The 56,255-nt window shown below is 74.2% G+C and carries 49 protein-coding genes and 3 pseudogenes (1 of these 52 running past the window's edge); 16 read left to right on the top strand and 36 right to left on the bottom strand.

Annotated features, from left to right (window positions below):
* Positions 1–942 carry the 3' portion of an aldo/keto reductase gene (locus IG94_RS0100255; RefSeq protein ID WP_031029051.1) on the top strand. It extends 42 nt beyond the left edge of the window, so only the last 942 of its 984 coding nucleotides appear in the window; the start codon falls outside the window, past its left edge; its stop codon occupies positions 940–942.
* A 25-nt stretch (positions 943–967) separates the two neighbouring features.
* Here the strand turns inward: IG94_RS0100255 and IG94_RS0100250 are convergent, their stop codons facing one another.
* Entirely contained in the window at positions 968–1,312 is a 345-nt protein-coding gene (locus tag IG94_RS0100250; protein WP_031029050.1) for a hypothetical protein, read from the bottom strand.
* 249 nt (positions 1,313–1,561) lie between these two features.
* Between IG94_RS0100250 and IG94_RS0100245 the strand changes: the two genes are divergently transcribed.
* Positions 1,562–1,987 (top strand): DUF6328 family protein, encoded by a 426-nt coding sequence (locus tag IG94_RS0100245; protein ID WP_234018284.1) that lies wholly within the window; start codon positions 1,562–1,564, stop codon positions 1,985–1,987.
* 17 nt (positions 1,988–2,004) lie between these two features.
* Here IG94_RS0100245 and IG94_RS0100240 read toward each other — a convergent pair whose 3' ends face one another.
* From IG94_RS0100240 to IG94_RS0100195, 10 genes are all read right to left on the bottom strand, one after another.
* Positions 2,005–2,433: an SsgA family sporulation/cell division regulator gene (locus tag IG94_RS0100240; protein WP_031029047.1), complete on the bottom strand. Its 429-nt coding sequence runs from the start codon at positions 2,431–2,433 to the stop codon at positions 2,005–2,007.
* A gap of 106 nt (positions 2,434–2,539) precedes the next feature.
* A complete protein-coding gene (locus tag IG94_RS0100235; protein ID WP_031029045.1) occupies positions 2,540–3,514 on the bottom strand; it encodes an LLM class F420-dependent oxidoreductase in 975 nt (324 codons plus the stop codon).
* 59 nt (positions 3,515–3,573) lie between these two features.
* Positions 3,574–5,187: a serine/threonine protein kinase gene (locus IG94_RS0100230; protein WP_031029042.1), complete on the bottom strand. Its 1,614-nt coding sequence runs from the start codon at positions 5,185–5,187 to the stop codon at positions 3,574–3,576.
* A 101-nt stretch (positions 5,188–5,288) separates the two neighbouring features.
* A complete protein-coding gene (locus IG94_RS0100225) occupies positions 5,289–6,248 on the bottom strand; it encodes a threonine/serine dehydratase family protein (RefSeq protein WP_031029040.1) in 960 nt (319 codons plus the stop codon).
* Between the two features lie 122 nt (positions 6,249–6,370).
* Positions 6,371–7,048 (bottom strand): AIM24 family protein, encoded by a 678-nt coding sequence (locus IG94_RS0100220; RefSeq protein ID WP_031029036.1) that lies wholly within the window; start codon positions 7,046–7,048, stop codon positions 6,371–6,373.
* Positions 7,049–7,111: 63 nt separating this feature from the next.
* Positions 7,112–8,425, bottom strand: a complete 1,314-nt coding sequence (locus tag IG94_RS0100215; protein ID WP_031029033.1) for a CAP domain-containing protein — start codon at positions 8,423–8,425, stop codon at positions 7,112–7,114.
* Positions 8,426–8,515: 90 nt separating this feature from the next.
* Complete coding sequence (locus IG94_RS0100210) at positions 8,516–11,479, bottom strand: helix-turn-helix transcriptional regulator (protein ID WP_031029031.1); 2,964 nt, start codon at positions 11,477–11,479, stop codon at positions 8,516–8,518.
* 94 nt (positions 11,480–11,573) lie between these two features.
* Positions 11,574–11,927 carry a UBP-type zinc finger domain-containing protein gene (locus tag IG94_RS0100205; RefSeq protein WP_031029028.1) on the bottom strand — a complete coding sequence of 118 codons (354 nt, stop codon included), beginning with the start codon at positions 11,925–11,927 and terminating at the stop codon, positions 11,574–11,576.
* Between the two features lie 40 nt (positions 11,928–11,967).
* Positions 11,968–13,425 carry an ATP-binding protein gene (locus IG94_RS0100200; RefSeq protein WP_211269648.1) on the bottom strand — a complete coding sequence of 486 codons (1,458 nt, stop codon included), beginning with the start codon at positions 13,423–13,425 and terminating at the stop codon, positions 11,968–11,970.
* 11 nt (positions 13,426–13,436) lie between these two features.
* Positions 13,437–15,113: an NAD(P)/FAD-dependent oxidoreductase gene (locus IG94_RS0100195; protein ID WP_031029022.1), complete on the bottom strand. Its 1,677-nt coding sequence runs from the start codon at positions 15,111–15,113 to the stop codon at positions 13,437–13,439.
* Positions 15,114–15,319: 206 nt separating this feature from the next.
* On the opposite strand from IG94_RS0100195, the gene IG94_RS0100190 reads away from it, so the two are divergent.
* Positions 15,320–16,192, top strand: coding sequence for a universal stress protein (locus IG94_RS0100190; RefSeq protein WP_031029021.1), 873 nt, complete (start codon positions 15,320–15,322; stop codon positions 16,190–16,192).
* Between the two features lie 90 nt (positions 16,193–16,282).
* Here the strand turns inward: IG94_RS0100190 and IG94_RS38365 are convergent.
* From IG94_RS38365 to IG94_RS0100175, 3 genes and pseudogenes are all read right to left on the bottom strand, one after another.
* A pseudogene (locus tag IG94_RS38365) lies at positions 16,283–17,514 on the bottom strand (DUF4032 domain-containing protein).
* Between the two features lie 196 nt (positions 17,515–17,710).
* Positions 17,711–18,469: an MBL fold metallo-hydrolase gene (locus IG94_RS0100180; RefSeq protein WP_031029018.1), complete on the bottom strand. Its 759-nt coding sequence runs from the start codon at positions 18,467–18,469 to the stop codon at positions 17,711–17,713.
* A 77-nt stretch (positions 18,470–18,546) separates the two neighbouring features.
* On the bottom strand, positions 18,547–19,173 hold the full coding sequence (locus IG94_RS0100175) for an alpha-ketoglutarate-dependent dioxygenase AlkB (protein ID WP_031029014.1): 627 nt from the start codon (positions 19,171–19,173) through the stop codon (positions 18,547–18,549).
* Between the two features lie 180 nt (positions 19,174–19,353).
* Here IG94_RS0100175 and IG94_RS0100170 point away from each other — a divergent pair, with 180 nt between their 5' ends.
* On the top strand, positions 19,354–19,977 hold the full coding sequence (locus tag IG94_RS0100170) for a TetR/AcrR family transcriptional regulator (protein WP_031029012.1): 624 nt from the start codon (positions 19,354–19,356) through the stop codon (positions 19,975–19,977).
* Positions 19,978–20,002: 25 nt separating this feature from the next.
* Positions 20,003–21,676 (top strand): FAD-binding dehydrogenase, encoded by a 1,674-nt coding sequence (locus IG94_RS0100165; RefSeq protein ID WP_031029011.1) that lies wholly within the window; start codon positions 20,003–20,005, stop codon positions 21,674–21,676.
* 81 nt (positions 21,677–21,757) lie between these two features.
* Here the strand turns inward: IG94_RS0100165 and IG94_RS0100160 are convergent, their stop codons facing one another.
* The 3 genes from IG94_RS0100160 to IG94_RS0100150 form a co-directional block, all read right to left on the bottom strand.
* The gene (locus tag IG94_RS0100160; RefSeq protein WP_031029009.1) at positions 21,758–22,111 is read right to left on the bottom strand and encodes a DUF488 domain-containing protein; all 354 of its coding nucleotides are present in this window, start codon (positions 22,109–22,111) and stop codon (positions 21,758–21,760) included.
* Positions 22,112–22,211: 100 nt separating this feature from the next.
* Entirely contained in the window at positions 22,212–22,463 is a 252-nt protein-coding gene (locus IG94_RS0100155) for a WhiB family transcriptional regulator (RefSeq protein WP_031029007.1), read from the bottom strand.
* A 111-nt stretch (positions 22,464–22,574) separates the two neighbouring features.
* A complete protein-coding gene (locus IG94_RS0100150; RefSeq protein WP_224326234.1) occupies positions 22,575–23,498 on the bottom strand; it encodes a LysR family transcriptional regulator ArgP in 924 nt (307 codons plus the stop codon).
* Between the two features lie 69 nt (positions 23,499–23,567).
* Here IG94_RS0100150 and IG94_RS0100145 point away from each other — a divergent pair, with 69 nt between their 5' ends.
* Entirely contained in the window at positions 23,568–24,182 is a 615-nt protein-coding gene (locus IG94_RS0100145) for a LysE/ArgO family amino acid transporter (protein WP_031029005.1), read from the top strand.
* 289 nt (positions 24,183–24,471) lie between these two features.
* The gene (locus IG94_RS0100140) at positions 24,472–25,740 is read left to right on the top strand and encodes an MFS transporter (protein WP_031029004.1); all 1,269 of its coding nucleotides are present in this window, start codon (positions 24,472–24,474) and stop codon (positions 25,738–25,740) included.
* Positions 25,741–25,876: 136 nt separating this feature from the next.
* Here the strand turns inward: IG94_RS0100140 and IG94_RS0100135 are convergent, their stop codons facing one another.
* The 3 genes from IG94_RS0100135 to IG94_RS0100125 form a co-directional block, all read right to left on the bottom strand.
* Complete coding sequence (locus tag IG94_RS0100135; RefSeq protein WP_031029003.1) at positions 25,877–26,332, bottom strand: cyclic nucleotide-binding domain-containing protein; 456 nt, start codon at positions 26,330–26,332, stop codon at positions 25,877–25,879.
* A 283-nt stretch (positions 26,333–26,615) separates the two neighbouring features.
* Positions 26,616–28,094, bottom strand: a complete 1,479-nt coding sequence (locus IG94_RS0100130; protein WP_031029002.1) for an aminotransferase class I/II-fold pyridoxal phosphate-dependent enzyme — start codon at positions 28,092–28,094, stop codon at positions 26,616–26,618.
* Positions 28,095–28,167: 73 nt separating this feature from the next.
* On the bottom strand, positions 28,168–28,383 hold the full coding sequence (locus IG94_RS0100125; RefSeq protein WP_031029000.1) for a hypothetical protein: 216 nt from the start codon (positions 28,381–28,383) through the stop codon (positions 28,168–28,170).
* Between the two features lie 167 nt (positions 28,384–28,550).
* On the opposite strand from IG94_RS0100125, the gene IG94_RS0100120 reads away from it, so the two are divergent.
* The 5 genes from IG94_RS0100120 (at position 28,551) to IG94_RS0100100 (ending at position 31,874) form a co-directional block, all read left to right on the top strand.
* Complete coding sequence (locus IG94_RS0100120) at positions 28,551–28,997, top strand: ATP-binding protein (RefSeq protein ID WP_031028999.1); 447 nt, start codon at positions 28,551–28,553, stop codon at positions 28,995–28,997.
* Positions 28,998–29,184: 187 nt separating this feature from the next.
* Complete coding sequence (locus tag IG94_RS0100115) at positions 29,185–30,030, top strand: SigB/SigF/SigG family RNA polymerase sigma factor (RefSeq protein WP_031028998.1); 846 nt, start codon at positions 29,185–29,187, stop codon at positions 30,028–30,030.
* Positions 30,031–30,088: 58 nt separating this feature from the next.
* Positions 30,089–30,409 carry a DUF5133 domain-containing protein gene (locus tag IG94_RS40055; RefSeq protein WP_078892119.1) on the top strand — a complete coding sequence of 107 codons (321 nt, stop codon included), beginning with the start codon at positions 30,089–30,091 and terminating at the stop codon, positions 30,407–30,409.
* Positions 30,410–30,577: 168 nt separating this feature from the next.
* Entirely contained in the window at positions 30,578–31,411 is an 834-nt protein-coding gene (locus IG94_RS0100105) for a DUF1206 domain-containing protein (RefSeq protein ID WP_031028993.1), read from the top strand.
* 28 nt (positions 31,412–31,439) lie between these two features.
* Positions 31,440–31,874, top strand: a complete 435-nt coding sequence (locus IG94_RS0100100) for a hypothetical protein (RefSeq protein ID WP_031028990.1) — start codon at positions 31,440–31,442, stop codon at positions 31,872–31,874.
* A 3-nt stretch (positions 31,875–31,877) separates the two neighbouring features.
* Here the strand turns inward: IG94_RS0100100 and IG94_RS0100095 are convergent, their stop codons facing one another.
* From IG94_RS0100095 to IG94_RS0100050, 10 genes are all read right to left on the bottom strand, one after another.
* Positions 31,878–34,124 (bottom strand): FUSC family protein, encoded by a 2,247-nt coding sequence (locus tag IG94_RS0100095; RefSeq protein WP_031028986.1) that lies wholly within the window; start codon positions 34,122–34,124, stop codon positions 31,878–31,880.
* 100 nt (positions 34,125–34,224) lie between these two features.
* A complete protein-coding gene (locus IG94_RS0100090) occupies positions 34,225–35,601 on the bottom strand; it encodes an NAD(P)/FAD-dependent oxidoreductase (protein ID WP_031028983.1) in 1,377 nt (458 codons plus the stop codon).
* A gap of 218 nt (positions 35,602–35,819) precedes the next feature.
* Positions 35,820–37,553 (bottom strand): PP2C family protein-serine/threonine phosphatase, encoded by a 1,734-nt coding sequence (locus IG94_RS0100085; RefSeq protein ID WP_031028981.1) that lies wholly within the window; start codon positions 37,551–37,553, stop codon positions 35,820–35,822.
* Complete coding sequence (locus tag IG94_RS0100080) at positions 37,550–38,617, bottom strand: ATP-binding SpoIIE family protein phosphatase (protein WP_031028978.1); 1,068 nt, start codon at positions 38,615–38,617, stop codon at positions 37,550–37,552. The genes IG94_RS0100085 and IG94_RS0100080 overlap by 4 nt, the downstream gene beginning before the upstream one ends.
* The gene (locus IG94_RS0100075; RefSeq protein ID WP_031028975.1) at positions 38,617–39,057 is read right to left on the bottom strand and encodes an anti-sigma regulatory factor; all 441 of its coding nucleotides are present in this window, start codon (positions 39,055–39,057) and stop codon (positions 38,617–38,619) included. Before IG94_RS0100075 ends, IG94_RS0100080 begins: the two co-directional genes overlap by 1 nt.
* A complete protein-coding gene (locus IG94_RS0100070; RefSeq protein ID WP_031028972.1) occupies positions 39,057–39,488 on the bottom strand; it encodes an STAS domain-containing protein in 432 nt (143 codons plus the stop codon). Before IG94_RS0100070 ends, IG94_RS0100075 begins: the two co-directional genes overlap by 1 nt.
* Positions 39,485–40,396 (bottom strand): STAS domain-containing protein, encoded by a 912-nt coding sequence (locus IG94_RS0100065; protein WP_031028969.1) that lies wholly within the window; start codon positions 40,394–40,396, stop codon positions 39,485–39,487. Before IG94_RS0100065 ends, IG94_RS0100070 begins: the two co-directional genes overlap by 4 nt.
* 156 nt (positions 40,397–40,552) lie before the next feature.
* Complete coding sequence (locus IG94_RS0100060) at positions 40,553–40,945, bottom strand: STAS domain-containing protein (protein ID WP_031028966.1); 393 nt, start codon at positions 40,943–40,945, stop codon at positions 40,553–40,555.
* Positions 40,946–41,064: 119 nt separating this feature from the next.
* Positions 41,065–43,452, bottom strand: a complete 2,388-nt coding sequence (locus IG94_RS0100055) for a SpoIIE family protein phosphatase (RefSeq protein WP_224326232.1) — start codon at positions 43,450–43,452, stop codon at positions 41,065–41,067.
* Positions 43,453–43,804: 352 nt separating this feature from the next.
* Positions 43,805–47,800 carry a HAMP domain-containing protein gene (locus IG94_RS0100050; protein WP_031028963.1) on the bottom strand — a complete coding sequence of 1,332 codons (3,996 nt, stop codon included), beginning with the start codon at positions 47,798–47,800 and terminating at the stop codon, positions 43,805–43,807.
* A gap of 301 nt (positions 47,801–48,101) precedes the next feature.
* On the opposite strand from IG94_RS0100050, the gene IG94_RS0100045 reads away from it, so the two are divergent.
* Positions 48,102–48,467 (top strand): hypothetical protein, encoded by a 366-nt coding sequence (locus IG94_RS0100045; protein ID WP_078535720.1) that lies wholly within the window; start codon positions 48,102–48,104, stop codon positions 48,465–48,467.
* Between the two features lie 43 nt (positions 48,468–48,510).
* The gene (locus IG94_RS0100040; protein ID WP_043482695.1) at positions 48,511–48,966 is read left to right on the top strand and encodes an ATP-binding protein; all 456 of its coding nucleotides are present in this window, start codon (positions 48,511–48,513) and stop codon (positions 48,964–48,966) included.
* A gap of 38 nt (positions 48,967–49,004) precedes the next feature.
* Here the strand turns inward: IG94_RS0100040 and IG94_RS0100035 are convergent, their stop codons facing one another.
* Complete coding sequence (locus tag IG94_RS0100035; protein ID WP_031028953.1) at positions 49,005–49,439, bottom strand: ATP-binding protein; 435 nt, start codon at positions 49,437–49,439, stop codon at positions 49,005–49,007.
* Between the two features lie 149 nt (positions 49,440–49,588).
* The gene (locus IG94_RS0100030) at positions 49,589–51,508 is read right to left on the bottom strand and encodes an AMP-dependent synthetase/ligase (protein WP_031028950.1); all 1,920 of its coding nucleotides are present in this window, start codon (positions 51,506–51,508) and stop codon (positions 49,589–49,591) included.
* Positions 51,509–51,675: 167 nt separating this feature from the next.
* On the opposite strand from IG94_RS0100030, the gene IG94_RS0100025 reads away from it, so the two are divergent.
* A complete protein-coding gene (locus IG94_RS0100025) occupies positions 51,676–51,909 on the top strand; it encodes a DUF6480 family protein (protein WP_031028947.1) in 234 nt (77 codons plus the stop codon).
* A gap of 103 nt (positions 51,910–52,012) precedes the next feature.
* Positions 52,013–52,135, top strand: coding sequence for a hypothetical protein (locus IG94_RS44000; RefSeq protein WP_263446300.1), 123 nt, complete (start codon positions 52,013–52,015; stop codon positions 52,133–52,135).
* Here IG94_RS44000 and IG94_RS40045 read toward each other — a convergent pair.
* The 4 genes and pseudogenes from IG94_RS40045 to IG94_RS0100005 all read right to left on the bottom strand — a co-directional run.
* Positions 52,105–52,298 (bottom strand): annotated as a pseudogene (locus IG94_RS40045) (glutamate-cysteine ligase family protein); the annotation flags it as partial. The gene IG94_RS44000 and the pseudogene IG94_RS40045 sit on opposite strands and share 31 nt — an antisense overlap.
* A 147-nt stretch (positions 52,299–52,445) precedes the next feature.
* Positions 52,446–54,531 (bottom strand): annotated as a pseudogene (gene glgB, locus IG94_RS38355) (1,4-alpha-glucan branching enzyme).
* A gap of 3 nt (positions 54,532–54,534) precedes the next feature.
* Positions 54,535–55,896: a maltokinase N-terminal cap-like domain-containing protein gene (locus IG94_RS0100010; RefSeq protein ID WP_031028944.1), complete on the bottom strand. Its 1,362-nt coding sequence runs from the start codon at positions 55,894–55,896 to the stop codon at positions 54,535–54,537.
* Positions 55,897–55,924: 28 nt separating this feature from the next.
* A partial coding sequence (locus IG94_RS0100005; RefSeq protein WP_211269640.1) for an alpha-glucosidase C-terminal domain-containing protein occupies positions 55,925–56,255 on the bottom strand: 331 nt, incomplete at its 5' end.

Raw genomic sequence — 56,255 nt, 5'->3', positions numbered from 1 at the left:
GTGATCGGCCTCGGCACCTGGCAGCTGGGTGCCGACTGGGGAGACGTCGACGACAAGGAGGCCCTCACGGTCCTGGAGGCGGCGGCCGAGTCGGGGGTGACCTTCTTCGACACCGCCGACGTCTACGGCGACGGGCGCAGCGAGCAGACCATCGCGACCTTCCTCGCGAGCCGCCCCGACCTGCACGTGCTGGTCGCCACCAAGATGGGCCGCCGGGTCGACCAGATCCCGCAGAACTACGTGCTGGACAACTTCCGGGAGTGGAACGACCGTTCGCGCCGCAACCTCGGCGTCGACCGCCTCGACCTCGTGCAGCTGCACTGCCCGCCGACGCCCGTCTACTCCACCGACGAGGTGTTCGACGCCCTGGACACCCTCGTCGAGGAGGAGCGCGTCGCCGCGTACGGCGTCAGCGTCGAGACCTGCGCCGAGGCGCTGACCGCGATCGCGCGGCCGGGCGTCGCGAGCGTCCAGATCATCCTCAACCCGTTCCGCATGAAGCCGCTGCGCGAGGTCCTGCCGGCCGCCCGGGCGGCCGGCGTCGGCATCATCGCCCGGGTGCCGCTCGCCTCCGGCCTGCTGACCGGCAAGTACACCGGCGACACGGTCTTCGCGGCCAACGACCACCGGAACTTCAACCGGCACGGCGAGGCCTTCGACCAGGGCGAGACCTTCTCCGGCGTCGACTTCGCCACCGGGGTGGAGGCCGCGACGGAGTTCGCCGCGCTCGCCCCCGAGGGGTACACCCCGGCCCAGCTGGCGCTGCGCTGGATCGTCCAGCAGCCCGGCGTGACCACGGTGATCCCCGGCGCCCGCTCGCCCGAGCAGGCGCGCGCCAACACGGACGCCGCCCGGCTGCCGGAGCTGTCCGAGCAGACGCTCGCGGCCGTCCGCGACCTCTACGACCGCCGGATCAAGGACCAGGTCGAGAGCCGCTGGTAGGACCGGTCGACGGCGTGCGGCCGTCTCACGGCACCAGGCGAAGCTGCCGCTCCCGCTCCTGGTCGCCGGCGGCCGCCCCTTCGTTCCGCGCGGTGAACGCGTGCGTCAGCGTCTCGCTCGCCGCCTCGACGGCCTGCGGCGTGCCCTGGACGGTGACCGTCACCGGCGCCGACAGCGCCGCGCCGGCCGTGCGCCCCGCCGGGGACGGCGGCGTCGCCGGCGCGTCGAACGTCGCGGTGCGCACCGTCGCGTGGTCGTCGGCGGGCAGGCCGTCGGGTGTGCCGAAGACCCCCTCCAGCGCGCGCACGATCACCCGCGCGTCGTCGATCCCGCCGCCGCTTAGCGTCACGGTGAGCTGAGTGTCGGACATGCTGCGTTCCTCCTGCGCCTCGGTCGGTCCCGGCCGTGTAACCGCCCCCTCGTCACCCAAACCGGGCGCCGCCGTCCCGGCGCGGCGTCTGTTCCCGGGATCCCCGGCCGTCTGGGACCGGGGATCCCGGGAACAGGGAAGAGGACGCACCGACGGCCACCGGGAGGAAGAGTGGGCAACTCGGGCACGGCTGAGGACGAGGGCCGGCGCAGGGGGCGCAACGAGACCGAGGAGGAGCGCGCCGACCGGATGTGGACGGAGCTCATCCAGGAAGTCCGGGTCGCGCAGATGGGCGTCCAGATCCTGTTCGGCTTCCTGCTCACGGTCGTCTTCCAGCCCAAGTACGAGCGCCTGTCCGACACCGACCAGACGATCTACCTGATCACGGTGGTCCTCGGCGCCGTCACCACCGGCGCCCTGATAGGACCGGTCTCCCTGCACCGCCTCGTCTCCGGGCGGCGGGTGAAGCCCCAGGCGGTGCGCTGGGCGTCCCGGCTGACCGTCCTGGGCCTGGTGCTGCTGCTCGCCACCACCGCCTGCTCGCTACTGCTCATCCTGCGCGTCGCCACCCACGACGGCTTCGTGCCCTACCTGGTCACGGGCGTGGTGGTCTGGTACCTGCTGTGCTGGTTCGGGCTCCCGCTGTGGACCCGGTACCGTCACACCGAGCGTTGAGGGCCGGCGCGGCCCGCTCAGCCCTCGGCCGCCAGCGCCGCCAGGAAGTCGTCGACACCGACCTCCTCCTCGCCCGGCGGGACCACCGCGTGCGTCTCCCGCAGAAAGGCCTCGACGGCGGCCGCCCACACGAACACCACGGCGTGGTGCCGTACTCCGTCGGAGTGGTCGTCGCCCAGCAGCTCGACGCGCAGTTCCTCCCACATGCCGTGCGATTCCGGCCGCAGCCGCACGTCCCCCGCGCCGACCGGGCGGGTGAGACCCTCGCCCACCATCTCCCGGTCCAGCGTCCAGCGGGCCAGCACCCGTCCGTCGTGGCTGAAGACCACGGTGAGCGCGAACGGGTCCGCCGCGTCGTAGCCCAGGTGGGCGAGCACGGGGAAGCGGTCGGCGGTCTCGCCCGCCTGGAGCTGCACGACGAGGGTCTTGTGCACGGCTGCGTTCACGGGGCCTCCAGCGGGACGGACGTAGAGCCCTCTAGTACCCCGCCCGGCGCCAAGATGCCCGGGCGGACGGGTGATTCGTCCGTCCCGCGCCCCGTCCGCCGCACCCTTACCGGCCCAGCGCCTCGCGCAGCGCGGGGAGCAGGGTCTTCTCGGACCAGTCCAGGAAGGCCGGTTGGGACTCGCCGCCGATCTGCACCAGAGCGACCTCCGTGAACCCGGCCTCGGCATACGGGCGTACGGCCTCGACGAACGCCTCCGGGTCGTCGCCGCAGGGGATCGACGCGGCCACGTCGTCCGGGGTGACGAACTGCGTCGCCGCGTCGAAGGCGTCCGGGTGCGGCAGCTCGGAGTTGACCTTCCAGCCGCTGCCGAACCAGCGGAACTGCGCGTGGGCGCGCTCGATCGCGGCCTTGCGGTCCGGATCGTAGGACACGGGCAGTTGGCCCACCCTCGGCTTGCCCGCGCCGCCGTGCCGGTCGAAGGACTCGATCAGCCCGGCCTTGGGCTCGGTCGCGATCACCAGGTCGGCGAGTTCGCCGGCCAGCCTGCAGGACTGCTCCCCCGAGACGGCGATCCCGATGGGCGGCGCGGTCTCGGGAAGGTCCCACAGCCGGGCCGACTCCACGTCGAAGTGCGTGCCGCGGTGGTTCACGTGCTTGCCCCCGAAGAGGCCGCGGATGATCTCCACGGCCTCCCGGAGCATCTCGTGCCGCACGTCGGCCGAGGGCCAGCCGCCGCCCACCACGTGCTCGTTGAGGTTCTCGCCGGAGCCGAGCCCGAGCCGGAAGCGGCCCTCGGACAGCAGTTGCAGGGTCGCCGCCTTCTGCGCCACCACCGCCGGGTGGTAGCGGAACGTCGGGCACGTCACGTACGTCATCAGCGGGATGCGGGAGGTCGCCTGGGCCGCCGCGCCGAGCACGCTCCACGCGTAGGGCGCGTGGCCCTGCGAGCGCAGCCACGGGAAGTAGTGGTCCGAGGTCACCGAGAAGTCGAACCCCACCTCCTCGGCCCGCACCAGATGGCCGACCAGCTCACGGGGGCCGGCCTGCTCGGTCATCATCGTGTATCCGATTTGCACCATACCGGGCGAGTCCCCGCCCCGGCCGAGCGAAAACGGCGGCAGACCCGGTACGCCCGGCCTCAGTCCCGCCGCTCCCGGAACGTCGCGAGGAACGCGGCGAGTGCCCGCTCGTTGCCGGGGTCCGCCCAGTCTCCGGCCAAGGTCGTCCAGCGCAGCGAGAAGCTGCGCCCGCCGCCGAGGAGGTAGCCGCGTCCGAAGGTACGGACCCGGGCACCGTCGGCCCGGGCGACCCACTCCATGTCGGCCGCCTCCCGGCCCTGGTACGTCGTCGCCCGGATCGCGCCGATCCGCCGGTAGCCGTGCCGGCGGGCCAGGCCGGGTTCGACGTCGTCGCGCCACACCGCCACCGGGTCCGCGCCCGCGCGGCTGCTGTAGGTGACCACGAGGGTGCGCGGATCGCCCGACGCGCCGAAGACGACCCGGTACGCCCCGCCCGGCGCGCGCGAGGTGTCCAGTCGCCGCCAGCCGCCGGGCAGGGCGACGGAGAAGCCCTCCGGCGCGTCGTAGCGGCGGAACCCGGCGGGCACGGTGCCGCCCGGCCGCGACGGCGCGGGACCGGAGGCGGCAGGCGGGGACGAGGCGGCAGGCGGGGACGAGGACGGGGGAGCCGTGGGGCTCGCCTCGGCGGGCGGGGACGCGGGGGCCGAGGGGCGCCGCCCCGCGTCCGTGGCGGGCCCGTCGTCCGGGCCCGACGTCCCCTGGGCGGCGGCCAGGGCGGCGGCCGTGACCGTGACCAGCGCCAGGGCGGTCCCGGCGACCGTGCCGCGCCTGCCCCAGGAGTGGACCGCGCCGAGTGCGCCGGCGTACGCTCCGCTGGGTCGCGGCCGGGGCACCGGGCCCACTTCCGCCTCGGAACCCTCCGCGAGCACCCGGGTGAGCGCCGCGCGCACCACCGGCCGGGTCAGCCGCTCCCGGTAGTCCTTGCGCAGCAGGCCCTGCACGGCCCGGGAAAGCGGCCCGGCACGCACCGGCGCGCGCAGCGGCAGCCGGTCCACGCCCCGCAGCGTCGCCTCGGGCCGGCCGCGGTCACGGAACGGGGGACGTCTCTCGACCATCGTGTACAGCAGCGCGCCCAGCGTCCACAGGTCGGCCGACGGACCGATGCGCTCGTCGCGGGCCTGCTCGGGCGAGGCGTACGCGGGGGCGGCGAGCCGCGGGGCGAGCGTCGTGCCGGCCAGGCCGAAGCCGGTGACGACGACCGACCCGTCGTCGCGCACGAACACCTGTCCGGGGCTGAGTTCCCCGTGTGTGATGCCCTGGCCGTGGGCCGCCTCCAGTACGGCCAGCAGTTCCAGCGCGACGCGCGCCGCCCGCACATGGCCGAACGCGCCGTGCCGGTCCAGGAGGCCGCCCAGCGGCACGCCACCCTCCCGCCCGGTCACCGTCCACAGGCTGCCGTCCGCCACCACCGCGTCGACGACCGGGGCGACGCGCCCGGGACAGAGCGAGGCCACGGCCGAACCGGTGCGCAGCACCCGGGCGGCGGCCCGGGAGGCGGCCCCGCCCGGCCGGTCCTCGGGGAGTCCCACCCCCGTGACCAGGCACGGCCGGCCGGTCTCCGCGTCCTCGCCCGACCAGGAGACGCGGTTCGTCTCGCGGTGGACCACCTCGAACAGGCGGTACCGTCCGGCGAGCAGCCCCTGTGTGGAGACCTGTGCCCAGCCCATGGCCATCCCTCGTTCGCACCGCCGGCTCTCATCGTGCCCAGAGGTACGGCGGGCGGGTCCGGGCGTGTTCAGCGAAGGGGCGGACCGGCGGCAGTTCTGACCTTGGGTCAGCGCAGCCCGAAGCGGTCCGCCCAGGACGCCATGTCGGCCGTCGTGGCGTTGCCGCCGCACACCACGAGTCCGATCCGGGCCTCGGGCCCCACCCGCTCCACCACGCGCCGGGCCGCCGGCAGCAGACAGCCCGCGGCCGGCTCGGTCCACACCTTCGCGTGCTCGGCCAGCGTCAGCGACCCCTCGACGGCCTCCCGGTCCGACACCACGAGCACGTCGCGGACCAGTTCCGACACATGCTCGTACGTCAACTGCGAGACGGAGGGGGCGCTGAGCGTCGTGACGACGGACGACAGCGCCACCGGCAGCGGACCGCCCGCCGCCAGCGCACCCGACATGGCCTCGGCGCCCTCGGTCTCCACGCCCCAGATCCGCACGTCGGGCCGCGTGGCCCGCAGGGCGGCCGCCACGCCCGCGATCAGTCCGCCGCCCCCGATGCTCACCAGGACGTCGGTGAGCCGCCCGGCGTCCTCGGCGAACTCCAGCCCTACGGTGCCCTGTCCGGCGATCACCACCGGGTCGTCGAAGGGGTGGACCAGCGTCAGCCCCTCCTCCCGCAGCCGCGTGACGAGGGCGAAGGCGCTGTCCATGCCGTCGGTGAGCCGCACCAGCGCGCCGGCCTCCTCGGCGGTCTCCACGGAACGGGCCGGCGCCGTACGCGGCATGACCACCGTGGCCTTCACGTCCAGCGCGGCGGCCATCACCGCCACCGCGATGCCGTGGTTGCCGCCGCTGACCGCGACGACCCCGGCGGCCCGCTCGGCCCCGGTCAGCGACAGCAGCTTCGCCGTCGCGCCACGCGCCTTGAAGGAACCGGTGCGCTGGAGCAGCTCCAGCTTCGCGGTGACGGGGACGCCGAGCAGCGCGGACAGCCCCGGGCTGGGCACGGTGGGGGTGCGTACGACGTGTCCGGCGATCCGCTCGGCGGCGGCTTCGATCTCCGTGATCCCGATCAAGGCAGGTCTTCCTTCCGGTGCGGGCGGTGATCCACTCGCCCCCGGGCACCCTTTCGCGCGACGCGCCCGAGGTCAACACGCCTCCCGGAGGGCGCGCGCGGGACACGGGGGCGCGCGGCGCCTCAGTGCTGCTGGGCCTTCTGCGGTGTCGCCTCGCTGGGCCGGACGACGACGAAGCCCTGCCCCTGGAGGAGCAGCTGGACCGCCTCCCCGGAGCCGCCGCGCAGCATCGAACCGATCGACTGGGAGCGGTGCAGCGAGGTCTCCAGCCCCGCCGACCAGCCCACGATCGCGTCCGTGTCGACGTAGACCGGGTACTCGGGCGAGACCGGGATGACCAGGGGGCTGCCCTCGCAGACCAGCCCCAGCCGGCCCTGCCCGGTGAAGACGCTGTTGAAGAGCCCGCCGCCGGCGATGCCCGAGCCCTTCACGGTCGCGATGCGGTACGAAAGCGTCGCGTCGAAGCACAGGACGTTGCGGCCGTTGACCGTGAACGCGTCGCCGGGCTCCACCTCGACGATGAAGCAGTTCTGCGCCTCGTGCGCGAACCACGCCTCGCCCTGGCCGCGCACCGCCATCAGCGGCAGCCCCTCACCGGTCACCGCGCGTTTGAGCATGCCGCCCACGCCCTGGCCCTTGCGCTCGAACTGGAGGCCGCCGCGGTAGGCGATCATCGCGCCCTGCCGGGCCAGCATCTCGCCGTTCACCGTGTACCGGACGCACTTGGAGTTCTCGACGGTCATGCCCGGCGCCGTGGCGGGCTGCACCATGTGCTCGCTGGAAAAGAGGTCACCCTTCATGGCGGCATCCTGACCCGGAGACACCCGTTCCGCCAAGGTCCGGGGCCCGTGCTCCCGGTCTGTTCAGCCGCCGAAGAGCTGGGTCCAGTACGTGCCGGCGCGGCCGCCGCCGGCCAGGCCGACACCGAGGTGGGTGAAATCCGACTTGAGGATGTTGGCGCGGTGCCCCGGGCTGTTCATCCAGCCTTCCACGACCTCGGCGGGGGAGCGCTGGCCGCAGGCTATGTTCTCGCCCACCGTGCGCCGCGAGGAGCCCGCGGCGGCGGCCCGGTCCCAGGGCCGGCCGCCGTCGGGGTCGGTGTGGGAGTAGAAGTCGCGGGCCACCATGTCCGCGCTGTGCGCCTGCGCGGCCCGGGCCAGCCGGTCGTCGGGCGCCAGCGCGGGCAGCCCCGCCCCGGCCCGCTCCCGGTTGGTCAGGGTGAGGACCTCCGCCGCCGTGCGCGCCAGGCCGCCCGGGGTGAGCGGCACGGCCCACAGCGCCGTCCAGAACGTGTCGCCGGCCGGCCCGCCGGTGACGTGCGCCCACCCGGCGTGGGTGAAGGCGGCGTCGTGCAGCGTCCGCCGGGTGCGCTCGGTGCGCAGGCAGTACGCGACGAACTCGGCCGGGGTGCGCGGGCCCGAGACCAGGTGCTCGCCGACGGTCAGGTACGCGAATCCGGCCGAGACGACGCGCTGGTGGACGGCGACGCCGTCGCGGGTCTCCACGCTCAGGGCTCCGGCGGCGGCCATGGCCGCGGAGTGCGCCCCGGCCGCCGAGACCAGCCGGGCGTCGGCCCGCACGGGTGGCGAACCGGCTGCCGCCCGGGCCGAGTTGACCAGGTCCAGGAAGCCGTCGTCGGGGGCGGAGCCGGAGGACCGCGCTGAGGGGGCCGGGGCCGTGCCCGGTTCCGGCCGCGATTCGTCGGTCACCTCCACGCCGAAGTCACGGGCGAGACCGGCGAGTCCGTCGGCGTACCCCTGGCCGAGGGCACGGAGCTTCCAGCCCCCGCCGCGCCGGTAGAGCTCCGCGAGCAGCAGGACCGTCTCCGGACCCGGGCGTGGGGGCGTGAACCGGGCCAGGGCGCGCCCGCCGGCGTCGGCGACCCGCAGGGTGGGGGAGGGGAGCGCGTTCAGGACCGTCCCCGGGTCCGCGCAACTGACCACCACCGTCACCCGGGTGGCACCGGCCCGCAGCCGCGCGGGGTCGACGGTGAGCGTGTCGCCCCGCAGCCGGGTCCCGGGAGCGTCCGGCTGGTTGTAGAAGACGAAGTCCTCGTCGCCGCCCACCTTGCCGCCGTCGTCCGTGACGAGCGCGGACACGTCGAAGGCGCCCGGCACCCGCAGGCTCACGGGGCCGCCCGGCAGAGGGGTGTTGCCCCCGGGGACCAACTCGCTCATCGTGCCGTCCTGTGTCGTCGTCGCGCTCCGGTGTGTGTGCGGGTGCCGGGTCAACGTCCGCCGGGCGGAGGGGGTTCCCGGCCGCGGGCGTCAGCGCGACGTCGGCTCCGGGGCGATCAGGCCCCGCCGGTGGGCGACCGCGACCGCCTCCGTGCGGCTCGCCGCGTGCAGCTTGGCGAGGATGTTGGAGACGTGGACGCTCGCGGTCTTGGCGCTGATGAACAGCTCCTCGCCGATCCGCCGGTTGGTGTGGCCGAGGGCGAGCAGCCGCAGGACGTCCTGCTCCCGCGCGGTCAGCACCGCGCCCCCCGTACCGCCCCGCGCCGGGTCCGTGAGCCGGCCGCGGCGGGCCAGGTCGTCGAGCCGCTCGCGCAGCGGGGCCGTGCCGAGCCGGTCGGCCTCCCGGCGCACCGCGTCGGCCTCGGCGGCGGCCTCCTCGCGACGGTCGGCCGCCAGCAGCGCCTCGGCCAGCCGCAGCCGGCACCGCGCGCGTTCGTAGGAGTCGCCGTACGTGAAGGCGGCCACCGCTCTCTCCCAGGGCGCCGGGTCCGGCCCGGCGGCGGAGATCCGGGACCACTCGGCCTCCGCACGCGCCAGCCACGCCTGGCCCTCCGGTCCCTGGGGAACGTCGTCGTAGCCGTGCTCGGCCGACCGGCGGGCCTCGGCCAGCAGATCGGCCGCCGTCTCCTGCCACCGGGCCGCCCCCGCCCCGTCCCCGGCCCGGCGCAGCCCGGCCACCGTGTCGGCGACCGCGGACAGCGCCAGGGCGGCGAGCCGTACGGTCACGGCGGGCCGCGTGCCCGCCTCGGTGAGCGCCTCGACGCTGGACCGCATCCACCGCACGGCGTCCTCCGCGTCCCCGCGCAGGGCCGCCGCGTCGGTCAGCACCAGCCCCCCGACCATCCGCGCCATCCAGTCGAACGGCCCCTCCAGCAGGGTCCGGGCGCGGTCGGCCGCCCCGGAGTCGCCGCGGGCCAGCGCCACGTAGAGGCCGGGCCCGAGGGCGTGGCCGTCCACGGCGGGCAGGGCCTCGGCCTGCCCGGCGGACTCGCGCAGCACCTCGTCCCAGTGGCCGAGCGTGTACTGCACGAGCAGCCGCAGATACCGCATCTCCCGCGGATAGGGCGAGGACAGCAGCCCGGCGCGGCGGGCCCGGTCCAGCCCCTCCGACGCCCAGTGCAGGCACTCCCGCAGGTCGCCGGACTCGAAGCTGCCGATGGCGAGGTTGAACAGCGCGCGCAGCTCCACGGGCGCGTTCCCCGCCCGCCGGGCCAGCTCGCGCGCCTCCAGCAGCCGCTCCCGGCCCGCCGGGGTGGACCTGTTGCCGCCCTCCAGACTCGTCAGGGAGATCAGCAGATCGGCGCGGGCGTCCGTGACGTCCAGGTCCTCGGCGACCCGCAGCGCCCGGCGGGCCACCCGCAGCGCCGTCTCGTTCTCCCCGACCTGGCGGCCGGCCATCACGTGCGTGGCCGCCGCCCACACCCACGTCGACGACGGCGGCTCGGCGGGGATCAGCCCCAGCGCCTCGCTGCTGTGGGCGTACGCGGCCGACAGGTTGTCGACGCTCAGCAGGTTCCCGGCGAGGGTGTAGCGGACGCGGGCGGCGAGCTCCAGGTCCGCGTCCTGGCCGAGACCGGCCAGCGCGGAGCGGGTGAGGGAGACCGCGCGGTGCAGCTCCCCGGCGTGCGCCGCGGCGGCCGAGGCCCGCAGCGTGAGCGTCACCGCGTCGGGCCCGGCGGGGCGCGCGGCGGCGTCCACCGCCGACCACAGGTCCAGGGCCGCCTCGACGTGCCGCAGCTCCTCGGCGGGCGCTCCGACGCGCTGGGCGTGGTCGGCGGCCTCCAGCGAGGCGGCGAGCGCCTCGGGCAGGTCGTGGCTCTCCCGGGAGTGGTGGGCGCGCTCGGCCGCGCTGTCCGAGCGGCGGTCGGGACCCGCGAGCAGCCGGGCGAACGCGCCGTGCAGCCGGGCCCGCTCACCGGGGAGCAGGTCGGCGTAGACCGCCTCCCGGGCGAGGGCGTGCCGGAAGGAGTAGGTGTCCTCGTGGCCGGAGACCAGCAACTGCCGTTCCACCGCCTCGCGCAGCGCCGACTCCAGCTCCTCCTCGGGCAGGCCCACGGCGTCCCGCAGCAGGTCGTGCCCCACGCGGCGCCCGGCGACCGCGGCGGTGCGCAGCACCTGCTGGGCGGTCTCCGACAACTGCTCGAACCGGATGAGCAGCACGTCGGCCAGCCCGCTGGGCACGCCCCCGGCGGGCGCGTCCGTGGCCGCCACCAGTTCCTCGGCGTAGAACGCGTTGCCCTCGGCGCGCTCGACGATCCGGCGCACGGTGGTGTCCGGCAGCCGCCGCTCCCGCAGCCCGCGCACCAGCCGCGCCACGTCGGCGTCGGGCAGCGGCCGCAGCTCCAGCCGCTCCACGCCGGGCAGCCGCACCAGCTCGGCCAGCAGCGGGCGCAGTGGATGGCGGCGGTGCAGGTCGTCCGCGCGGTACGAGGCGAACAGCGCGAGCCGGCGGGTGGGCGCCGTGCCCGCCGGCCGCTGCAGCACGCCCCGGCTGAGCAGGAACCTCAACAGGTCCCGGGAGGACTGGTCGGCCCAGTGCAGGTCCTCCAGGACCAGCAGCAGCGGCGCCACCCCGGCCAGGTCGGTCAGGAGCGCGGCCACGCCCTCGAAGAGCCGCAGCCGCGAGGGTGCCGCGGCGCCCCCTTCCTCCGGACCGCCGCCGAGCAGCCGGTCGGCCACCGGGTGGGCGGCCAGCACGGCGGCGAACCGCTCGTCGGCGGCCAGTATGCCGAGTACCTCGGTGAACGGCAGATACGGCAGACCGACGTCGCCCAGGTCCACGCAGTGGCCGGTGAGCACGGTCGTCCCGGCCGCGGCGGCCCGCCCGGCGACCTCGTCCAGGATCCGGGTCTTGCCGACCCCGGCGTCCCCGGCGACGAGCACCGCGCGGGCCTCGCCGGCCCGGGCGCGGTCCAGTACGCCGGTGAGGCGCGCCAGTTCGTCCTCGCGGCCGACGAGCGGGCTGGTGACGGAGGTCTGCGACACGCCGTCCATCCTGGCACGCGGGTACGACAGCGGTCCTGCCCGTTTCGGGCGCGACCCCGAAGGGGCCCAATGGGAACGCCGGTCGGCGGTGCGGTGGGGACGGTCAGCGGTGCAGTGCGGCGGCCCAGTCCGGCGGGACCCGGCCCGCCGGTCCCGGGGCCGGCTGGTCCTCGGGGTGGCCGGTCGGCGGGGCCAGCCGCGGACCGGACTCGCGCACCTCGTTGGCCGCGTAGTCCCAGTACCAGTCCTCGCCCGGCTCGTAGCTCTGCACCACAGGGTGCCCGGTGGAGCGGAAGTGCTCCGTCGCGTGCTGTCCGGGCGAGCTGTCGCAGCAGCCTACGTGGCCGCAGCCCGCGCAGCGCCGCAGGTGGAACCACCAGCCGCCGGCCGCGTCGCACTCGGCGCAACCGGTGCCGCTGGGCGGGGCGGTGGGGTCGATTCCGGTGTCGCTGGTCATGCCGTCTCCTCTCGTGGCGTCCGCCGGGCCGGTGCGTCCGCTACGTCTGCCGGGACTGCTCGGCCGGGGGCGCCGGGGCGGGTTCGGGGGCGGTGAGCGGCAGGAGCACCTGGAAGCGGGTGTCGCCGGGCTCGGACTCGACCTGGAGGGTGCCGTGGTGCTTGTCGACCACGATCCGCCAGGAGATGTCCAGGCCGAGCCCGGTGCCCTCGCCCACCGGCTTGGTGGTGAAGAACGGGTCGAAGATGCGCTCCCGGACCTCCGGGGCGATCCCGGTGCCGGTGTCGCGGAACTCCACCAGCAGCCGGTCGTGGAGGAGCGCGGTCCGCACGGTCAGTGTGCCGTCGCCGCCCGCCGCGTTCACCGCCGCGACCGCGTTGTCGACCAGGTTGGTCCACACCTGGTTCAGCTCCGCCGGGTACGCCGGAATCCGCGGCAGCGTGCGGTCGTACTCCTTGACGACCCCGATGCGCGGGCCGATCTTGCCCGACAGCATCAGCAGGGTGCTGTCGAGGAGTTCGTGGACGTCGACCGTGCGGTAGGGCGCCCGGTCCAGCTGGGCGTACTGCTTGGCCGCGTCCACCAGGTGCGAGATGCGGGCGGTGGAGTCCGCGATCTCGTTCATCAGCAGCTCGGTCTCCACGGTGTAGTTGAGCCAGCCGACCGCGCCCGGCAGGATCTCCGCGTCCACGGCCGCCGCGACCTGCTCCAGCCACTCGGTGTCCAGACCGGCCTGCACGAAGGTCGGCGCGAGTTGCCAGCCCTGCTCGATCCCGTGGTCCTCCAGCCAGTCGCCCAGGGCGTCCTCCCGGTCCGCGGCCTCCAGCGGGCTGAGCGAGGGCGCCTTGGCGACCCGCTCCGCCGTGCGCTCCTGGATCTCGACGAGCCCCGCCAGCGCGTCCCGGGAGAACGGGCCCTCGGCGATCACGGCCAGCTTGTGCCGCATCTTCGCCACCCGTTCGCGCAGCGTCGCCGTGGCCCGTACCGAGGCCGCCGCCGGGTTGTTCAGCTCGTGGGTCAGACCGGCCGACAACGAGCCGAGCGCGAGCAGCCGCTCCCGCTGTCCGATCGCCCGCTGCGTGTTCTTGGAACCGAAGAACAGCCCCTCCAGCAGGTGCACCGCCATCGGGAACCACTCGCGCATCACGGCCGCGAACGTGTCCGCCGGCAGCACGAAGAACCGCGTCGGCGCGGTCACCCGCATCGAGTTGGTGTAGACCTGCGGCACCCGGTCACCGACGTACGCCTGCATCGCGCCCGCGTACACCCCGCGCTGCGAGGTGCGGTTGGTCTCCACGTCGTCCGCGCCGACCCGGCGGGACAGCACGACCGATCCCTCCAGCACGACGTAGAAGCAGGTGGCGTCCTCGCCCTCGGTGTACACCGGTCCGGACTCGAACAGCTCCACCCGGCCCTCGGCGCACAGCCGGCCCAACTGCTCGGGCGTCAGCTTCTCGAACAGGAACAGCGTCCCGATCTCCGCGGGGCTGCACGGCATCGGCCGCCCGCTCACGACTGCTCCAGGTACCGGTGGACGAGCATCACGGCCATGGCTCCCTCTCCGACGGCGGACGCGACCCGCTTCGCGGACTCCGCGCGGGCGTCGCCCGCCACGAAGACGCCCGGGACGCTGGTCTCCAGGTGGTACGGCGGCCGGTCCAGCTCCCAGTCGGCCGGCGGCCGCCCGTCCGGGGTGAGATCGGGCCCGGCGAGGATGAACCCGCGTGCGTCGCGCAGCACCGCGCCGTCCAGCCAGTCGGTCAGAGGGGCCGCGCCGATGAACACGAACAGCCACTGCGCGTCGACGCGTTCGGTGGCGCCGCTCCGCGCGTCGCGCAGCGTCAGCCGCTCCAGGTGGACGTCGCCGTGCGCGCTCTCGACGACCGTGCCGCAGCGCACGTGGATGTTGGGCGTCTCCTCGATCTGCTGGACCAGGTAGTACGACATCGACGCCGCCAGGGACTCGCCGCGCACCAGCAGGGTCACCGACTTGGCGCCCCGGGCCAGGAACATCGCCGCCTGCCCGGCCGAGTTGGCGCCGCCGACGACGTACACGTCGTGGCCCTGGCAGGAGGCCGCCTCGGTCAGCGCCGAGCCGTAGAAGACGCCGCAGCCCGCCAGTTCGTGCGTGCCCGGCGCGGTCAGCTGCCGGTAGGAGACGCCGGTCGCCAGGATCACGCTGTGCGCGGCGATCGCCGAGCCGTCCGAGAACCGGACGATCCGCGCCGCCCCGCCGGCCTCCAGGCCCGTCACCTCGCGCGTGGTGAGGATCTCGGCGCCGAACTTCGCCGCCTGCCGCCGGGCCCGCTCGGTGAGCTGCCCGCCGGAGACGCCGTCGGGGAAGCCGAGGTAGTTCTCGATGCGGGAGCTCTGCCCGGCCTGTCCGCCGGTCGCCGACCGCTCCACCAGCACCGTCCGCAGCCCCTCCGAGGCCCCGTACACGGCCGCGCCGAGCCCGGCGGGACCGCCGCCGACGACCACCAGGTCGTAGAAGTCGGCGGCCGGTGTCGTCGCCAGGCCCACCCGCGCGGCGAGGTCGGGCGCCTCGGGCTCCACCAGCGGGGTGCCGTCGGGGGTGATCACCACGGGCAGCCGCTGACCGTCCTGTCCGGCCGCCGACAGCAGCCGCCGTCCCTCGGGCCCGTCGGAGGGGTACCAGCGGTAGGGCACCTGGTTGCGGGCCAGGAACTCCCGTACTTCCGAGGACCGCGCCGACCAGCGGTGCCCGACGACCTTGGTGCTGGGCACCGGCCGGTGGTCGCCGGCGCGCCAGGCCTGCAGCAGGTCGTCCACGACCGGGTACAGCTTCTCCTCGGGCGGGTCCCAGGGCTTGAGCAGGTAGTGGTCCAGGTCGACGACGTTGATCGCGTCGATCGCCGCGTTGGTGTCGGCGTACGCGGTCAGCAGCACCCGCCGGGCGGCCGGGTAGACGTCCAGCGCCTGCTCCAGGAACTCGATGCCGTTCATCTGCGGCATCCGGTAGTCGGCGAGGAGCACGGCCACCAGGTCGCCGCGCAGCTTCAGCTCCCGCAGCGCGTCGAGGGCCGACTCGCCGGACTCGGCGCGCACGACGCGGTACGCGGCGCCGTAGCGCCGGCGCAGGTCACGGGCGACGGCGCGGGAGACCCCCGGATCGTCGTCCACGGTCATGATGACGGTCCGCGTGGTGCCGGCGGCCTGTGTCATACGTCCCCCACGTCGAGCGGCCGGGTTCACGGCCCGGCGTCCCCGTCACCGCACCGGCCTGAGATCCATCGTATGTTCGATCGCGGGTCCTCGCCCGGGCAGCGCGGGGAAGGCGTCCGTCCCCCGCCCGCGGTGCGGCGGCCGGAGGGGCTTGGGGAAGACTGGGCCCCATGAACGACGCGACCGCGACACAGGGAGGGACCCGTATGACGCGCCCGATCACGGCAGGCGTGGACGGTTCGGAGGAGAGCGTGGCCGCACTGGCCTGGGCGGCGCGGGAGGCGGTCCGCCGCCGGGCTCCGCTGCACGTGGTGCACTCCTGGCACCACGAGACGCAGGAGGCGGCCGGCGCGGGGGGCCGGGACGCGCAGGAGCGGTGGGTGCGCGACGCCGTCGCCGGGGCGGTGCGGACCGTCACCGAACGGCACCCGGAGCTCACGGTGACCACCGAGGTCCGCGAGGGCGACGCGGTCGCCGCGCTGCTGGCCGCCGCGGCCGGCGCCGAGACCCTGGTGCTCGGTTCGCGCGGCCACGGTGCCGTCGTGGGCTTCCTGCTCGGCTCCGTCGGCCAGCAGGTCATCGCCGGGGCGGGCGGGCCGGTGGTCCTCGTGCGGGCCGGTGACGAGGCGGCGGGGGAGGCCGCGGGCCGCGAGGTCGTGGTCGGCCAGCAGGGGGAACCGGAGGACAGCGCCGACGTCATCGGCTTCGCCTTCGAGGCGGCTGCCGCGCGGGGCGCGACCGTACGGGCCGTACGCGCCTGGGCCCTGCCGACGGTGTTCACCTACAGCCCGGGTTCGATGGCGCTCGCCGACGAGGCCGGGGGCCTGGAGCAGTACGAGCGCAAGGCGCTCGGCGAGGCCCTCGGACCCTGGCGCGAGCGGTTCCCCGACGTCCCGGTCGTCGAGCACGTGGAGATGGGCAGCGCGGGCCAGGTGCTGCTGTCGGTGGCCGCGAACGCCCAGCTCATGGTCGTCGGCCGCCGGGCCCGCCGCACCGCCGTCGGCGCCCGGATCGGGTCGGTGGCCCACGGCGTGCTGCACCACGCCGCCTGCCCGGTGGCGGTGGTCCCGCACACGTGACGACCGCGGTGCTTCCGCACGGGTGAGGACCGCAGCGTCCGCGCCCGCGGGCACCGCGGCGGCCCGCCCACGTGAGGACCGGTACGCCGGTCACTCCGTGGCGGGCCGCAGGGTCTCCCGCGCCCCTGGCAGGATGCTGGTGAGGTAGTCCTCGACGGCCGTGTCCAGGCCGATGTCGTGCTGGGCCCGTTCGGAGAGGTACCAGCGGTGCTCAAGCAGCTCGTGGTAGATCTCCGCCGGGTCCATCGCGCCGCGCAGCTCCACGGGCACGGCGCGCACGGTGGGCCGGAACACCTCGCGCACCCAGCGGTGGGCGAGGACCTCCGGCCGGGCTCCGAGGGGGTCGCCCGGGGCGTAGTCGTCCTGGGTGGCCATCCAGCTCTCCAGGTCGTTGAGCAGCCGCCTGGCCTGGTTCTCCTCGGTGTCCAGGCCGGTCAGGCGCAGCAGCTGGCGCTGGTGGTGGCCGGCGTCGACGACCTTGGGCACGAAGGTGACCGTGTCGCCGTTGGACGCGTGCTCGATCTGCATCTCGGCCACGTCGAAGCCGAGGTCGTTGAGCCGCCGGATGCGGCGCTCGATGTAGTGGTACTTGCCCGCCGGGTAGACGGAGGTGCGGGTCAGCTCCTGCCACAGGGTGCGGTAGCGGGCGCAGATCTCGGTGCCGAAGTCGACCGGGTCGACGGAGGGGTGCAGCGCCCCGGAGGCCTCCAGGTCGAGGAGCTCGCCGCTGATGTTGACCCGGGCGAGGTCGAGGTCGTAGTCCCGCTGCCCGTCGCTGAGCCGCGGGTGCAGGTCGCCGGTCTCCGCGTCGACCAGGTAGGCGGCGTACGCGCCCGCGTCCCGCCGGAAGAGCGTGTTGGACAGTGAGCAGTCGCCCCACGCGAACCCGGCCAGGTGCAGCCGGACCAGCAGTACCGCCAGGGCGTCCATCAGCCGGTGCATGGTCGCCGGGCGCAGCGTGGTCTCGAACATCGACCGGTACGGCAGCGAACCGCCGAGGTGCCGGGTGACGAGCACCGGTTCCAGCGACTCGCCGGCGGCGTCCGTGCGGCCGGTGACGACGGCCAGCGCGTCCACCGCCGGGATGGCGAGCCGGTCCAGGTCCCGCAGCAGCTGGTACTCGCGCAGCGCGGGCCGTTCGGCGAGTTCCTTGACGGCGATGACCTCGTCACCGGCGCGCGCGTAGCGGACGACGTGCCGGGAGATGCCGCGCGGCAGCGGCACGAGGTACTCCTCGGGCCACTCCTCCAGCGGCGTCTGCCAGGGCAGTTCGAGCAGGAGCGCGGGGCCTCCGGGTTGGTGGCGCTGATCTGCAAGGCCATGCCCCGACTCTAGGGGGCGTCGTTTGGATCTTGCCGGGGGCCGCGGGGCCCGGCACGCACATCTGCGGCGTTGTCGTCGGTTGCCAGGGCTCCGCCCTGTCGCCCTCCTCCGCCTTGCAGCTGCACGCACCAGACCCCGCTCGGGTCGGCTGGAAAGCGCTGTTCCCCGGAGCCGACCTGATCCAAACGACGCCCCCTAGAACGGGCTCCGGGACTCCCGTTCGCGGGCCTCGGCCGCGGCGTCCTTCAGCGGGCCCCGGTGCGCGGGGCCGTGTCCCGGGAGCAGGAGGTCGCCCTCCAGAGCAGCGAGGACGTCCAGCGAGGCCGTCGCGCGTGCCCGGTCGTGGTGGAACAGGCCCGGCAGCAGCTGCGGTCCCCGCACCCGGGAGATGGCGTGTCCGCTGACCAGCGCGTCGCCGGAGATCAGCACGCCCGCCTCGGGCAGGTGGTAGACGCAGTGGCCGTCGGTGTGGCCCGGGGTGTGCACCGGCACGGGCCGGCCGGGCAGATCGAGGGGGCCGCCGGCCGCGAAGGGCGCGGGCGCGGTCACCGGGTGCTGCTCGGTGCCGCCGGAGCGCAGCACGTGGACCGTCCACGGCAGCACGCCCGGACGCCACGCGTTGCGCAGGACGGTGCCGACCGACACCTGCTGGAGGAAGTCGCGCCGCGCGTGCGGTACCTCGGCCTCGTGCAGCAGTACCGGAGTGCCGTGGGCGGAGCGCAGGTACTCCGCGGAGCCCAGGTGGTCGTTGTGGGCGTGGGTGATCAGCACCGCCGCCACCGCGTCGGGCGAACTCCCGACGGCCGCCAGGGAGTCGAGCAGCAGCCCCCGGTCACCGGGATAGCCGGTGTCGACGAGGGTCACCGCGTCGCCGTCGGTGAGGATCACCCAGTTCGTGTGGCCGCCGTGCACCAGGTAGGTGTTGTCGGCCACTTGCCGTACGTCCGCGCTCATCGTCTCCCGCGTTCCAGGTCGGTTGCCCCGCGGGGAACAGCCAATCAGACCCGGGGACGGGACCGGACCTCCGGTCCTCAGCGCACGCCGTGCGGGCGGAACTGGATGCTGATGCGGGGGCCCGCCGCGCGGCTGCTCTTGGGCACGCAGTGCTCCCAGGTGCGCTGGCAGGAGCCGCCCATCACGATCAGATCGCCGTGGCCCAGCGGGCGGCGCACGGTGTCCCCGCCGCCAGCCGGGCGCAGCAGCAGGTCCCGGGGCGCGCCGACCGACAGGATCGCGACCATCGTGTCCCGGCGCGCGCCCCGGCCGGTCCGGTCCCCGTGCCACGCCACGCTGTCCCGGCCGTCCCGGTAGTGGCAGAGCCCGGCCGTGGTGAACGGCTCGCCCAGTTCATCGGCGTAGTGCGCGGACAGCGCGTCGCGGGCCTCGGCCAGTAGTGGGTCCGGCAGCGGGTCGGGTGCGCCGTAGAACGCGAGCAGCCTGGGTACGTCGACGACACGCTCGTACATCGCCCTGCGCTCCGCGCGCCAGGGCACCCCGGAGGCCAGCCGCTCGAACAGCGCGTCGGCGCCGCTGAGCCACCCGGGAAGCAGGTCGATCCAGGCCCCCGAGCCGAGGCGGGTACGGCGCAGCCCGTCGAGCGGGGCGAGCCGGACCTCGTCGGTCTGGTCGAAGAGCGAGCCCTGGAGGTGCATGGTCATGCGACCAGCGTACTCCTTGTTCGAAAGTGTGTTCTAAATAGGAACAGGAGTGTCGCGGTTCTCTGATCCGGCCGGTCGCCGCGCACTCTTTCGATACACCGGTGTATCCGATACATTCATGCATCCAACGCCTACGCGAGCAGAGGCGTGCGCGCGTCGAACGGACCGAGGAGGCACGGCATGGCGGCGGGGCCGACGGCCGGGCGGGTGACCAGGCGTCGCGTGCGCACCCGCGCGAACCTCCTGGACGCGGCGTTCGAGGTGTTCGCCGCCAAGGGGTTCGGGCGCGTGTCGATCGAGGAGGTCTGCGACGCGGCCGGCTACAGCAGGGGCGCCTTCTACTCCAACTTCGACAGCCTCGACGAGCTGTTCTTCGCCCTCTACCGGCAACGGGCCGACATGATCGCCGAGCAGGTGGCCACCGCCCTCGCCTCCGACGGCCCCGGCCTCGACGTGCCGGCCGCCGTGGACCGGGTCACCGAGGTGCTGCTCCTGGACCGGGACTGGCTCCTGGTGAAGACGGACTTCCTGGTGCACGCCGCCCGGGACCCGGAGGTCGCGCGGACCCTGCTGGAACACCGGGCCCGCCTGCGCCGGGCCGTCGCCGACCGGCTCGCCCGGGCCCGCGGGCACACCGCCCTGCCCGCCGTACTGGGCTCCATCGACGGCGCCGCGCACGCCGTGGTCGCCGCCTACGACGGGGTCACCACCCAGCTGCTCCTCGACCGGGACGTCGATCACGCCCGGACCTGGCTGGGACAACTGCTCACCGCGCTGCTCACCGACGGCAGCACTCGTCACTGACGGACATCGGGAAGGGACGGTCGTCATGGATGCCGACGTCATCGTGGTCGGAGCGGGCCTCGCGGGCCTGGTCGCGGCCCACGAGCTGACCAGCCGGGGCCGGAGGGTCCTCCTGGTGGACCAGGAGAACGCGGCCAACCTCGGCGGGCAGGCCTTCTGGTCCTTCGGCGGCCTCTTCCTCGTCGACTCGCCCGAGCAGCGCCGCCTCGGCGTCACGGACTCCTTCGACCTGGCCTGGAACGACTGGCAGGGCAGCGCCGGTTTCGACCGGACCGAGGACGAGGACTCCTGGGCGGTGCGCTGGGCCAGGGCGTACGTCGAGTGGGCGGCGGGGGAGAAGCGGTCCTGGCTGGCCGGGCACGGCATCACCTTCCTGCCCACCGTCGGCTGGGCCGAGCGCGGCGACCTGCGGGCCGGCGGGCACGGCAACTCCGTGCCCCGCTTCCACATCGCCTGGGGCACGGGCACCGGTGTCGTCGAGCCGTTCGTGCACCACGCCAGGCAGGCCGCGCGCGACGGACTGCTCACCTTCCGCCACCGCCACCGCGTCGACCACCTCGTCACCGAGGGCGGCACCGTGCGCGGCGTGCGGGGTACCGTCCTCGCCGAGGACCACTCGCCCCGCGGCGTGCCCTCCGGCCGGGAGGCGGCCGGCGAGTTCGAACTCGCCGCGCAGGCCGTGATCGTCACCTCCGGCGGCATCGGCGCCGACCACGACATCGTCCGGCGGCACTGGCCCGAGCGCCTCGGCACCCCGCCCGCCCAGATGGTCACCGGCGTCCCCGCCTACGTCGACGGACGCATGCTCGGCATCAGCGCCGAGGCCGGGGCACGCCTGGTCAACCGCGACCGGATGTGGCACTACACCGAGGGCCTGCGCAACTGGGACCCGATCTGGCCCGGTCACGGCATCCGCATCCTGCCCGGACCGTCGTCCATGTGGTTCGACGCCCTCGGCCGCCGGCTGCCCGAGCCGTACCTGCCCGGCTACGACACCCTCGGCACGCTCCGGCACCTGCGCACGGCCGACGGCCTGGCGGGGCACGACCACTCATGGTTCGTCCTCACCCGGCGGATCGTCGAGAAGGAGTTCGCACTCTCCGGCTCCGAGCAGAACCCCGACATCACCGCCAAGGACCGCGCCGGATTCCTGCGCACCCGGCTCCTCGGCAAGGGCGCCCCGGGGCCGGTCGACGCCTTCCTGCGCAAGGGCGCCGACTTCGTGACCGCGCCCAACCTGGAGCAGCTCGTCGACCGGATGAACGGCCTGACCGACGAACCGCTCCTGGACGCCGCCGCGCTGCGGCGCCAGATCGAGGCCCGCGACCTCCAGATGGCCAACCCGTACGCCAAGGACGCCCAGGTGCAGGGCATCCGCAACGCCCGCCGCTACGTCGGCGACCGCCTCGGCCGGGTCGCGGCGCCGCACCGCATCCTCGACCCGGCGGCGGGGCCGCTGATCGGCGTGAAGCTGCACATCCTCACCCGCAAGACGCTCGGCGGCATCCAGACCGACCTGGACTCCCGCGCCCTCGGGGCCGACGGCACGCCCGTCGAGGGCCTGTACGCGGCCGGCGAGGTGGCCGGCTTCGGCGGGGGAGGAGTGCACGGGTACAACGCGCTGGAGGGCACCTTCCTCGGCGGCTGCCTGTTCTCCGGCCGCGCCGCGGGCCGGGCGGCGGCCCACCAGACCGGCTGAGGGAGGCCGACTGAACGGAGACCGGCCGAGGGGACGGGGCGAGCGCCGGACGGGACCGAGCGCCGGACGGGCCGCTCCGCCTCACTTCTCGCCGAGGAGGCGGAGCAGCACCGCGGCCTGGCTCTCCCCGGGCGACTTCGACGCCGTCAGGAGCGTCACGTCGCCCTCGCGGGCCAGTTCCCGGACGTGACCGAGGAGTTCGGCCGCTGAGGGGGCGGCCAGCTCGGCCTCGTAGCGCTGGGCGAACTCCGCGTAGGAGCCCTCGCCGGCGTGGTACCAGCGGCGCAGCGCCGTGGACGGGGCGAGATCCTTGGGCCACTCGTCCACGTGTGCCGAGTCCTTCGCCATGCCGCGCGGCCACAGCCGGTCCACCAGGACCCGTACGCCGTCGCCGGGTTCGGGCGGGTCGTAGACGCGGCGCACTCGCACACTCATGGCCGGACCCCTTCCTGCGTGACGGCTTCCTGCGTGACGGCGGCCGCACCCGCCGTCGGCACCCCTTCGAGCCTACGCTCGCGGCCGGGCTCGCGGCGCGTCAGCCTGAGCGCCGGCGCGCGGACTCGCGCCGCCTGAGCGCCCGGCGTTCCAGTTCGCCGGTTCCGCCCCAGACGCCCAGGGTCTGCCCGGTGTCGAGCGCCCACCTCAGGCACTGCTCCTGGACCGGGCAGGTCCGGCATACCGCCTTCGCCTGCTCGGTCTGCAGAGCGGCGGGTCCGGTGGTGCCGATCGGGAAGAAGAGGTCGGGGTCCTCCGTGCGGCATGCGGCGTGCTCTCGCCAGTCGTCCATCAAAGTCACCTGCGATCGGTATCGTTCGCGCCCTCGCGCATGGGTTGCTCCACTGCGGGTGACCTGTCGAGGGCGGGGTGAAACCGGCGGACCCGGGCTCGTGCCGTGCGGTTACCGGCGCAGTGCCTCGGTGGCGGCCGCCAGCACCGCGTCGGCCACCGCGGCCAGGGCCGGCGAGTCGAGCTTCCACTGCTGCCAGTACAGCGGCACGTCCACCGCGAGGTCCGGGGCGAAGTCGACCAACCGGCCGGTGCGCAGCAGGGGTTCGGCCTGCGGCTGCGGCACCATGCCCCAGCCCAGACCGGCGGCGACGGCCTCGACGAAGCCCTCCGAGGTCGGCACGTAGTGCCGCGCGCCGCTCGCGCCGCCGTGACCGAGCCGTCGCGCGAAGCCGTCCTGGAAGTCGTCCCGCCGGTCGAAGACCACCACGGGTGCGCCGGCGATCACGTCGCGCGGTGGCCCGTCCAGGTGCCGGGCGGCGAACTCCGGGGCGGCGCAGGGTAGATACCGCATCCGGCCCAGCGAGCCGACCGTGCAGCCCGGCACCGGTTCGGGCGACGACGTCACCGCCGCCATCACCACCCCTTCCCGCAGCAGCGCCGCCGTGTGGCTCTCGTCCTCGCGGCGCAGCTCGAAGCAGATCCCGGGCTCCCGGGGGAGGCGGGTGAGGGCGGGCAGGAACCAGGTCGCCAGCGAGTCCGCGTTCACCGCCACGGACACCCGGGTCGGCGCGCCCTGCTCCCTCAGCCCCAGCTCGGCGGACGCGTCCCGCTCCAGCCGCGCCACCTGGCGCGCCAGCCGCACCAGCACCGCGCCGGAGTCGGTGGCGCGCACCGGCTTGGTGCGCAGCAGCAGCACCCGCCCGGTGCGCTGCTCCAGGGCCTTGACCCGCTGGCTCACCGCGGACGGCGTGACGTGCAGCGCCGCGGCCGCCGCGTCGAACGTGCCCTCGTCCACCACGGCCAGCAGGGTGCGCACCTGGTCCAGCGGCAGGTCGGCGAAGACCGGCGCCCGGTTCTGGTTCTCCGTCATCATCACGATCCCTAAGGATACGTAAGAATCTTTAGCTGTACGTCCGGTGATCGCCGTCCTAGCGTCGCGAGTATGACCAACGCCCTCACCGCCGCGGCCGCGGGCTTCGGCACCGGCCTCTCGCTCATCGTGGCCATCGGAGCCCAGAACGCCTTCGTCCTGCGGCAGGGGATCCGCCGCGACGCGGTCCTCGCCGTCGTCGGCATCTGCGCGCTGTCCGACGCCCTGCTCATCGCCCTGGGCGTCGGCGGGGTCGGTGCGGTGGTGGTGGCCTGGCCGGGCGCGCTGACCGCGATCGGCTGGATCGGCGGCGCCTTCCTGCTCTGCTACGGGGCCCTGGCCGCCCGGCGCGTGTTCCGGCCGTCCGGTGTGCTGCGGGCGGACGGCGACGCGGCGGGGTCGCGCCGCCGGGCGGTCCTCACCTGTCTCGCGCTGACCTGGCTCAACCCGCACGTCTACCTCGACACCGTGTTCCTGCTCGGTTCCGTCGCGGCCGACCGGGGCGCGCTGCGCTGGACCTTCGGGCTGGGAGCCGTGTGCGCCAGCCTGGTCTGGTTCGCCGCGCTGGGCTTCGGCGGCCGTTACCTCGGCAGGTTCCTGGCCCGGCCCGCGGCCTGGCGGGTGCTCGACGGGCTGGTCGCCGCCACGATGATCGCCCTCGGAGCCTCCCTCCTCGCCGGTGCCTGAGCGGACGGGACGCACCGTGCGGGTCCACCCCGCTCGAACGGAGCTGCGATAGTGATGCTCGCGGCAGAAGAAGATGTATCGAGCACGTAGGAAGCGCGTGGACACCAGCGAGAGCAGTGACGAGAGCGGTACCCGGCCCTCGGGCGGCGCGTCGGCGGATACCGGACCGGCGGGCGGTGCGTCCGCGAGCACCGGACCGACAGGCGGCGCGCCGGCGGGCACCGGGTCGGCAGTTGGTGCGCCGGCGGGTACCGGACCCGCGGGCAGCGCGTCGACGGGCGCCGGACCGGTGGCGACGGAGTCCGGTTCCGACCCGTCCGGGCGGCGCGGCTGGCGCCGCTGGGCGATGGACACCCGCCCCCTGCGCCGCCCGGCCTACCGCAGGCTGTGGTCCTCCACCGTCGTCACGGCGGTGGGCAGCCAGCTCACCGCGGTCGCCGTGCCCAAGCAGATCTACGACATCACCGGCTCCTCGGCCTGGGTCGGCGCCGCGAGCCTCGCGGGCCTGCTGCCGCTGATCGTGTTCGCGCTGTGGGGCGGCGCGGTGGCCGACACCATGGACCGCCGCAAACTGCTGCTGATCACCAACACCGGCATCGCGGTCACCTCGCTGCTGTTCTGGGTACAGGCGGTCACCGGTCTCGAGTCGGTGGGCGCGCTGATGCTGCTGCTCGCTCTGCAACAGGCGTTCTGGGGTCTGAACGCACCGGCCCGCAACGCCTCCATCGCCCGCCTGGTGCCCGAGGGCGAGCTGCCCGCCGCCAACGCCCTCGGCTCGACCGTCATGCAGACCGGACAGGTGGTCGGCCCGCTGCTGGCGGGCGCGCTCATCCCGGTGATCGGCCTGCCCGAGCTGTACCTGATCGACGCCCTGGCGCTGTGCGTCACCGTGTGGGCGGTCTACAAGCTGCCCGCCCTGCCTCCACTGGCCGGCACCGCGGTCCGGCGTGCGGGTGTACGCGAGATCGTGGCCGGCTTCCGCTACATCGCCGGGCACAAGGTCCTGCTGCTGTCCTTCCTGGCCGACATCGTCGCCATGGTCTTCGGCATGCCCCGCGCCCTGTTCCCCCAACTCGCCGCCGAGACCTACGCCCCCTACGGCGAGGGACTCGCCCTCGGCCTGCTCTTCGCCGCGATCCCCGTCGGCGCGGTGGCCGGCGGGCTGTTCTCCGGGACCTTCTCGCGGGCCCGGCGGCACGGCTGGATGGTGATCGGCGCGGTCGTCGTCTGGGGCGCCGCCATCGCTGGCTTCGGACTGAGCGGCAGCCTGTGGCTCGCGGTGGCCTTCCTGGCCGTGGCCGGCGTCGCCGACATGGTCTCGATGGTCTTCCGCGGCGCGATCCTGCTGTCCGCGGCGACCGACGAGATGCGCGGGCGCATGCAGGGCGTGTTCACCGTCGTCGTCGCGGGCGGCCCGCGGCTGGCCGACGTCCTGCACGGCAGCGCGGGCTCGGCGGCGGGGGCGCGGGAGGCGGTGACCGGCGGCGGCCTGCTCGTCGTCGCCGTGATGCTGGTCCTCGCGGTCGCGATGCCGGCCCTGCGCCGCTACCGCGTCTGACTCAGGGGGCGTCGTTCGGATCGTGCCGGAGCCGAGCGGGGCCCGGCACGCACTTCCCCACTGCCCTCAAGGCTCCAAACGACGCCCCCTGGCCGCAAGGGGCGGGGCGCGCGGACCTCCGCGGTCGGGCACGGTCTCACAGGGGGCCGCGCCCGTGCAGGGCGTAGTGCTCCATGAGGCGGCCGCGGGTGTTCTCCAGGCGGTGCGCGAGGATCTCGGCGACCGACCGCACCAGGACGATGCCCAGCTGCGGGTCCTCCTCGCACAGCGTGAGCACCGTGGACGCGTCGAACTCGTAGGCGCGTACCGGGCTGAAGGCCTCGGCGCCGAAGTCCCACTCGTAGGGCGGGAACAGCCAGGACCAGCCGAGCAGGTCGCCCACGCCGAGACTGGCGACCGTGACCCGCTGCACGGCCGTCACCTGCTGGGTCAGGGAGACCGCGCCGGAGCGGATGACCCAGAAGCGGTCGGCCCTCTCGCCCGCCTCGAAGATCCGGTCGTCCTCCGGGAAGGCGACCTCCCGGGCGAGGGCCGTCAGCCGTTCGCGCTGCGGAAGGGGGAGGGCGGTCAGGAGTTTGATCGCTTTGGTCATGACACGGGGCTCCTCGCCGGCGATTCGGTTCCGGGGCTTTCCCTGTGTCCATTTCAGTCGCCGACGGCGTTCTGAGCACCTCGGCGGTCGGCAGATCCCGTACGAATTCCGTGCCGAATCGGCGAACGCCTGCACGCGGGTGTGAAAAAGCCCTGGCTGGACGGGGGAGACCAGCCAGGGCCGTGAGCGGTGGCCGCGGAGGACATCCCGGTCGACTCCGCCACCACGTATGGGTGAACGCTAAACCATCACTGGTGGTTCCGCGAACCGCGAGTGACGCGTCTCACTCCTCTCCCGCCGCCACGACCCGGATCGTCTCCAGAGCCGGGTCGCTCGGGTCCGGCAGGTACATCCCGGCGTCCAGGCCGCTGCGCAGGTAGCGCAGGACCGGCCCGGCCAGTCGCTCGCCCGGCAGCACGGCCGGGATGCCGGGCGGGTACGGGGTGATCATCTCCGCCGCGATCCGCCCGGCCGCCCGGCCCAGCGGAACGTCCTCGGTGGGCCCGAAGAACGCGTCCCGGGGCAGCCGCACCTGCGGCATCCGCAGTCCGGACGGCGACGGCACCTCGACCCGCGGGCCGCTGTCCAGGCCGGGGGCGGCCCGGGCGAGGTCCTTCAGCGCGGCGAGCAGTTCGTCCGCCGTGTCCCGGTCGTCGCCGTGGGTGAGCTGCGCGCCGATGCGCCGGTGGTCGGTGATGTGCGCCACGACGCCGCGCTCGGCGCGCAGCCAGTCCGCCGCCCGGAAGCCCGAGACGCCGAGCCCCGACAGGTCGATGATCACCGGCAGTGGATCGAAGCCGTGGGCCGCGCCCGGGCCGCAGAAGTCGTCCCGGTCGTTGACGTGCATGCCGTCGATCTCCTCGATCGCCGCGCGCACGCTCCCCGCCAGCGCCAGTGCGCCGCCCACCAGTTCGTGTCCCCGCAGCGCCATCTGCCGGCGCCAGCCGTCGAGGCCGGCGAAGATCAGCGCCGACGGGCTGGTGGTGCCGAGCAGGTCCGCCCGCATGCCGAGGAGCTTCGGCGGCACCAGGTCACCGCGGAGATGGAAGACGGACCCCTGCTCCAGACCGCTGCCCATCTTGTGGATGCTGGTGACGCAGATGTCGGCGCCCGCGTCCATCGCCCACGACGGCAGATCGGGGTGGAATGGCAGGTGCGCTCCCCAGGCCTCGTCGACGATCAGCGGTGCCGAACGCCGGTGGCAGACCTCGGCGATCGCCCGCAGGTCGGCGCCGGCCCCGTACGGTGTCGGGCTGGTGACCAGGGCGCCCTTGGCCTCGGGGCAGTCGGCGAACGCCCGCTCGAACGCCTCGGCGGACGGCGGATGGGCCAGATGCCGCTCCGCGTCCCACCGGGGCTCCACCCACACGGGCTCGATGCCGGACAGGACCAGTCCCGAGACCACGGACTTGTGCGCGTCCCGGCCGATCAGCAGCCGCTCGTGCGGCCCCGCGACCGCCAGCATCGCCGCCTTCACCGACAGGGAACTCCCGCACGTGGAGAAGAACGTGTGATCGGCGTGGACGGCGTCCGCCATCAGCTCCTGGGCGCGCTGCAGCACCCGCCCCCGGGTGAGCCGGTCGTCCAGGCCCGCGGTGACCAGCACGTCCCCGTGGAACACGGCGTCGCCCAGCACCTCCCGCACCGCCGGGTCGGCGCCCCGCGCCTGCTTGTGGCCGGGCGGAGTGAACGCCAGCCGTCCCTCGCGGCCGTATGCGGCGAGGGCTTCCAGAACCGGTGCTCGGGTGTGGTCGACCGTCATGCCGAGCCGGTTTCCCGCCCGGCACTCCGTCAATCAATCCGTCCCGCGGCCCCTCGTCCCGCCCCGAGGTCCCTCACCCCGAGCTGCGGCCCGGGGTGAGCACCTCGTCCAGCACACGCACCACGGCCTCGTACGCCACCGCCCGCACGGCGGCGTCCCGGGAACCCTCCTGGTCGGTCGGCCGCAACTCCTCGCTCCTGGCCCGCCAGCTCCGCCTCTCCTCCAGTGCACAGGACCTCGCCCGGTGCATGCGGCGCAGCAGTTCGTCCGAGTCCACAACATCCGTCATACGGTCCGCGTACCCCCGCGCGGCGCCCGGATGGCCGTTGGGCCGTAAGGAGGGCCGAAGGTTTGCGGTCTCCGGGACCGGTGAGCCGAAAGTGACGGGGACGCGGCGGCCGCCCGCCGTGCGGACCGGCCGGACACGGCTCGTGCAACCGATCAGGGAGCTGACGGATGGCTGACAGGAACACGATCGAAACCGTCGTCGGGCAGCGCGACGTGTACCGGCACCGGCCCTACTGCCCCCGCCGGCCCGCCGACGCGCGCCGCGCCGTCGAACGCGCCGTCACCGGCCGCCGCGGCCTCGTCGGCGGGCAGCCGTGCGACGCGGACGCCGTGTCGGACGCCGTTCTCGTCGCCTCGGAGCTGACCACCAACGCGATCCTGCACGGCGGCGGCATCACCGACTTCCGGGTCGAGGTCGAGAGCCTCGGCGTGCGCCTTTCGGTGTGCGACCGGAGCCACGACCTGCCGGTGGCCCTGCCGGCCACCGACGAGCGCGGCCGGCGCCGCCCCGGCGGCCGGGGCTGGCCGATCGTCTGCCGGCTGGCACTCGACGTACGGGTGGCAGATCTTCCCTCGGGAGGCAAGTGCATCACCGTGGTTGTTCCGCTGTCCTGATGACTTTTCGAAAAGCGGAGTTTGTACCCCTGGCACAGGGGCAGTCGCAGAGTCGTGCTTCGGACCGGAGGCGCAGCAGCGGGAGCGGTACGGCTGCTTCGGTGCTCCGGGTCCCCCCGGGGTGACCCGGAGCAGCGCCCGTTCCCGCGGCAAGTCCCCTGAGACCACCGTTCAGGAGCGAATCCGCATGCTCGCAGAAACGCCCACCACCCGTCCCGACACGCCGACGGCCACCACGGCTGCCACAGGCGCCGCCCGCCGTCGGCACGACGACGCCCCCGACACCATGGCGCTCTTCGGCCGCTTGGCGGACCTGCCCGAGGGGCCCGAGCGAGAGGCCCTGCGCGACGAACTCGTGACGCTCTGGCTCCCCATGGCCCACCGCATCGCCGGACGCTTCCGCGACCGCGGCGAGTCCCTGGAAGACCTGCGCCAGGTCGCCGCGCTCGGCCTGGTGAAGGCCATCGACCGCTTCGACCCGGAGCGGGGAGCCTTCGAGAGTTACGCCGTGCCCACCATCACCGGCGAGGTCAAGCGGCACTTCCGGGACCGGATGTGGGCGCTGCGCGTGCCCCGCCGGGTCCAGGAGCTCCGCAACAAGGTGCGCGTCGCCCGGCGTGAGCTCACCCAGAACCCCGGGAGCCCCGAACCCTCGGTGGCCGCCCTCGCCGCGCACACCGGACTGACCGAGGACGAGGTCGGCGCCGGCATGGAGGCGCTGGAGAGCTTCAGCACCCTGTCGCTGGACGCCGAGCTGTCGGCCGGCGACGACGGCTACAGCCTCGCGGACACCCTCGGCGCCGCCGACGCCTCCTACGACACCGTCATCGACCGCGAGTCGGCGAAGGAGGGCCTGCGGCGGCTGCCCGAACGCGAGCGCGCCATCCTCTACATGCGGTTCTTCGAGGACATGACACAGAGCCGGATAGCGGACCAGCTCGGCATCTCGCAGATGCACGTCTCGCGGCTCATCAGCCGCAGCTGCGCCCGCGTCCGCGACGAGGCCACGGGGCAGCGGACGGTGCGCGGCTGAGCGGGCGGGACGGAGCGGGGACGAGTACGGGGGCCGGTACGAGGGAGGGACGAAAGGCATGCTGATGCCGCACCCCGCGGTGCTGCGCGGACTCCTGGAGGAGTACGAGGCGGCCGCGGCGAACGAACCCGCCGACGCGACGGGCGCACCGGGTCCGCGGACCCGGGACCTGGCGTACACCCTGTGCGTGTCGACCGGCACGCGTGACGTGGCCCGGGCCCTGGAGGCCGCCCGGCTCCAGCTCACGGCCGCGGCGACGCACACAGCGAAGGCGGTGGAGGCAGCGCGGACACCGATGCCGGCGAAGGCGGGCGCCAAGGCGGAGACGATGACGTCGGCGAAGGCACCGGCGCCGATGCCCGCGGCCGCGGCGGACTGACCTCGGGAACGAAGAGGGTCCGAGACCGGGCCGAGCAGGGCTGGAGCAGCGACGCGCAGTCGCGTCTGCCCGTACGCCGTCCGACGGCGTACGGGCAGACGCATGGTGACGTCCCCCGGTGTGTGCGGCCGGTACCGGGGCATCCGGAGTCCGGGAGGGGAGGTCCGCATGAACACGCGAGTCATGGCACACACCGGCCGGCGCCGGATCCGGAGGGCGGCGAACGGGACAGCCGTGGAGGGGGCCGCCCGGGCGGGGCTCACCGCCCGCGGCGTCATCTACCTGCTGGTCGGAATCCTGGCCCTGCAGATCGGCTTCGGCACCGGGGACCGGCAGGCGGACCGGGGCGGCGCCCTGGAGGAGCTGGCGGGCCGGCCGTTCGGTGCCGTACTGCTGTGGGCGCTCGGCGCCGGACTCGCCGGCATGGCCCTGTGGCGGCTTTCCGAGGCGGTCTTCGGCGCCCCCGGCAAGGACGGCCGCACGGCGAAAAAGCGGGTCCCGGCCGCCGTACGGTGCGTGTTCTACGCCTTCGTCGCCTACTCCGTCCTGGCCTTCGCGGCCGGCTCGGGCGACAGCGGCTCCAGCGACCGGCAGTCCCGGGACGTCACCGCCCGGGCGATGGAGATGCCCGCCGGGCAGTGGCTGGTGGCCCTCGGCGGCACCGCCGTCGTCGTCGCCGGGGTGGTGATCGCCGTGCAGGCGCTGCGCCGCAGCTACCACAAGAAGCTCAAGCTCGGCGCCCTCGGCCCCCGGGTCCGGCGGCTGATCGACGTCACCGGCGTGGGCGGCGGCGTGGCCCGCGGCGTGGTCTTCGCCGCGGCGGGCGCCTTCGCCGTACGGGCCGCGGTCGACTACGAACCCGACCGGGCCAAGGGGCTCGACGACACCCTCCGCTCCTTCGCCTCCACCCCGCTCGGACCCTGGCTGCTGGTCGGCGTCGCCGCGGGCCTCGTGCTGTTCGGTGCCTTCTCCTTCGCCCTCGCACGCTGGCGCAGGGTCTGAGCCGCGCGGCACGGGGAACACGGGCCGCATGAACGAACACGAGATTCCTCCGCCGGACGGACGTCCCGTGGACGTCTACCTCGACCTCCTGCGCGTGCGCATGCCCAACGACGACTACCAGCTGCTGCTCAGCGTGGTGGAACCGGTCCTCCAGGCGATCGACGAGCAGCAGATGCCGACCATCGACTTCTCCCTGGACGGGGACAACGCCGAGGCGCTGCCCCAGACGATCAGGGACGAGGCCGCCCTGGTCATCGCCACCGCGGTCACCGGCCGCCTCGACAACGAGGTCGTCGAGATCAGCACCGACGAGACCGGCCCGGTCCGGGTCGTCACCGACGCGGCCACCGCCTCCGACCCCGAACGGCTCGAAGAGATCGCCGACTACCTCAAGGAACGCCACGTCCAGAACGAGGAACTGCGCGGCATCGCCGAGGCCAGCGGCCTGCCGAGCGACTTCTGACGGTCAGCGCTTGGGCGCCGCGACTGACACGTCCAGGGGCCGGGCGAGGCCGACCACGGCCTCGTCCAGGCGCTCCAGGTGCCGCAGGACCCGGCCGGTGATGCGGCCGTAGCGCGGCACCCCGCCCGCGTCCGGCTCCAGCAGCGACGCGATGCTCGGCCCGGTCTCCACCTCGGCCGGGGCGTTCTCGTCGGCGACCCGGGCGGCGATCGCCTCGATGTTGCGCACCGTGCGGCGCACCGCCCCGCGCAGCCGCGGATCGGCTGCGATCGACGGGTGGGTGGGCAGCAGCTCGGCCGTCGCGGCCAGCGACCGGGCGTGGTAGGCGCAGGTCTCCAGCAGCGCCACCACGTACTGAGCCGTGTCCCGCCGGGACCGCAGCGGCGTGATCGGGTGGGTCAGCGGCTGGGTGGCGGCCCGCAGGTCGCCCAGCGCCTGGTCCAGCTCCCGCGCCGTGTCGAGGAGGTCGGCCGCGGGGCCGCCGCTGAGCTGGTCGACGGCGCCCTCCGTGACGTCGGTCAGCCGTTCGAGCACCGTGCCGAGCAGTTCGTTGGTCCGCCGGTCGGTCCGTATCGGCAGCACCAGCGCCGCCGCGACGATCCCGCAGACCGCGCCCAGCACCGTCTCCTCCACGCGCAGCAGCAGCACCGACATGCTGTAGGTGTGCAGCAGCGTGTAGAGCAGCCCGAGCATCGCCGTGACGAAGAACGACATGAGCGTGTACGACAGCGGCGCCGTGTAGAACATCGCGAAGATCAGCACCAGCACCAGGCCGAACGCGGTCCAGGTGTGGTTGCCCGCCAGACCGGCCAGCACGATGCCGGCCACCACCCCGAGGACGGTACCCAGCACCCGGCGGTAGCCCTTGACCAGGATCTCGCCGGTGGACGCGGTGTTGATGAAGACGATCCAGCAGGTGAGCACGGCCCAGTACCAGCGCTGCGTGGACAGCAGCTCCCCGCCGACGATGGCGAGCGAGGACCCCACCGCCACCTGCACCGCCGCCCGCGTGGTGGGCCGCCGCAGCCCGGTCTCCTCCTCCTCGGCCGCCGCCTCCTCGCCCGCGTCGATGGCCGCGTCCTCGGCGTCCAGCTCCTCCCGGGAACGGGCCGTCGCGGGCGAGTCGTCCGACTCGTCCTGCGGACCGTCCAGAGCCATCCGCAGGCCCATGACCGCCCGCGCGCTCTCGCCGATGCCCCGGAACACGTCCTGCACGGCCGGGGTCGCCTCCGGCAGGTTCTCCTCGTCCCGGTAGCCGAGCAGCCGGTTGCGCAAGTGGGACAGAGCGGTGCCGCGGGCCTCGGCGGGCGGCCGCAGCACCAGTGCGCGCAGCGCCCCCAGGTCGCGGCGCAGGATCTCCGTGGCCTCGCCCGGCGCGGGCGACCGGCCCACGGAGGGCGCCGGCGCGCCCGGCAGGTGCAGGGTCAGGGTGTCCGCCCGCTCGGCGCTGCGCCCGGTCAGCAGCAGCAGTCCGAGGCGTTCGGCGGCGATCTCGGCGTCCGCGACGCGCCGCTGCACCAGCCGTGCCGTGGACGCGTCGGGCGTGCCCTCCTCCAGCCTGGACTGGATCATCAACGCCGTCTCGTGCAGGCGCGCGGTGCCGTCCCGCAGCCGCTCCAGAACCTTCTCGATGTCCCCGGGACCGGCGTCGAGCAGCTCGATCTGCGTCGCGATCAGCTGGCCGAGGCGGGCCCTGAACGCCTGCCGCAGACGCCGCAGGATCCGCGCCGGAGTCGCCGGAACGACCGCGAAGCGCACCACCGCGCTGGCCGCGAACGCCACCGCGATCGCGGCCCACAGACCCGGCAGCCCCGACACCTTCGCACCGACGAACAGCGACACGAAGTACACCTGGAAGCCGATCAGGCCCAGCGCGGTGCCGCGGTCGCCGAAGCGGCGGACGAACACGGCGCTGAAGATCAGGACGACGAAGAAGGCGTCACCGACGAGCACCCGCGAGGCGAGCAGCGAACTCAGCGACACCGAGGCCAGCGCGACGGGCAGGCCCAGCGCCAGCGTGACGGCCTGCGGGCCCAGTTCCTTCTCGCGGATGGCGAAGGTGGCGACCATCGCCGCCATGGCGCCCGCCACCAGGTGCTTGACGTCCACGCCGGAGACGGCGAGCACCGCCAGCGTCAGCGCGATGGCACCCACCGTCCGCAGCCCGGCCGTCAGCCGCAACAGCCCGGGATCGGAGGCGGCGGCATGATCCCGCAGCCGTGTCCGCACCGAGCGCCCCGCTGCCTTCACGCCGCCGTACACTCTCCCGATTCACAGCCGATGCCCGGCCGGTTCACGCCGAGATCCACTTCTCAGCATGTCATGCCCCCTACCGCCGCCGGCCGGGGGGTCAGCGGGCCGCCCGGTCGGCCTCCTCGACCCGCTCCCGCACCTGCTCCGGCGTCAGGTAGGCGTCGGTGTACTCGAAGTCCTTCAGCTTGGCCGCCTTGCGGGCCTGGAACCCGGTGCGGACGAAATCGTCGCCCGCCACCGCGTTGAGCGCCCAGTTCGCCGCCACCCGCGCCTTGGCGACGCCCGTGCGCAGCGCCGACCAGTGGTAGCCCCGGGCCACCGCCTGCGCGGGCAGCCCCTTCAGCTCGACGCCGAGCGGCTTGGAGACCGCGTCGGCGCCGCCGAGGTCGACGACGAGCCCCAGGTCCTTGTGGACGTACGGCCGCAGCGGCTGGTTGCGCAGAGTGGCGATGAGGTTCTCGGCCACGTGCCGGCCCTGCCGCATGGCGTGCTGGGCGGTGGGCGGGCAGACGGCGCCCTCCTGGCCCTTGGCGAGGTCGGGCACGGCCGCGGAGTCGCCGAGCGCGAACACCCCGTCGTGGTCCGGCAGGCACATCTCGGCGGTGACCGCGAGCCGGCCCTTGACCGTCTCCGCGCCGAGCGTCGCCATCAGCGGGCTCGCCACCACGCCCGCGGTCCAGATCAGGGTGCGGGTGGGCACCACGCGGCCGTCCGTGAAGGTGACCTCCTCGGGTCCGGCCTTGTCGATGGAGACCCCGAGCGAGATCTCGATGCCGCGCCGGGTCAGCACCTCCTGCGCGTCCCGGCCGAGCTTGTCGCCCAGCTCCGGCATCAGCTTCGGCGCGATGTCGATCAGGTGCCACTTGATGAGGTGCGGGTCCAGCCGGTTGTAGCGCTTGACGGCCGCGTGCGTCAGCCGCTGCAGGCAGGCCGCGGTCTCCGTGCCCGCGTAGCCCCCGCCGACCACCACGAACTGCAGCCGTGAGGCGCGCTCCGCCGGGTCCTGGCTGGCGTCGGCCAGGTCCAGCTGGGAGATGACGTGGTCGCGGATGTACGCGGCCTCCGCCAGGGTCTTCATGCCGAAGGCGTTGTCGGTGAGCCCCGGGATGTCGAACGTGCGGGTGATGCTGCCCGGGGCCAGCACGATGTAGTCGTACGGCTCATTGACGATCCGGTCGGTGATGGTGCGCACCACGCAGACCTTCGCCTTGAGGTCGACCCCGATGGCGCCGCCCGGGATGATCCGCGTGCGGTAGCGGCTGCTGCGGCGCAGGGAGAGCGCGATCGACTGCGGGGTGAGCACCCCGGAGGCGACCTGGGGCAGCAGCGGCAGATAGAGCTGGTAGGAGAACGGCGTCACCAGGGTGACGTCGGCCTCGTGGGGGGAGAGCTTCCGTTCCAGCCGTCGGACGCACTCCACGCCGGCGAAACCTGCGCCGACCACCAGGATCCTGGGTCGTGTCACGGTGTTCATCCCTTTCTGCGGCTCCGGGCGGTCAGCCGCGAACGCCCTTCGCCTGCCCGAGGATCGCCGCTTCGCACCTCATTGATCCCACCGCGCCCGCGCCCGGAGGGCCAGCCGGGTGCGGCAGGCAGGCGACCGGACCGGTCACCAGCACGCCCCGCCCGGGCCCTGAGCGCACCGGGCGGGAGGAGGCCGAGAGGGCCGGGGGGGGGGAGCGGTGCCGCGGTTCAGGCCGGGCCGCGGAAGTGGCACAGCAGCAGGCACACGTCGTCGTCCCGCTCGGAGTCGCTGAGCAGCGGACGCAGGATCCCGTCCGCCGAGCCCTCCAGGTCCGTCTCCAGCTCCTGCGGCGCGAACGACCCGAGGGCGTGCGCGAGGCGTGCGATGCCCGGGTCTATGCCCTGGGCCCGGCGCTCCACCAGGCCGTCCGTGTACAGCGCGAGCGTGGTGCCCGGCGCCAGCGGCACCGTGTGGTCGGCGATCTCCTGCCGCAGCGGGATCCCGAGCATCGCCCCGGGTTTGGCGTCCAGGGTCCGCACCCGCCCGTCCGGGGTGCGCAGCACCGGCGGCGGATGACCGGCGGCGGCCCACGTCAGGGTGGGGTCGTCGGGGTGGAAGCGGGCGATGACCGCGGTGGCGAACAGGTCGGGCTGGAGGTGGTGCAGGAAGGTGTGCAGCCGGGTCAGCAGCCGTCCGGGGCTGCCGCCGTCGACGGCGTACGCCCGCAGCGCCGTCCGCAGCTGGCTCATCATCACCGCCGCCCGCAGCCCGTGCCCGGTGACGTCGCCGACCACGACGATGACGCCGCCGTCGGGCTGGCGGAACGCGTCGTACCAGTCGCCGCCGATGTTCAGGCCGTGGGTGGCCGGCAGATAGCGCGCCGCGAGGGCGAGACCGGGCGGGGCGGGCAGCTCCGTGAGCAGGGCCCGCTGCAGGGTCTCGGCGATGTCGCGGTTGTGCTGGTAGCGCTGGGCATGGTCGACGGCGATGCTGGCCCGCCGGGTCAGCTCGACCAGCATGACGGCGTCGTCCGGGTCCCACGGGTCGCCGGGCGGGGACAGCGTCACCACGCCCAGCGGGGCCTGCCGGGTCGGCAGCGGGATGCACAGCAGGGGCCGGTCCGGGTCCAGCGCCGAGGGCGGCTGCTCGTCGACGCCGGGCAGGCCGCCGGGCCGCGCGGCGGCGTACTGCGGCCGACCGGTGCGGGCCGCGACCACGGCGGCGGCCGGATGGGCCGGGCCGGGACGCTCGTCCTCCTCGTCGAACAGCCAGACGTCGACGCTCGACGCGTACTCCGGCACCAGCAGCTCCGGCAGCCGGCGCACGATCTCGTGGTGGTCCAGGGATGCCGTCAGGACCGCGCTCGCGTCCGCCAGGAACGTCAGCCTGCGCCGGGCGTGCTCCGCCTCCGTACGCGCCTTGCGCTCGGCCGCGAACGCCTCCCGCTGGGCCCGCCCGGCCGCGTCCAGCTCGGCGTGCAGCGCCACCACGCCCTGGTTCGTCTGCTGCAGCTCCTCCCGGTGGAAGTCGACCAGGCCCTCCTGCTCGGTGAGCCGCTCCAGCACCAGCGCCGTGTCCTCGTCGGCGTCCAGCAGCGCCTCCGCCGGCGCCAGCGAGTCGTCGGCCGCGACCTCCGCACCGACGGCCGGCACCGCCTCGGGGCAGGGCACGGTGACCCGCCACGGCGGCTGACCGGCGGCAGCCGCGTCGAGGGACGGCGTCACCACGGCGTGCAGCACGTGCCGGCCGGGCTCCGGCGGGGCGGGCGAGACCGTGCCCGTCTCCAGGGTGAGCCGCCACACGCCGCCCTTGGCCAGGCACAGCCGCAGCTGCGCGCCGAGCGAGGCCGTCAGCCGCGTGCGCTCCAGGGGCGGCACCCCGTAGGCCGCGGCCAGGCGCGCGGTGGCTACCCGCGCCCGCACGGCGTCGCTGAGGTCGGCGATCTGCCAGGTACGGGTCATGGGCCGTCCGGCGGGGTCGGGGCCAGTACGACCACCGCGGTGTCGTCGCGCACCGGCCGGGCCGGGCTGCTGGCGTCGCGGAACGTGACGGCGGCGGTGACCGCCGGGTCGGTCGTCGTACGGCACGTGTCGGACGTCGGCGACCAGCGGCTCGGCAGACCGTCGCTGTGCAGCACCAGCACCCGGTCGTCCGCCCAGACCGCCTCCTGGTCGCGCAGCGTGGCGGGCCGGTGGGTGCCGACGATGCCGGGCCGGGACACCAGGTGACGCCAGGTGCCGCCCTCGCACAGCCGCGCCCCGATGTTCCCGACGCCCGAGAACCTCAGCACTCCCGCGCGCGTGTCGACCTGGGCGACGGCGACCGCCGCGCCGCGGGTGCCGGTCAGCGCCGTGTCGAGCCGCCGCAGCGCCTCGGCGGGCGCGAGGTGGGCCGAGGCACCGAGCGCCTCCACGGCGGCGGTCGAGGCACGGGCGGCCTCCGGGCCGTGGCCCAGCCCGTCGGCCAGCATCAGGGAGACCACGTCCCCGGCCCGCACCCACGCCCAGGCGTCGCCCGAGTACTCCGCCCCGGCGAACGGGACGTTCACCGCACCGGCCCGGACCCGCGCCGCAGGACCCCGCGGGGCGGCCGCCGGACCGCCGGGGACGGCGCCGACCCGGGCGACGACGACCGTGCCCTGCCCCGGCACGCTGTGCAGGTCGAAGTCGTCGGCGAGGCGCGCGCAGGTGCCCAGACCGGCGCCCAGCGACCCCGTGGTGGTGAAACCGTCGCGCAGGGCGGCCGGCACGTCGGCGATCCCCGGACCGTGGTCGACCGTCGCGACCTGCACGAGCCGGGCTCCGCCGTGGTCGGCAGCGAGGACGGGCGGGGCGACGACGTCGATGAGGACCGTGCCGCCCCCGGCGTGCTTGAGCACGTTGGTGGCCAGCTCGGTCGCCACCAGCGACGCGGTGGCGGTGCGCCGCTCGTCGAGGCCGGCCAGGGCTGCCGCGTGCTCCGCGGCCACCCGGGCGTCGCGCACCCGGGTCGAGTCGTGCACCGGCACGTCCCACACGCGGGGCATCAGGCCTCCTCGCGCGGGCGCGGAGGCCGGCCCACCCAGGACGCCACCCGCACGGTCGTACCCGCGCCGGGGGAGCTGTCGATGGAGAACTCGTGCACCAGGCGCCGCGCACCGCCCAGCCCCATCCCGAGCCCCTCGCCGGAGGTGAACCCGTCGCTGAGCGCCTGCTCGAGATCCGGGATGCCGGGCCCCTCGTCGCTGAAGGTCAGCCGCAGCCCGGGCGTCGCGCCCCCGGTCAGCGTCTCCGTCTCCATGGTGCCGCCACCGCCGTACACGAGGGTGTTGCGGGCCAGCTCGCTGGCCGCGGTGACCAGCTTGGTCTGGTCGACCAGGCCGAAGCCGAGCTGGGCGGCGGTCTGCCGCACATGCTGTCGCACCCACACCAGATCCATGTCCGAACGGATCGGCAGGCGGGCCTGGGAGCCCGCGGCAGTGTGCATCACAGACGCTCCTGGCGCAGGCCGCCGAAGCGGGACGACGGGGCCTGCTGCCTGAGGAGCTCCATGGCCACCTCGGTACTGAGCGCGGTGTGCACGCCCGGCAGCGTCAGGCCCAGCTCCACCAGGGTGATGGCGACCGCCGGGCGCATGCCGACCAGCACGGTCCGCGCGGCCAGCAGCCCGGTCTGCCCGGCGATCTCGGCCAGGATCCGCCCGAGGAAGGAGTCGACTATCTCCACGCCCGACACGTCGATGACCACACCGGTGGCGCCGCTGTGCACGATCGTCTCGGCGAGGTCCTCCTGGAGCTGCTGCGCCGTGCTGTCGTGCAGGTCCCCCTGGAGGGTCACCAGCAGCACCTCACCGAGCCGGAGCACCGGTACATGCCCTGTCACCGGAGCCCCGTGGGCACCGGGAAACGCCTGGCTCATCGCGCGACCGCACCGCTCGTGCCGGTGCCGTTCGCGCCGGGCGTCACGATGCCGACCCCCAGCTGGTGCAGCACGTAGCCCAGCGCGTCGGCGAGGCTCGCCCGGGTGACCACGGTGCCGAGATCCAGGCCGAGGTGGACCATGGTCTGCGCGATCGCCGGCCGGATGCCCGAGACGATGCACTCGGCGCCCATCAGCCGGGCCGCCGCGACCGTCTTCATCAGATGCTGGGCCACCAGCGAGTCGACGGTGGGGACACCGGTGATGTCCAGGATCGCGTAGCGCGCCTGCTGCTCCACGATGGACTCCAGCAGCGTCTCCATCACCACCTGGCTGCGGGCGCTGTCCAGCGTGCCGATCAGCGGCACCGCCACGATGCCGTCCCACAGCTTGATGACCGGAGTGGCCACCTCGAGAAGCTGCAGCCGCTGCCGGTCGATGAGCGCCTGGCCCTCGCTGAGCGCCGTCTGCATGACCACGACCCGCAGGGTGCCCATCAGCACGCTCAGCGCGGTGACACAGGCGCGGGTGTGCTCGGCCGGAGCGTCCGGCAGATCCGCCAGCAGCAGGTTCTCGACCGGCGGCCGCAGCGCGGCCAGCTCGCCCGACACCTGCGCGGTGCTCAGGCCCGCCCGGGACCTGGCCGTGCCCATCCGCGCCAGCTGTTCGCGCACCTCCGTGAAACCCGCGGCGTCCGGGTCCTCCAGCCGTGCCGCGTCCGCGACCTGGGCGAGCGCGTCGACCACGGCCTTGCCGGCCTCGACCGCCTCGTCGCGCGAGACGGTGAACACGGCCCGGAAGAGGGGCTCGTCCGCCCACCGCTGGGCGATCTGCTCACGACGACGCCGCAGGAAGTCCTTGATTTCGAGTGTCGGCGATCCCGCCGTCGACTCCGCCTGTTCCGGCACCTGTTCCACTCCTCATCCGCGTTGTGCCGCACACCCCCCACCAGGCGACGTGCCGACTGCGTGACCCCGCCGGGCGACAACTGTATCCACCCGCCGACCTCGTACGACACCTACCTGCGTACGACCGGCGCCAAGGAGCACGGGACTCCTGGGCGCTCAGGCATCCGGCACCGGCGGCCCCGCGGGCTGCGCGTCCACGCGCGCGAGCGCCGCCTCGACACTGTCCGACACCGGCACCGTGATGCTCACCCCCGTCAGGTCCAGCACGCGCAGCACCGCCGGGGCGGGCGAGATGATGTGCACGCTGCCGGGCAGCTCACGGACCTCCTGGTAGACCCGCAGGATGATGTTCATGCCCGACGAGTCCATGAACGGCACCCCGGACAGGTCCAGCAGGAAGTGCCGCCTGCCGTGGTGCAGCTGGTTGGCCAGATGATGCTGGAGCTCGGTGGCGGTGTCGACGTCCAGGTAGCCCTCCACCGTGAGCAGCGCGACCTCCTCGCGCTCCAGCGTCACCTCGACGGACAGCGGGTTCTGGGCTATGGGCACGTGTACCTCCAACAAACGCGGCGGTGCGGCGGGCCGTCGTGTGGCCCACCGCGCCCGGCGGTTACCCCCGAAATCAGGTCCCACACCCGCGGCGCGCGAACTCGTCCGGGCGTTTCCCGTCACCCCACCCGGATGCCCACGAGGCAGGTGTCGTCGTCCGTGTCGGACCGGCTGTAGGTCAGCAGCCGGTCCAGATGCTGGTCCAGGGTGTGGGGTGTCGGACGGACGGTGCTCAGCAACTGGGCCAGCGCCTCCTCCACCGGACGGTCGCGCCGCTCGATCAGGCCGTCGGTGTACATCAGCAGCGTGTCCGCGCCGGCCAGCTGCACCTCGGCCTCCTCGTACGACGCCTCCGCCACCGCTCCCAGCAGCATGCCCCGCACCAGCGGCAGCGGCTCCGCCGCCGCCCCGCGCACCAGCACCGGCGGCAGATGGCCCGCCCTGGCCCAGCGCAGCGTGCGCCGGGCCGGGTCGTACAGGCCGCACACCGCGGTGGCGGTGACCCCGCCGGTCAGATGGTGCGCCACGATGTTCAGCCAGGACAGCAGCTGGCCGGGCCCGGCCCCGGTCACCGCCAGGCCGCGCAGCGCGTTGCGCAGCACCACCATGCTGGTCGCGGCCTCTATGCCGTGCCCGGACACGTCCCCGACGCACAGCAGCACCAGCCCGTTCGGCAGCATCACGGCGTCGTACCAGTCGCCGCCCACCAGCTGCTCCGTCTCCGCGGGCCGGTACCGGACGGCCACCTGGAGCTCCGGCACTTTCAGCGGCGTCTGCTCGGGCGGCATGATGGCGTGCTGCAGCTGCAGGGTCAGCCGGGCGCGCTCGACGGCCTGCTGCTCGGTGTGCGCCAGCTGGTCGCGCGTCGCCGCGAGCGCCACCTCCGTCCAGTGCTGGGCCGAGATGTCCTGGTAGGCCCCCCGCACCACGAGCAGGCGGTCGTCCGTGTCCAGCACCGGCTCGGCCACTACCCGCACGTGCCGGGTCACCCCGTCCGGCCGCTGCAGCCGGAACGCGGCCGACGCAGGCCGCCGGTGGTGCAGCAGCGTGCGCAGGAACCGGCCGATGGCGACGGCGTCGTCCGGATGGGCGTGGGCGGTCAGCTCCTCCAGCGGCACCGGCGTGCCGGTCTGCGGGCGCCCGTACAGATCGAACAGCTGCCCGTTCCAGGTGATCTCGCCGGTGAGCAGGTTCTCCTCGAAACCGCCGATGCGGCCGAGGCGCTGGGCGTGCTGGAGCAGGCTGGCCAGCCGCGCCGTCTCGTCCTCGATGCGCCAGATCAGCAGCACCGCGTTGCCGTGCCGGCTGATGCTGATGTCCGCGACAGCCGACAGCGCCACCTGGTCCACGAGCGCGGTCAGGTTCAGACGCCGGGCCCGGAACGGTTCGCCCGTGGCGTACACCCGCTCCACGTTCCGGAACAGCTCGCTGTCCCCGGCGGCCATCGGATAGGCCTCCAGGAGGAGCGCGCCGCCCACGACGGCGCGCGGCCGGCCCGCGGGGTCCAGGAAGCTCTTGTTCACGTGCTGGATGCGGAAGTCCGCCAGGTGCCCGTCGGCGTCCAGATGCGGCACCAGGACCAGGGCGGGGTCGTAGAGGCCGTCGGCGAGGTCCATCAGCTCGACGGCGTCCGGTACGACCCGCGCCTCGCGACCGGCGCCGGGCGGCGGTGCGTACGTCTCCAGGGTGTGCGCGCACAGCTCCGCCAGGGCCTCGACCTGGCGGACCACCTGGGGCGGCTGCGGGGCCAGCGGCTGCGGCCAGGCGATCTCCAGCACGCCGTGGATGCGGCCCCCGGTGCCGGCGGGCACGGCGACCCGGCCGCCGTCCGGGTACTGGTGCCGTCCGACACTGGGCAGGCCCGTCCCGCCGAGGGACGCGAACCACTGCCCCGAGCGTTCGGTCAGCCCGCACCGGGCCACCGTCGCCACGTCCGGCGGCACGTAGCGCCAGCGGGCCGCCTCGGCCGGGGGGAAGCCGGCGCTCCCGACCAGAGTGAGCGAACCGTCGTAACCCGCCGCCCAGATGGCCACCGCGACCGCGCCGAGCGGCCGCAGAGCCTGTTCGAGGAGCGCGTCGGCGACGGCCTGGGTGTCGTCCGCGGCCAGCGCCCCGCTCTCGGCGGCCCGCAGGCGTACGGCGGCCGACCCGGCGCCCGGCACCCCGGCCTCCGCCGCGGTACGGGCCCCGGCACCGTCCTCGGCGTCCGCGGCCCGCACGGCGGCGGTGGCCGCGAGGAACGCGTCCGTCACCTCCGACATCCGGTCCCGGGCGGACTGGTTGATGACGTCGACCGCGAACTCCAGGGGCGTCGCCCCGGACTGCGCGGCCAACTCGGCGAGCTGCCGGGCGGCCTGCGCCGGACCGCAGCCGAGCCGGGCGACCAGCACGCCCTTGGCCAGCTCGATCAGCGCCCGCCCCTCGGCCTCCGCCTGGGCGGCCCGCACCTCGCGGCTGAGCCGGTCGACCGTGGCCGCCAGCCTGCCCACGGGGGACAGCGGGGTCATGCCGCGCAGCCCGGCTTCCGGCCCGTCGACCGCGCAGCTCTGCCGCGGCCCGGGTGCGGACACGCTCCGCGGAGCCCGGTCCCGGTCCCGGTCCCGGTCCCGGTCCCAGTCCCGGTCCCGGGGCAGGTCGGGGGCCGGGCCCCGCGGCGCGCCGGTCGCGTGCCGGGGCGGGCGGGCGGCGTCGCCCGGCGCGCCGGCCGGGTCGTCGTGCTGTCCGGAGGCGCTCACGACCGGCACGCTCCCGGTCCGGGGACGGTGGGACGGTGCGGTGCCGGTGACGTGCACGCTCCCGGGCCGGGGACCGCGGCGCGGTGCGGCGGGAGCGGCCGGTACGGCGTGGCGGCCGGCGTGCTCATGCGGGGAGCCAGCGTCGGACGCAGGCGACGAGGTCCTGGGTGTCGACCGGCTTGGTGACGTAGTCGCTGGCGCCCGAGGCGAGGCTCTTCTCCCGGTCGCCGGGCATCGCCTTCGCCGTGACCGCGATGATCGGCAGCTCGGCGTACCGCGGCATCCGGCGGATCTCCGCCGTCGCCGCGTAGCCGTCCATCTCCGGCATCATCACGTCCATCAGCACCAGCGCCACCTCCGGGTGGTTCGTCAGTGTCTCGATGCCCCGGCGGCCGTTCTCCGCGTGCAGCACCCGGTATCCCTGCAGTTCGAGGATGCCGCTGAGCGCGAAGAGGTTGCGCGCGTCGTCGTCGACGACCAGGACGGTGCGCCCGGTGGGCAGGGCCTGTCCCGGCTGCGGACCGGGCCGCGGCTGCTCGACCGCTCTCACGAGGGACGGCACGTCACCGGGCTCCTCGGCGGCCAGGTGCAGGGCGATGCGCTCCCGCAGCTCGTCGAGGCTGGACAGGAACTCCAGCGCCCCGCCGTCGGCGTCCGAGCGCAGGCTCTCCTCCAGGGCCGCGTCCACGCGGTGACCGCTGTGTACGAGCACCGGCACGCTCGCCAGCGCGGAGTCGCCGCGCAGCGCGTGCAGGAAGCGGGACGCCTCCTCGTCCGGCATACCCAGTTCCAGGACGACGCAGTGGCACGGTTCGGCGGCCAGCGCGCCGGCGGCCTCCTGCGCGCCGACGGCCGTGGTCACGTCGAGCGGGGGCCGGTCGCCCGCCTCGTCCCGCCCGTGCGCCAGGTCGGCGACCACGCTCTCCGCGACGAGGGTCAGCAGCCCGCGCGGACGCTCCTCCACGACGAGCAGCCGCCGCGGACGGCGCCGGTGGTCCCCGGCCGGCTCCGGCGGCGGCGCCGGCCGCTCCAGGGCGTCGGCGGACGCCTCGGCCGGCATCCGCCGGGGACCGTGGGCCGACAGCGCCTCGAAGTCGGGCCGCGCCACCGGCAGGAACAGCGTGAAGGTACTGCCCCGGCCGGGCGTGCTGTCCACCGTGACGGCGCCGCCGAGGAGCTGGGCGATCTCCCGCGTGATGGACAGGCCGAGTCCCGTGCCGCCGTACTTGCGGCTCGTCGTGCCGTCCGCCTGCTGGAAGGCGCCGAAGACCGACTCCAGGTTCTGCTCGGGAATGCCGATGCCCGAGTCCTTCACCCGGAAGGCGACCACCGCCCCGCCGCGCACCACGCCGCCGGGGACGTCGTCGTCCGGCGCAGGCCCCACGGACAGCTCCACGCCGCCGCGCTCGGTGAACTTCACCGCGTTGGACAGCAGGTTGCGCAGCACCTGGCGCAGCCGGGAGTCGTCGGTCAGCAGGTCCGCGGGCGCCCCGGCGGCCGTGGTGACCGTGAACTCCAGGCCCTTCTGGCTCGTCATGGGACGGAAGGTGGCCTCGACGTAGTCGATGAGCTGGCGCAGCGTCACCCGCTCGGGAGCGACGTCCATCTTCCCCGCCTCGACCTTCGACAGGTCCAGGATGTCGTTGATCAGCTGGAGCAGGTCCGAGCCCGCGGAGTGGATGATCCCCGCGTACTCGACCTGCTTCGGGGTGAGGTTGCGCGAGGGGTTCTGGGCGAGCAGCTGCGCCAGGATGAGCAGGCTGTTGAGCGGCGTGCGCAGTTCGTGGCTCATGTTGGCCAGGAACTCCGACTTGTACTTCGACGCCAGCGACAGCTGCTGCGCCCGGGCCTCCAGCTCCTGCCGGGCCTGCTCGATCTGGAGGTTCTTCGCCTCGATGTCCCGGTTCTGCGTCGCGAGCAGCGACGCCTTGTCCTCCAGCTCCGCGTTGGAGTGCTGGAGTTCGTCCTGCTGCACCTGCAGCTCCGCGGAACGGGCCCGCAGCTCGGCGGTCAGGCGCTGCGACTCGGCGAGGAGCTCGTCGGTACGGGCGTTGGCCACGATCGTGTTGACGTTCACGCCGATGGTCTCCATCAGCAGCTCCAGGAAGTCCTGGTTGATCTGCGTGAACGGAGCGACCGAGGCCAGTTCGATGACTCCGAGGACCTGCCCCTCGACCACGATGGGCAGCAGCACCAGCGCGGCCGGGACCACCTCGCCGAGCCCGGAGGAGACGGTCAGGTAGCCCGGCGGCAGCTCGTTCACCACGATGGTGCGCCGGCTGCGCGCGGCCTGCCCCACCAGCGTGCGGCCGAAGGCGATGCGGGTGGGCCTGGCCGTGCTCTCCGGATAGCCGTACGAGCCGACGAGCCGCAGCTCCGGCCCGTCGTCCCCGTCCTCGGCCAGGTAGAAGGCGCCGTACTGGGCCGACACCAGCGGCACCAGCTCGTCCATGATCAGCTCGGCGACCACGGGCAGGTCCCGGTGACCCTGCATCAGGCCGGAGATACGGGCGAGGTTGGTCTTCAGCCAGTCCTGCTCCTGGTTGGCCCGCGTGGTCTCGCGCAGGGACTCCACCATGGCGTTGATGTTGTCCTTCAGCTCGGCGACCTCGCCGGAGGCCACCACGTTCACCGAGCGCGTCAGGTCGCCCTCGGCGACGGCGGACGTGACCTCGGCGATCGCGCGGACCTGGCGGGTGAGGTTGCCGGCCAGTTCGTTGACGTTCTCCGTGAGGCGCTTCCAGGTGCCGGAGACGCCCTCCACCTCGGCCTGGCCGCCGAGGCGGCCCTCGGTGCCGACCTCGCGGGCGACGCGGGTGACCTCGTCGGCGAAGGCGGAGAGCTGGTCGACCATCGTGTTGATCGTCGTCTTGAGTTCGAGGATCTCGCCGCGCGCGTCGACGTCGATCTTCTTCGACAGGTCGCCCCGGGCCACCGCCGTCGTCACCAGCGCGATGTTGCGCACCTGGTTGGTGAGGTTGTTGGCCATCGAGTTGACGTTGTCGGTCAGGTCCTTCCAGGTGCCGGCGACGTTCGGCACGTTCGCCTGGCCGCCGAGGCGCCCGTCGGTGCCGACCTCGCGGGCGACGCGGGTGACCTCGCCGGCGAACGCCGACAGCGTGTCGACCATCGTGTTGATCACGTCGGCGAGCGCGGCGACCTCGCCCTTGGCGTCGACGGTGATCCGCTGCGACAGGTCGCCGCGGGCCACGGCGGCGGCGACCTGGGCGATGGAGCGGACCTGCCCCGTCAGGTTCGACGCCATGACGTTGACGTTGTCGGTGAGGTCCTTCCAGGTGCCCGACACGCCCCGCACCCGGGCCTGACCGCCCAGGTTCCCGGCCGTGCCGACCTCGCGGGCCACGCGGGTGACCTCGTCGGCGAAGGCGGAGAGCTGGTCGACCATCGTGTTGATGGTGTTCTTGAGTTCGAGGATCTCGCCGCGCGCGTCCACGGTGATCTTCTGGGAGAGGTCGCCCTGCGCCACGGCGGTCGCCACCTGGGCGACGTTGCGCACCTGGTTGGTCAGGTTGCCCGCCATGAAGTTCACCGAGTCGGTGAGGTCGCGCCAGGTGCCCCTGACGCCCTTGACGTCGGCCTGGCCGCCGAGGCGCCCGTCGGTGCCGACCTCGCGGGCGACGCGGGTGACCTCGTCGGCGAAGGCGGAGAGCTGGTCGACCATCGTGTTGATGGTGTTCTTGAGTTCGAGGATCTCGCCGCGCGCGTCGACGTCGATCTTCTGCGACAGATCACCCTTGGCCACGGCCGTGGCCACCTGCGCGATGTCACGCACCTGGGTGGTCAGGTTGCCCGCCATCGCGTTGACCGAGTCCGTCAGGTCGGCCCAGGTGCCCGAGACCCCCGGCACCCTCGCCTGTCCGCCCAGGGTTCCCTCGGTGCCGACCTCCCGGGAGACCCGGGTGACCTCGGAGGTGAACACGGACAGCTGGTCCACCATGCCGTTGAAGACCTTGGCGATGTCACCCAGCAGGCCGTCCGCGTCGTCCGGCAGCCGGGTGCCGAAGTCGCCGTCCCGCACGGCCGTCAGGCCCGCCAGGAGACGGCGCAACTCCTGATCGCCCGGAACCGTGCCGACGGCTCCGGCGCTGTCGTTGGTCATGCGCACCCTCGTTCCGCTCCCCAGGAGTCCTCCGGCGAGGACCCGCGACCCCCTCCGGAACGCTCGCGCGCCCCGGCCTCCGTGCGCGCGTCCGCGCAGTTCACGGAAATGTTCCCCCAGCAGAAAAATACGCCAGAGGCTAACCCGGGCGGCGGGCGTACACCAAGCGGTGTGTCACCCGGTGCGCGACGCCCCCGAATGCGGCGGCCCGCGCCGGGTATCTGCTGCTGTGGAGCCGGTCGGCGACCTCCGGGCGGCTCCGCAGTCGTCACCGACACGGGAGGGAAGGGACAGCGTGCCGATGGAGAGCATCTGGTCGTACTCGGCCGACAGCCGTCACGCGGAGGGACAGGACCTGACGGGCTGCGACGTCGTCGCCGACGACGGCACCATCGGGCACGTGGACCGGCAGGCCGAACACTTCGGCATGCCGCACCTGGTCGTCGACACCGGCGTCTGGGTGTTCGGCCGCAGCGTCCTCGTACCGGTCGGCGTGGTCCGGGCCATCGACCCGGAGGCCCGCACGGTCACGCTGAGCTGCACCCGGGCCGAGGTCAAGGCCGCGCCCAGGTTCGAGACCGACCGCGAGACCATGGAGCGGGACTACCTGGCCTCCGTCGGCGACTACTACCATCGGCTGCCGCCGCGGGAGAGCTCCGCGACCTGACCGGTGCCGAACGACAGCACGCGGAAACCGGGGAACCACTGACATGGAACCGACCGACGGGATCACCACCACCGTGTCCGGCGTCGCGCCCCTCGGCGCGGCGGTGCCGGGCACGGTGGGCGGCGCGGCGCAGGCACGGCGGTACGCGGAGTCGGTGGCGCGGGCCCAGTGGGGCGCAGCCGGCCGCGGCGTGCGCGAGGAGGACGTCGTGGACCTGCTGCTCGTGGTCTCGGAACTGGTCACCAACGCGATCCGGCACGGCGGCGGCCTGGCCGGCTTCGAGGCCAGGCCCACGGGCGAGGGGCTGTGGATCGCCGTCCACGACAACAGCACGGTCGTTCCCCGGGCCGTGTACGCGTTCCCCACCACGCACCCGGGAGGCGGCTACGGGTGGCCGCTGGTCGCCCGACTGGCCCGGGACATCGCCGTCGACCTGCGGCCCGGCGGCGGCAAGACGATCAGCGCACTGGTGCCGCTGCGCCCGGCGACCGCTTCCTGACCGGGCTCCCGACGCCGCCCCCACCGGGGCGGCGAGTCTCACCAGGGCAGGAAGACGTGGATGTCCTTGCCGCGCTCGCCGGCGACGACGCTCACCTGGTCGGACAGGGTGTGGATCAGATGCCAGCCGATGCCGCCCCCGCCGCTGGTCGGATGGAAGGGCCGCGGCGCGGGCTCGGTCGTACTGGTGTCGTGCATCACCACGTGCACGCCGTCGAAGGTACGGCGCAGGCGCAGCTGGAACGGCCCCGGGGCGTACTGCACCGCGTTCGCCGCGAGCTCGGTGACGACCAGCAGGATGTCGTCCCAGTGCTCGGGCGCGGCGGGAGGTGCCGCACGCGCCAGATCGCAGAGGAACTCCTCCGCGACCAGGCGCGCACCCGTGACGTTGTGCAGCTCTCCGGTGAAGCTGGCGGTGCGGTTCGTGATCTCCTCGGAAGCCAGTGTCCTGTCCCAACGCGACTCGGCTGCCATTGCGCCTTCCCGGCCCGGCAACGGCCGGGCGTCGTCCTCACTTCGCCTTTCCTCCGTCTTTAGTTCCCGTGGCGGCCGAGGCTAGTCGCGCCGGTGTGCGCTGGTCGCGGCGGGGGGAGGCGGCGCGAGGGGAGGGAGGCCGGAGCCGCTCACCGCAGGAAGACGTTCTCCGGCTCTTCCCACCCGGCCGGGTCCTCGGGCGGCGCCTGAGGCGCCTGCGGCGGCCGGCGGTGCGACCGCGCCTCGTACATCGCGTCGATCTCCAGGGCGTAGGTCGCCACGATCTCGTCCCGCCGGAGCTTCATCGACGGCGTGAGCAGCCCGTTGGCCACGTCGAACGGCTCGGGCAGGACGCGGAAGACCCGGATGGACTCCGAGCGGGAGACGGCGCTGTTGGCCGCCGCCACGGCCCGCGCGACCTCCTCCCGCAGCGCGTTCTCCTCCCGGGACTCCCGGGCCGGGGCGTCGCCCTGCAGGGTCAGCCCCGCCCGCCAGTGGCTCAGGAACTCCGGGTCCAGCGTGATCAGGGCACCGACGCAGGGCCGGTTGTCGCCCACGACCACCGCCTGATGGACGAGCGGGTGCATGCGCAGCCGCTGCTCCAGCGCCGCCGGGGCCACGCTCTTGCCGCCGCTGGTGATGATGATGTCCTTCTTGCGGCCGGTGATCGCCAGATAGTTCTCGGTGTCCAGGTGCCCGAGGTCGCCGGTGGCCAGCCAGCCGCCGGGCATCACCCGCCGGGTCGCGGCCTCGTCACCGACGTACCCCTGGAACAGCGACGGCGCGCGCACCAGGATCTCCCCGTCGTCGGCCAGCCGGATCTCCGTGCCGGGCAGCGGCTGCCCGACGGTGCCCGACTTCTCCCGGCCCAGGGGCTGCATCGTCAGGGCGCCGCTGGTCTCGGTCAGCCCGTAGCCGTCGTGGACGAAGACGCCGATGCCCTCGTAGAACAGGGAGAGCTCACGGCTGAGCGGCGAGCCGCCGGACGTCGCCCGCTGCACCCGGCCGCCCAGCGCGGTGCGCAGCCGCCGGTACACCGTCCGGTCGAACAGGGCGTGCTGGAGCCGCAGGTCCAGGCCGGGCCCGTTGCCGCGGCCCAGCCGCCGGCGCTCCAGCGCTCCGGCGAAGTCCCGTGCCGTGGCCGCGGCCCGCTCGAACAGCGCCCCGCGCCCCTCCTGCTGGGCGGTGCGCAGGAAATTCTTGTAGATCTTCTCCAGGACCGAGGGGACGGCGTACAGATACGTGGGCCTGAAGGAGCGCAGGGCCGAGGAGAGCGCCTCTCCGGTCATCGCGGGCTCGTGCGCCATCAGGAACCCGCCCCGGACGCACAGGTTCTGGATCATCAGCCCGTACACGTGCGAGAAGGGCAGGTAGGCCAGGACCGCGCCCTGCTCCCCGGGCGGCGCGACCGTGTGGGCCCAGCCGGCGAGCAGCGTGTCGCAGGGCGCGGCGAGACCGCGGTGGCTGAGCGCGCAGCCCATCGCCCGCCCCGAGGTGCCCGAGGTGTAGGCGACGACCGCCGTGGAGTCCGGCAGCACGATGCGGCGCATGGAGTCGACCGTGGTGAACGGCAGGGACGCGCCGCGTGCCACGAGGGTGTCCACCGCGCCCGCGTCCAGCTGCCAGACGTGGCGCAGCGCGGGCAGCACCGCGCACACGGAGCCGACGGTCATCACGCTCTGTTCGTCCTCGACCACCACGCCCACGCAGCCCGCGTCGCGCAGGATGTACTCGACCTGGTCGCGCGAAGACGTCGGGTAGATCGGCACGACCTCGGCGCCCACCGCCCACAGGGCGTAGCTGAAGACCGTCCACTCGGACCGGGTGCGGGCCAGGATCGCCACCCGGTCGCCCGGCGACACACCGCTCGCGATGAGGCCTTTGGCCAGGTCGGCCACCTGGTCGCGGAAGTCCGCCGCCGTCACCTCGTCCCAGTGGGCCGAGCCGGGGCCGCGACGGCGGGCGAGCATCGGCAGGGCCGGCCTTCGGACGGCCGTCTCGAAGAGGCTGTCGGCGAGTCCGCCGGTCAGCGGGGGGACGGTTCTTGGAGCGGGAGCGGGGTCGCGCATGCGCCGATTCCTGACGTCTACGGAGGGTGACGGGGCCGACGGGTACCGTGGTCGGCGGTGCTCGGAATCTAGCGGAGCCGCAGGCCGCGGGGGGCCCGGACGGCAGAAGTGATCCCGCTCGGTGATCCGGGCCGATGATCCGGGGCGGATCGGGGGACCCGGACGCCATGAGCTATACGAATCCCGATCCCGATCCCCGGCGCAGCACCGGTCTGGAGCCCGGCGGGGGAGTCCCGCCGGGGGAGACCCCGCCGGCGGAGAGCAGCATGCCCGAGGCGGGCCCGCAGGAGCTGCACAATCCGCCCAAGGGCTGGGCCAAGGGACCGCTGACCCTGATCCTCGCCGTCGTGATCCTGGTCGCGGCGGGCTTCCTGGCCTACGCCATCGCCCTGATGCGCTGAGCCGAGAGCCCGGCCGGCCGTCGCGGGCCCGGCGCACCGGCGGCCGTCGCGGACCCCGCGCCGCCGGGGCTGTGCCCGGGCCCTCCGACGGACCGTGCGGGGCGTGTCAGGGCGCCCGGGTGCGGCGTACGCATGCGGTGACGACGTCCCGCAGGCGCCCCGCGCGGGCCCGCAGGCCGCGCTGCACCCCGGCGCCGTGGCGAGCATGTCCGCGACCCGCCGGTGACGGCGCTCCGCCGAACCGAACAGCTCGGTCGGCCCCGCCGACGGTCACCGCTGCCGGACCCGGCTGCGGCAGCTGCTGTACGAGGAGTCCCGGCCCTGCCGGAACGGCGAGTCGGCGCTCAGCGCGGTCAGGGCAGCCAGGGCCGCACCCGGTCGAGCACGGCGGCGGACAGCGCCCGCGGCTCGCCCGTCACGGGATCGACCGGCAGGAGTTCCTCCTCCACTCCGACGGTGCGCACCCGGTGCCGCCTCTCTGCGGAGTCCCGCGACCGTCCGACTGCCCCGGGCAGCCGGACGGACACCTGGTCGCCTCAGCGGCGGTACGGCGTCAGCCACACCGTGGCCAGCGGGGGCAGCGTGAGCCGGACGCCGCCGTCCTCCGGCTCGACCGGCCCGGGGTTGGCCACGCCGCTGCCGCCGTACGCCTCGGCGTCGGTGTTGAGGACCTCCTGCCAGGCGACGGCGGCGTCACCGACGGGGAGCGGGTACCCGTGCCGGACGACCGGAGAGAAGTTCGACACCGCCAGCAGCGGAGCCCCGTCCGCGTCGAAGCGCAGGAACGCGAAGACGTTGTCCTCGGCCGCGTCCACCGAGACCCACCGGAACCCCGCCGGACCACTCGGCGCCCTGCGCGAACTCCTGCCCCATGAAGAGGAGTTGCTTGCCGGGGTGGGCCCACATGAAGGCGAGGTAGGCGCGTTCGTTCGCGCGCCGCTGCCACCAGTCGCCCGGCATCTTCGACACCAGCGCCTGCTTGCCGTGCACCACCTCGTCGTGCGAGATCGGCAGCACGTAGTTCTCGCTGTACGCGTACACCATCGAGAACGTCATCTCGTGGTGGTGGTACTTGCGGTGCACCGGCTCGTGGCTCATGTACTCCAGCGAGTCGTGCATCCAGCCCATGTTCCACTTCAGGCCGAAGCCGAGTCCGCCGGTGTCGGTCGGCCGGGTCACCCCGCCCCACGCGGTCGACTCCTCGGCGATGGTCACCACGCCCGGGCAGCGCCGGTAGACGGTCGCGTTCATCTCCTGGAGGAACGCCATGGCCGCCAGGTCCTCCCGGCCGCCGTACCGGTTGGGCTCCCACTGGCCGGAGTCGCGCGAGTAGTCGAGGTAGAGCATCGAGGCGACCGCGTCGACGCGGAGCCCGTCGATGTGGAACTCCTCGCACCAGTACACGGCGTTCGCCACGAGGAAGTTGCGCACCTCGGTCCGCGAGAAGTCGAAGGTGTACGTGCCCCAGTCCGGGTGGGTCGCGCGCCGCTCGTCCCCGGGCTCGTACAGCGGGTCCCCGTCGAAGCGGCCCAGCGCCCAGTCGTCCTTCGGGAAGTGCGCCGGCACCCAGTCCATGATCACGCCGATCCCGGCCCGGTGCAGCGCGTCGACCAGGAAGCGGAAGTCGTCCGGCGAGCCGAGGCGCGCGGTCGGCGCGTAGAAGCCGGTGACCTGGTAGCCCCAGGACGGCCCGTAGGGGTGTTCGGCGACCGGCATCAGCTCGACGTGGGTGAAGCCGAGGTCCCCGACGTACGCGGGCAGCTCCTCGGCCAGCTCGCGGTAGGTCAGCCCCGGCCGCCAGGAGGGCAGGTGCACCTCGTACACCGAGAACGGCGCCTCGTGCACGGGCCGGTCGGCGCGGGTCCGCATCCAGTCGGCGTCGGCCCACTCGTGGCGCGAGGCGGTCACCACGGACGCGGTGTTCGGCGGCTCCTCCGCCGCGCGGGCCATCGGGTCCGCCTTGAGGAACCGCTGCCCGTACCGCGAGTGGATCTCGAACTTGTACCGGGTGCCCTCGCCGACGCCCGGCAGGAACAGCTCCCACACGCCGGACGAACCCAGCGAGCGCATCGGGAACGCGGTGCCGTCCCAGTGGGCGAAGTCGGTGGCGACCCGCACCCCCTGCGCGTTCGGCGCCCACACCGTGAAGCGGGTGCCGGTGACGCCCTCGTGGACCGTCGGGTGTGCGCCGAGCGCCTGCCAGAGCTGCTCGTGCCGCCCTTCGGCGATCAGGTGCAGGTCCAGGTCGCCGAGCGTGGGCGGGAAGCGGTACGGGTCGTGCGTCTCCCGCGCCGGCCCGTCCCCGTACGCCACCGCGAGCGTGTACGCCGGGACCCCGGTGAGCGGCAGGACGCCGGAAAACAGTCCCTCCCCCTCCGACACGAGGGCGTGGTGCTCGCCGTCGACGACCACGCCCACCTCGCGGGCGAAGGGGCGCAGCGCCCGGAAGGCGATGCCGCCGGGCACCGGGTGGGCGCCGAGCAGGGCGTGCGGGTCGTGGTGGGCGCCCGCCAGCAGGCGGCCCCGGTCGGCGGGACCGAGGGGCGGTGCCGCCCCGCAGGCGCCCGGTGCGGGCGGGACGGGAGCGGACGGCTCGGGGATCGAAGTGTCGCGGAGGGCCACGGGTCAGTCTCCTCTCACGGCGAGTCGTTCGATCGCCGCCATGGGTACGGGAAGCCAGTCGGGGCGGTGCCGGGCCTCGTACAGCACCTCGTACACGGCACGGTCCGTCTCGTAGGCGCGCAGCAGGCCGTGCTTCTTGCGGGGGTCCCAGCCGGCGCGGGCGGCGTAGCCCGCGCAGAACGCCTCCCGGCAGCGGCGCGCCCACTCCGGGCGCCACGGGCGCCGCTGCCGGGCGGCGTAGTCGAAGGAGCGGAGCATCCCCGCGATGTCGCGGACGGGGGAGTGGGCGCTGCGCCGTTCGGCCAGCGGACGCGAGGGCTCGCCCTCGAAGTCGATGACGAACCAGTCCCGGCCGGCCCGCAGCACCTGCCCCAGGTGCAGGTCGCCGTGGATGCGCTGGGCGGGCGGCCCCGAGTCGCAGGTGGACAGCGCGGCGAAGGCGGCCCGCAGCCCCGGGACGAAGGGCTGCAGCGCCGGTACGCAGTGCGCGGCGGCGGTCAGCCGCTCGGTCATGTCCGCCGCCGTGCGGCCGGTCTCACCCGGGGCGCCGACCGGGAAGGCGGAGGCCAGCGCGAGGTGGACGTCGCCCATCGCCCGCCCCAGCTCGTGGGCCTGCACGGTGAACTCGTCGCCCGCGGCGAGCGCGTTCAGGGCGAGGGTCCAGCCGTCGGAGGCGCCGGGCAGGAACGGCTGGAGGACGCCCAGCGTCGCCCCGTACGGGTGGGTCGTACGCATCCACGCCACCGGTGCGGGGACCCGGCCGCAGCCCTGCCGGGCCAGTGCGTCCGGCACCTCCAGGTCGGGGTTGACCCCGGGCTGTACGCGGCGGAAGAGCTTCAGGATGAACTCGTCGCCGTAGATCAGGGAGGAGTTCGACTGCTCCGCGTCCAGCAGCCGCGGTGCGAGACCGCCGGGCACCGGCAGCGCCGGGTCGGCCTCGAAGCGCAGCGGCCCCGCCCTGCCCGGATGCCGGAGCCGTTCCAGGAGCAGCTGGGCGGTCCGGGGGTCGTGCAGCGCGTCGTAGACCGTCCGTCCGGCCAGCGGCCCGTCCTGCACCTGGCCGATGATCGCCCGCCCCAGGCGCGGCGACGGCTGCTCGCGCACGCCGAGCAGCAGCTGGTAGCAGTCCCCGGCCCAAGGAGCGCCGCCCGGTGCGGGCAGGGCGCCGTGCCCGGTCTGCACCAGCAGGTGCAGACAGCCCGGGAACAGCTCGGTCATCGACAGCAGGCCCAGCTCGGCCACGGGCCGGTCCTTGCCCGCGAACCAGCGCTGGCGCGGCAGCCACTGGCGCAGCAACTCGCCGAGGGACGACATCGGTTCGGCGAGCTGCCCGCGTCCCGGGCGCGGGGGTGCGGTCTTCGGCATGGTGACGCGTCCTTTCCTCGGCCCACGCTCAAGCGCGGCGACCGATGCGGGATGCGACTCGGGTGAGCCGGAACCAGTAGAAGCCGTGGCCCCCGAGGGTCAGCAGGTACGGCAGTTCGCCGATGGCGGGGAAGCGGACCCCGCCGAACAGCTCGACCGGGTGGCGTCCGGCGAACTCGCGCAGGTCGAGTTCGGTGGGCTGGGAGAACCGCGCGAAGTTGTGGACGCACAGGACCAGGTCGTCCTCGTACTCGCGTAGAAAGGCGAGGACGGCGGGGTTGGAGGAGGGCAGTTCGGTGTAGGTGCCGAGGCCGAAGGCGGGGTTCTGCTTGCGGATCTCGATCATGCGTCGGGTCCAG

This window comes from Streptomyces olivaceus (genome assembly GCF_000721235.1).
GTDB classification, from domain to species: Bacteria; Actinomycetota; Actinomycetes; order Streptomycetales; family Streptomycetaceae; genus Streptomyces; species Streptomyces olivaceus.
This window is presented reverse-complemented; position numbering and strand designations above follow the sequence as displayed.

Excerpts from the sequence above, each read along its gene's own strand:
- IG94_RS0100250 (WP_031029050.1), bottom strand. The coding sequence starts at position 1,312 with ATGTCCGACACTCAGCTCACCGTGACGCTAAGCGGCGGCGGGATCGAC.
- IG94_RS0100245 (WP_234018284.1), top strand. The coding sequence starts at position 1,562 with ATGTGGACGGAGCTCATCCAGGAAGTCCGGGTCGCGCAGATGGGCGTC.
- IG94_RS0100235 (WP_031029045.1), bottom strand. The coding sequence starts at position 3,514 with ATGGTGCAAATCGGATACACGATGATGACCGAGCAGGCCGGCCCCCGT.
- IG94_RS0100230 (WP_031029042.1), bottom strand. The coding sequence starts at position 5,187 with ATGGCCATGGGCTGGGCACAGGTCTCCACACAGGGGCTGCTCGCCGGA.
- IG94_RS0100220 (WP_031029036.1), bottom strand. The coding sequence starts at position 7,048 with ATGAAGGGTGACCTCTTTTCCAGCGAGCACATGGTGCAGCCCGCCACG.
- IG94_RS0100215 (WP_031029033.1), bottom strand. The coding sequence starts at position 8,425 with ATGAGCGAGTTGGTCCCCGGGGGCAACACCCCTCTGCCGGGCGGCCCC.
- IG94_RS0100210 (WP_031029031.1), bottom strand. The coding sequence starts at position 11,479 with ATGGACGGCGTGTCGCAGACCTCCGTCACCAGCCCGCTCGTCGGCCGC.
- IG94_RS0100205 (WP_031029028.1), bottom strand. The coding sequence starts at position 11,927 with ATGACCAGCGACACCGGAATCGACCCCACCGCCCCGCCCAGCGGCACC.
- IG94_RS0100200 (WP_211269648.1), bottom strand. The coding sequence starts at position 13,425 with ATGCCGTGCAGCCCCGCGGAGATCGGGACGCTGTTCCTGTTCGAGAAG.
- IG94_RS0100195 (WP_031029022.1), bottom strand. The coding sequence starts at position 15,113 with ATGACACAGGCCGCCGGCACCACGCGGACCGTCATCATGACCGTGGAC.
- IG94_RS0100190 (WP_031029021.1), top strand. The coding sequence starts at position 15,320 with ATGACGCGCCCGATCACGGCAGGCGTGGACGGTTCGGAGGAGAGCGTG.
- IG94_RS0100180 (WP_031029018.1), bottom strand. The coding sequence starts at position 18,469 with ATGAGCGCGGACGTACGGCAAGTGGCCGACAACACCTACCTGGTGCAC.
- IG94_RS0100175 (WP_031029014.1), bottom strand. The coding sequence starts at position 19,173 with ATGACCATGCACCTCCAGGGCTCGCTCTTCGACCAGACCGACGAGGTC.
- IG94_RS0100170 (WP_031029012.1), top strand. The coding sequence starts at position 19,354 with ATGGCGGCGGGGCCGACGGCCGGGCGGGTGACCAGGCGTCGCGTGCGC.
- IG94_RS0100165 (WP_031029011.1), top strand. The coding sequence starts at position 20,003 with ATGGATGCCGACGTCATCGTGGTCGGAGCGGGCCTCGCGGGCCTGGTC.
- IG94_RS0100160 (WP_031029009.1), bottom strand. The coding sequence starts at position 22,111 with ATGAGTGTGCGAGTGCGCCGCGTCTACGACCCGCCCGAACCCGGCGAC.
- IG94_RS0100155 (WP_031029007.1), bottom strand. The coding sequence starts at position 22,463 with ATGGACGACTGGCGAGAGCACGCCGCATGCCGCACGGAGGACCCCGAC.
- IG94_RS0100150 (WP_224326234.1), bottom strand. The coding sequence starts at position 23,498 with ATGATGACGGAGAACCAGAACCGGGCGCCGGTCTTCGCCGACCTGCCG.
- IG94_RS0100145 (WP_031029005.1), top strand. The coding sequence starts at position 23,568 with ATGACCAACGCCCTCACCGCCGCGGCCGCGGGCTTCGGCACCGGCCTC.
- IG94_RS0100135 (WP_031029003.1), bottom strand. The coding sequence starts at position 26,332 with ATGACCAAAGCGATCAAACTCCTGACCGCCCTCCCCCTTCCGCAGCGC.
- IG94_RS0100130 (WP_031029002.1), bottom strand. The coding sequence starts at position 28,094 with ATGACGGTCGACCACACCCGAGCACCGGTTCTGGAAGCCCTCGCCGCA.
- IG94_RS0100125 (WP_031029000.1), bottom strand. The coding sequence starts at position 28,383 with ATGACGGATGTTGTGGACTCGGACGAACTGCTGCGCCGCATGCACCGG.
- IG94_RS0100120 (WP_031028999.1), top strand. The coding sequence starts at position 28,551 with ATGGCTGACAGGAACACGATCGAAACCGTCGTCGGGCAGCGCGACGTG.
- IG94_RS0100115 (WP_031028998.1), top strand. The coding sequence starts at position 29,185 with ATGCTCGCAGAAACGCCCACCACCCGTCCCGACACGCCGACGGCCACC.
- IG94_RS40055 (WP_078892119.1), top strand. The coding sequence starts at position 30,089 with ATGCTGATGCCGCACCCCGCGGTGCTGCGCGGACTCCTGGAGGAGTAC.
- IG94_RS0100105 (WP_031028993.1), top strand. The coding sequence starts at position 30,578 with ATGAACACGCGAGTCATGGCACACACCGGCCGGCGCCGGATCCGGAGG.
- IG94_RS0100100 (WP_031028990.1), top strand. The coding sequence starts at position 31,440 with ATGAACGAACACGAGATTCCTCCGCCGGACGGACGTCCCGTGGACGTC.
- IG94_RS0100090 (WP_031028983.1), bottom strand. The coding sequence starts at position 35,601 with ATGAACACCGTGACACGACCCAGGATCCTGGTGGTCGGCGCAGGTTTC.
- IG94_RS0100085 (WP_031028981.1), bottom strand. The coding sequence starts at position 37,553 with ATGACCCGTACCTGGCAGATCGCCGACCTCAGCGACGCCGTGCGGGCG.
- IG94_RS0100080 (WP_031028978.1), bottom strand. The coding sequence starts at position 38,617 with ATGCCCCGCGTGTGGGACGTGCCGGTGCACGACTCGACCCGGGTGCGC.
- IG94_RS0100075 (WP_031028975.1), bottom strand. The coding sequence starts at position 39,057 with ATGCACACTGCCGCGGGCTCCCAGGCCCGCCTGCCGATCCGTTCGGAC.
- IG94_RS0100070 (WP_031028972.1), bottom strand. The coding sequence starts at position 39,488 with ATGAGCCAGGCGTTTCCCGGTGCCCACGGGGCTCCGGTGACAGGGCAT.
- IG94_RS0100055 (WP_224326232.1), bottom strand. The coding sequence starts at position 43,452 with ATGACCCCGCTGTCCCCCGTGGGCAGGCTGGCGGCCACGGTCGACCGG.
- IG94_RS0100050 (WP_031028963.1), bottom strand. The coding sequence starts at position 47,800 with ATGACCAACGACAGCGCCGGAGCCGTCGGCACGGTTCCGGGCGATCAG.
- IG94_RS0100045 (WP_078535720.1), top strand. The coding sequence starts at position 48,102 with ATGGAGAGCATCTGGTCGTACTCGGCCGACAGCCGTCACGCGGAGGGA.
- IG94_RS0100040 (WP_043482695.1), top strand. The coding sequence starts at position 48,511 with ATGGAACCGACCGACGGGATCACCACCACCGTGTCCGGCGTCGCGCCC.
- IG94_RS0100035 (WP_031028953.1), bottom strand. The coding sequence starts at position 49,439 with ATGGCAGCCGAGTCGCGTTGGGACAGGACACTGGCTTCCGAGGAGATC.
- IG94_RS0100030 (WP_031028950.1), bottom strand. The coding sequence starts at position 51,508 with ATGCGCGACCCCGCTCCCGCTCCAAGAACCGTCCCCCCGCTGACCGGC.
- IG94_RS0100025 (WP_031028947.1), top strand. The coding sequence starts at position 51,676 with ATGAGCTATACGAATCCCGATCCCGATCCCCGGCGCAGCACCGGTCTG.
- IG94_RS0100010 (WP_031028944.1), bottom strand. The coding sequence starts at position 55,896 with ATGCCGAAGACCGCACCCCCGCGCCCGGGACGCGGGCAGCTCGCCGAA.